The 55,545-nt window shown below is 69.6% G+C and carries 58 protein-coding genes (1 of these 58 only partly in view); 29 read left to right on the top strand and 29 right to left on the bottom strand.

Annotation, left to right across the window (positions count from 1 at the left end; all coding sequences use genetic code 11):
* Positions 1-90: the start of a helix-turn-helix domain-containing protein gene (locus ACIBB8_RS05040; RefSeq protein WP_398949211.1), read on the bottom strand. It extends 1,374 nt beyond the left edge of the window; only the first 90 of its 1,464 coding nucleotides appear in the window; it begins with the start codon at positions 88-90; its stop codon lies off the left edge, out of view.
* A 657-nt stretch (positions 91-747) separates the two neighbouring features.
* Between ACIBB8_RS05040 and ACIBB8_RS05035 the strand changes: the two genes are divergently transcribed.
* Positions 748-2,277 (top strand): substrate-binding domain-containing protein, encoded by a 1,530-nt coding sequence (locus ACIBB8_RS05035; RefSeq protein WP_398949036.1) that lies wholly within the window; start codon positions 748-750, stop codon positions 2,275-2,277.
* 58 nt (positions 2,278-2,335) lie between these two features.
* On the opposite strand, the gene ACIBB8_RS05030 is transcribed toward ACIBB8_RS05035, so the two are convergent.
* A complete protein-coding gene (locus ACIBB8_RS05030; protein ID WP_398949035.1) occupies positions 2,336-3,619 on the bottom strand; it encodes an adenylosuccinate synthase in 1,284 nt (427 codons plus the stop codon).
* Positions 3,620-3,805: 186 nt separating this feature from the next.
* Between ACIBB8_RS05030 and ACIBB8_RS05025 the strand changes: the two genes are divergently transcribed.
* Together ACIBB8_RS05025 and ACIBB8_RS05020 are read left to right on the top strand one after the other, a co-directional pair.
* Positions 3,806-4,672, top strand: a complete 867-nt coding sequence (locus ACIBB8_RS05025) for a diacylglycerol kinase (RefSeq protein ID WP_398949034.1) — start codon at positions 3,806-3,808, stop codon at positions 4,670-4,672.
* Between the two features lie 140 nt (positions 4,673-4,812).
* Positions 4,813-5,085: a DUF1876 domain-containing protein gene (locus ACIBB8_RS05020; protein ID WP_398949033.1), complete on the top strand. Its 273-nt coding sequence runs from the start codon at positions 4,813-4,815 to the stop codon at positions 5,083-5,085.
* Positions 5,086-5,296: 211 nt separating this feature from the next.
* Here ACIBB8_RS05020 and ACIBB8_RS05015 read toward each other — a convergent pair whose 3' ends face one another.
* A complete protein-coding gene (locus tag ACIBB8_RS05015; RefSeq protein WP_398949032.1) occupies positions 5,297-5,830 on the bottom strand; it encodes a GbsR/MarR family transcriptional regulator in 534 nt (177 codons plus the stop codon).
* Positions 5,831-5,942: 112 nt separating this feature from the next.
* Between ACIBB8_RS05015 and ACIBB8_RS05010 the strand changes: the two genes are divergently transcribed.
* Entirely contained in the window at positions 5,943-6,857 is a 915-nt protein-coding gene (locus tag ACIBB8_RS05010) for an ATP-binding cassette domain-containing protein (RefSeq protein ID WP_398949031.1), read from the top strand.
* Positions 6,854-8,476 (top strand): ABC transporter permease, encoded by a 1,623-nt coding sequence (locus tag ACIBB8_RS05005; protein WP_398949030.1) that lies wholly within the window; start codon positions 6,854-6,856, stop codon positions 8,474-8,476. The genes ACIBB8_RS05010 and ACIBB8_RS05005 overlap by 4 nt, the downstream gene beginning before the upstream one ends.
* A gap of 153 nt (positions 8,477-8,629) precedes the next feature.
* On the opposite strand, the gene ACIBB8_RS05000 is transcribed toward ACIBB8_RS05005, so the two are convergent.
* The 16 genes from ACIBB8_RS05000 to ACIBB8_RS04925 form a co-directional block, all read right to left on the bottom strand.
* Positions 8,630-9,859, bottom strand: coding sequence for a cytochrome P450 (locus ACIBB8_RS05000; protein WP_398949029.1), 1,230 nt, complete (start codon positions 9,857-9,859; stop codon positions 8,630-8,632).
* Positions 9,860-9,973: 114 nt separating this feature from the next.
* The gene (locus tag ACIBB8_RS04995; protein WP_366693978.1) at positions 9,974-10,636 is read right to left on the bottom strand and encodes a response regulator transcription factor; all 663 of its coding nucleotides are present in this window, start codon (positions 10,634-10,636) and stop codon (positions 9,974-9,976) included.
* Positions 10,633-11,949, bottom strand: coding sequence for a sensor histidine kinase (locus ACIBB8_RS04990; RefSeq protein ID WP_398949028.1), 1,317 nt, complete (start codon positions 11,947-11,949; stop codon positions 10,633-10,635). The genes ACIBB8_RS04995 and ACIBB8_RS04990 overlap by 4 nt, the downstream gene beginning before the upstream one ends.
* A gap of 144 nt (positions 11,950-12,093) precedes the next feature.
* Positions 12,094-12,969, bottom strand: coding sequence for an alpha/beta hydrolase family protein (locus ACIBB8_RS04985; RefSeq protein ID WP_398949027.1), 876 nt, complete (start codon positions 12,967-12,969; stop codon positions 12,094-12,096).
* A 109-nt stretch (positions 12,970-13,078) separates the two neighbouring features.
* Positions 13,079-14,293, bottom strand: a complete 1,215-nt coding sequence (gene kynU, locus ACIBB8_RS04980; RefSeq protein WP_398949026.1) for a kynureninase — start codon at positions 14,291-14,293, stop codon at positions 13,079-13,081.
* Positions 14,286-15,134 carry a tryptophan 2,3-dioxygenase family protein gene (locus ACIBB8_RS04975; protein ID WP_398949025.1) on the bottom strand — a complete coding sequence of 283 codons (849 nt, stop codon included), beginning with the start codon at positions 15,132-15,134 and terminating at the stop codon, positions 14,286-14,288. The genes kynU and ACIBB8_RS04975 overlap by 8 nt, the downstream gene beginning before the upstream one ends.
* Before the next feature lie 161 nt (positions 15,135-15,295).
* Positions 15,296-15,709 (bottom strand): DUF3151 domain-containing protein, encoded by a 414-nt coding sequence (locus ACIBB8_RS04970; RefSeq protein WP_398949024.1) that lies wholly within the window; start codon positions 15,707-15,709, stop codon positions 15,296-15,298.
* A 57-nt stretch (positions 15,710-15,766) separates the two neighbouring features.
* Positions 15,767-17,284: a DHA2 family efflux MFS transporter permease subunit gene (locus ACIBB8_RS04965; protein ID WP_398949023.1), complete on the bottom strand. Its 1,518-nt coding sequence runs from the start codon at positions 17,282-17,284 to the stop codon at positions 15,767-15,769.
* An 87-nt stretch (positions 17,285-17,371) separates the two neighbouring features.
* Positions 17,372-18,538 (bottom strand): MalY/PatB family protein, encoded by a 1,167-nt coding sequence (locus tag ACIBB8_RS04960; protein ID WP_398949022.1) that lies wholly within the window; start codon positions 18,536-18,538, stop codon positions 17,372-17,374.
* Between the two features lie 88 nt (positions 18,539-18,626).
* Complete coding sequence (gene fbaA / locus ACIBB8_RS04955) at positions 18,627-19,649, bottom strand: class II fructose-bisphosphate aldolase (RefSeq protein ID WP_398949021.1); 1,023 nt, start codon at positions 19,647-19,649, stop codon at positions 18,627-18,629.
* A gap of 213 nt (positions 19,650-19,862) precedes the next feature.
* Positions 19,863-20,402, bottom strand: coding sequence for an orotate phosphoribosyltransferase (gene pyrE / locus ACIBB8_RS04950; protein ID WP_358857035.1), 540 nt, complete (start codon positions 20,400-20,402; stop codon positions 19,863-19,865).
* A gap of 25 nt (positions 20,403-20,427) precedes the next feature.
* Complete coding sequence (locus tag ACIBB8_RS04945) at positions 20,428-21,228, bottom strand: aldose 1-epimerase (protein WP_398949019.1); 801 nt, start codon at positions 21,226-21,228, stop codon at positions 20,428-20,430.
* A 21-nt stretch (positions 21,229-21,249) separates the two neighbouring features.
* Entirely contained in the window at positions 21,250-22,140 is an 891-nt protein-coding gene (locus ACIBB8_RS04940) for an SRPBCC domain-containing protein (protein WP_398949018.1), read from the bottom strand.
* A 122-nt stretch (positions 22,141-22,262) separates the two neighbouring features.
* Positions 22,263-23,873, bottom strand: a complete 1,611-nt coding sequence (locus ACIBB8_RS04935) for a polyamine aminopropyltransferase (protein WP_398949016.1) — start codon at positions 23,871-23,873, stop codon at positions 22,263-22,265.
* Between the two features lie 84 nt (positions 23,874-23,957).
* Entirely contained in the window at positions 23,958-24,479 is a 522-nt protein-coding gene (locus tag ACIBB8_RS04930) for a DUF2617 family protein (protein ID WP_398949014.1), read from the bottom strand.
* Between the two features lie 306 nt (positions 24,480-24,785).
* Positions 24,786-25,082, bottom strand: a complete 297-nt coding sequence (locus ACIBB8_RS04925; protein ID WP_398949013.1) for a hypothetical protein — start codon at positions 25,080-25,082, stop codon at positions 24,786-24,788.
* 139 nt (positions 25,083-25,221) lie between these two features.
* On the opposite strand from ACIBB8_RS04925, the gene ACIBB8_RS04920 reads away from it, so the two are divergent.
* The 3 genes from ACIBB8_RS04920 to ACIBB8_RS04910 all read left to right on the top strand — a co-directional run bounded on the left by ACIBB8_RS04920 (position 25,222) and on the right by ACIBB8_RS04910 (position 27,525).
* Complete coding sequence (locus tag ACIBB8_RS04920) at positions 25,222-26,391, top strand: pyridoxal phosphate-dependent aminotransferase (RefSeq protein WP_398949012.1); 1,170 nt, start codon at positions 25,222-25,224, stop codon at positions 26,389-26,391.
* Between the two features lie 606 nt (positions 26,392-26,997).
* Positions 26,998-27,255: a type II toxin-antitoxin system Phd/YefM family antitoxin gene (locus ACIBB8_RS04915; RefSeq protein ID WP_398949011.1), complete on the top strand. Its 258-nt coding sequence runs from the start codon at positions 26,998-27,000 to the stop codon at positions 27,253-27,255.
* Between the two features lie 9 nt (positions 27,256-27,264).
* Complete coding sequence (locus ACIBB8_RS04910; protein WP_398949010.1) at positions 27,265-27,525, top strand: Txe/YoeB family addiction module toxin; 261 nt, start codon at positions 27,265-27,267, stop codon at positions 27,523-27,525.
* Positions 27,526-27,735: 210 nt separating this feature from the next.
* Here ACIBB8_RS04910 and ACIBB8_RS04905 read toward each other — a convergent pair whose 3' ends face one another.
* Positions 27,736-28,293, bottom strand: a complete 558-nt coding sequence (locus ACIBB8_RS04905) for a YbjN domain-containing protein (protein ID WP_398949009.1) — start codon at positions 28,291-28,293, stop codon at positions 27,736-27,738.
* Between the two features lie 145 nt (positions 28,294-28,438).
* Here ACIBB8_RS04905 and ACIBB8_RS04900 point away from each other — a divergent pair, with 145 nt between their 5' ends.
* Positions 28,439-28,900, top strand: coding sequence for a hypothetical protein (locus ACIBB8_RS04900; RefSeq protein ID WP_398949008.1), 462 nt, complete (start codon positions 28,439-28,441; stop codon positions 28,898-28,900).
* A gap of 15 nt (positions 28,901-28,915) precedes the next feature.
* Here the strand turns inward: ACIBB8_RS04900 and clpB are convergent, their stop codons facing one another.
* A complete protein-coding gene (gene clpB / locus ACIBB8_RS04895) occupies positions 28,916-31,513 on the bottom strand; it encodes an ATP-dependent chaperone ClpB (protein WP_398949007.1) in 2,598 nt (865 codons plus the stop codon).
* Between the two features lie 223 nt (positions 31,514-31,736).
* Between clpB and ACIBB8_RS04890 the strand changes: the two genes are divergently transcribed.
* Positions 31,737-32,159, top strand: a complete 423-nt coding sequence (locus ACIBB8_RS04890; RefSeq protein WP_398949006.1) for a pyridoxamine 5'-phosphate oxidase family protein — start codon at positions 31,737-31,739, stop codon at positions 32,157-32,159.
* Between the two features lie 112 nt (positions 32,160-32,271).
* On the opposite strand, the gene ACIBB8_RS04885 is transcribed toward ACIBB8_RS04890, so the two are convergent.
* Complete coding sequence (locus ACIBB8_RS04885) at positions 32,272-32,592, bottom strand: (2Fe-2S)-binding protein (protein WP_266984108.1); 321 nt, start codon at positions 32,590-32,592, stop codon at positions 32,272-32,274.
* Complete coding sequence (locus ACIBB8_RS04880) at positions 32,589-32,855, bottom strand: hypothetical protein (protein ID WP_398949005.1); 267 nt, start codon at positions 32,853-32,855, stop codon at positions 32,589-32,591. Before ACIBB8_RS04880 ends, ACIBB8_RS04885 begins: the two co-directional genes overlap by 4 nt.
* Before the next feature lie 127 nt (positions 32,856-32,982).
* Between ACIBB8_RS04880 and ACIBB8_RS04875 the strand changes: the two genes are divergently transcribed.
* Complete coding sequence (locus tag ACIBB8_RS04875; protein WP_398949004.1) at positions 32,983-34,047, top strand: helix-turn-helix transcriptional regulator; 1,065 nt, start codon at positions 32,983-32,985, stop codon at positions 34,045-34,047.
* A 492-nt stretch (positions 34,048-34,539) separates the two neighbouring features.
* On the opposite strand, the gene ACIBB8_RS04870 is transcribed toward ACIBB8_RS04875, so the two are convergent.
* Positions 34,540-36,990 carry a GH92 family glycosyl hydrolase gene (locus ACIBB8_RS04870; protein ID WP_398949003.1) on the bottom strand — a complete coding sequence of 817 codons (2,451 nt, stop codon included), beginning with the start codon at positions 36,988-36,990 and terminating at the stop codon, positions 34,540-34,542.
* A 535-nt stretch (positions 36,991-37,525) separates the two neighbouring features.
* On the opposite strand from ACIBB8_RS04870, the gene ACIBB8_RS04865 reads away from it, so the two are divergent.
* Positions 37,526-37,831, top strand: coding sequence for a hypothetical protein (locus tag ACIBB8_RS04865; RefSeq protein ID WP_398949210.1), 306 nt, complete (start codon positions 37,526-37,528; stop codon positions 37,829-37,831).
* A 5-nt stretch (positions 37,832-37,836) separates the two neighbouring features.
* Here the strand turns inward: ACIBB8_RS04865 and ACIBB8_RS04860 are convergent, their stop codons facing one another.
* Entirely contained in the window at positions 37,837-38,289 is a 453-nt protein-coding gene (locus ACIBB8_RS04860) for a VWA domain-containing protein (RefSeq protein WP_398949002.1), read from the bottom strand.
* Between the two features lie 615 nt (positions 38,290-38,904).
* Between ACIBB8_RS04860 and ACIBB8_RS04855 the strand changes: the two genes are divergently transcribed.
* Positions 38,905-41,322: a PA14 domain-containing protein gene (locus ACIBB8_RS04855; RefSeq protein ID WP_398949001.1), complete on the top strand. Its 2,418-nt coding sequence runs from the start codon at positions 38,905-38,907 to the stop codon at positions 41,320-41,322.
* 133 nt (positions 41,323-41,455) lie between these two features.
* Here ACIBB8_RS04855 and ACIBB8_RS04850 read toward each other — a convergent pair whose 3' ends face one another.
* From ACIBB8_RS04850 to ACIBB8_RS04835, 4 genes are all read right to left on the bottom strand, one after another.
* Positions 41,456-41,998, bottom strand: coding sequence for an RloB family protein (locus ACIBB8_RS04850; protein ID WP_398949000.1), 543 nt, complete (start codon positions 41,996-41,998; stop codon positions 41,456-41,458).
* Positions 41,999-42,062: 64 nt separating this feature from the next.
* Positions 42,063-43,394, bottom strand: coding sequence for an ATP/GTP-binding protein (locus ACIBB8_RS04845; protein ID WP_398948999.1), 1,332 nt, complete (start codon positions 43,392-43,394; stop codon positions 42,063-42,065).
* Between the two features lie 230 nt (positions 43,395-43,624).
* Positions 43,625-44,092 carry a hypothetical protein gene (locus tag ACIBB8_RS04840; protein WP_398948998.1) on the bottom strand — a complete coding sequence of 156 codons (468 nt, stop codon included), beginning with the start codon at positions 44,090-44,092 and terminating at the stop codon, positions 43,625-43,627.
* Positions 44,093-44,131: 39 nt separating this feature from the next.
* The gene (locus ACIBB8_RS04835) at positions 44,132-44,491 is read right to left on the bottom strand and encodes a helix-turn-helix domain-containing protein (RefSeq protein WP_398949209.1); all 360 of its coding nucleotides are present in this window, start codon (positions 44,489-44,491) and stop codon (positions 44,132-44,134) included.
* Between the two features lie 374 nt (positions 44,492-44,865).
* Between ACIBB8_RS04835 and ACIBB8_RS04830 the strand changes: the two genes are divergently transcribed.
* The 16 genes from ACIBB8_RS04830 to ACIBB8_RS04755 all read left to right on the top strand — a co-directional run bounded on the left by ACIBB8_RS04830 (position 44,866) and on the right by ACIBB8_RS04755 (position 55,426).
* A complete protein-coding gene (locus ACIBB8_RS04830) occupies positions 44,866-45,129 on the top strand; it encodes a WhiB family transcriptional regulator (RefSeq protein ID WP_398948997.1) in 264 nt (87 codons plus the stop codon).
* Positions 45,126-45,632, top strand: coding sequence for a hypothetical protein (locus ACIBB8_RS04825; protein ID WP_398948996.1), 507 nt, complete (start codon positions 45,126-45,128; stop codon positions 45,630-45,632). Before ACIBB8_RS04830 ends, ACIBB8_RS04825 begins: the two co-directional genes overlap by 4 nt.
* Positions 45,629-45,820: a hypothetical protein gene (locus ACIBB8_RS04820; protein WP_398948995.1), complete on the top strand. Its 192-nt coding sequence runs from the start codon at positions 45,629-45,631 to the stop codon at positions 45,818-45,820. The genes ACIBB8_RS04825 and ACIBB8_RS04820 overlap by 4 nt, the downstream gene beginning before the upstream one ends.
* Positions 45,821-46,057: 237 nt before the next feature.
* Positions 46,058-46,459 carry a hypothetical protein gene (locus ACIBB8_RS04815; protein ID WP_398948993.1) on the top strand — a complete coding sequence of 134 codons (402 nt, stop codon included), beginning with the start codon at positions 46,058-46,060 and terminating at the stop codon, positions 46,457-46,459.
* A gap of 89 nt (positions 46,460-46,548) precedes the next feature.
* Positions 46,549-47,145 carry a phage tail protein gene (locus ACIBB8_RS04810; protein ID WP_398948992.1) on the top strand — a complete coding sequence of 199 codons (597 nt, stop codon included), beginning with the start codon at positions 46,549-46,551 and terminating at the stop codon, positions 47,143-47,145.
* A gap of 103 nt (positions 47,146-47,248) precedes the next feature.
* Entirely contained in the window at positions 47,249-47,539 is a 291-nt protein-coding gene (locus ACIBB8_RS04805; protein ID WP_398948991.1) for a hypothetical protein, read from the top strand.
* A gap of 71 nt (positions 47,540-47,610) precedes the next feature.
* Complete coding sequence (locus ACIBB8_RS04800) at positions 47,611-47,937, top strand: hypothetical protein (RefSeq protein ID WP_398949208.1); 327 nt, start codon at positions 47,611-47,613, stop codon at positions 47,935-47,937.
* A gap of 54 nt (positions 47,938-47,991) precedes the next feature.
* Positions 47,992-48,567 carry a hypothetical protein gene (locus ACIBB8_RS04795; RefSeq protein ID WP_398948990.1) on the top strand — a complete coding sequence of 192 codons (576 nt, stop codon included), beginning with the start codon at positions 47,992-47,994 and terminating at the stop codon, positions 48,565-48,567.
* 105 nt (positions 48,568-48,672) lie between these two features.
* Complete coding sequence (locus ACIBB8_RS04790) at positions 48,673-49,158, top strand: hypothetical protein (protein WP_398948989.1); 486 nt, start codon at positions 48,673-48,675, stop codon at positions 49,156-49,158.
* Positions 49,159-49,172: 14 nt separating this feature from the next.
* The gene (locus tag ACIBB8_RS04785; RefSeq protein ID WP_398948988.1) at positions 49,173-50,243 is read left to right on the top strand and encodes a hypothetical protein; all 1,071 of its coding nucleotides are present in this window, start codon (positions 49,173-49,175) and stop codon (positions 50,241-50,243) included.
* Between the two features lie 7 nt (positions 50,244-50,250).
* On the top strand, positions 50,251-51,099 hold the full coding sequence (locus tag ACIBB8_RS04780) for a hypothetical protein (protein ID WP_398948987.1): 849 nt from the start codon (positions 50,251-50,253) through the stop codon (positions 51,097-51,099).
* Positions 51,083-53,455, top strand: a complete 2,373-nt coding sequence (locus ACIBB8_RS04775; RefSeq protein WP_398948986.1) for a hypothetical protein — start codon at positions 51,083-51,085, stop codon at positions 53,453-53,455. Before ACIBB8_RS04780 ends, ACIBB8_RS04775 begins: the two co-directional genes overlap by 17 nt.
* On the top strand, positions 53,455-53,601 hold the full coding sequence (locus ACIBB8_RS04770; RefSeq protein ID WP_398948985.1) for a hypothetical protein: 147 nt from the start codon (positions 53,455-53,457) through the stop codon (positions 53,599-53,601). The genes ACIBB8_RS04775 and ACIBB8_RS04770 overlap by 1 nt, the downstream gene beginning before the upstream one ends.
* Before the next feature lie 52 nt (positions 53,602-53,653).
* Positions 53,654-54,295: a hypothetical protein gene (locus tag ACIBB8_RS04765; protein ID WP_398948984.1), complete on the top strand. Its 642-nt coding sequence runs from the start codon at positions 53,654-53,656 to the stop codon at positions 54,293-54,295.
* A 12-nt stretch (positions 54,296-54,307) separates the two neighbouring features.
* Positions 54,308-55,159, top strand: a complete 852-nt coding sequence (locus tag ACIBB8_RS04760) for a peptidoglycan-binding protein (protein ID WP_398948983.1) — start codon at positions 54,308-54,310, stop codon at positions 55,157-55,159.
* 12 nt (positions 55,160-55,171) lie between these two features.
* The gene (locus tag ACIBB8_RS04755; protein WP_398948982.1) at positions 55,172-55,426 is read left to right on the top strand and encodes a hypothetical protein; all 255 of its coding nucleotides are present in this window, start codon (positions 55,172-55,174) and stop codon (positions 55,424-55,426) included.
* Positions 55,427-55,545: the final 119 nt, after the last annotated feature.

Here is a 55,545-nt window from a genome sequence, read left to right as displayed (position 1 = left end):
GTCGTGGATCAGTCCGGCCCAGCCGTCGGTGCGTCCCGACAGCCAGCGCAGCAGTTCCTGCACGCCACCGGCGCGGGCCAGGCGGTGCATCCGCAGTACGTCGTCGGCCCGTTCCTGCGCTCGCACAGGCCCTCCGCTCCGTACTCGTACCTGTCCGTCCCTGCTTCTGTCCCCAGTTGTGGAGAAAACCGGAGTGCAAAGTACCGGTCGCCGGTCTGACTGTGCGGACTGTTACCCCCGCGGTGCCCACACCGTGCGAATTGAATCTTACTGTCGGGTACTCACCGACCTACAGTCCGAACGTGTTCCGCGGACGGCATGGATGTCGGGGGATGTCGGGTGATGTCCGCGGGCACAGAGGCGTCGAGGGACGGCGGGGTGAACGACGGCAGCGACCCACGGGGGTGGTGGCTGTCGTCGGCCGCGCGCCGCCGGACCTCGGTCGATTGTCAGTGGCGCCCTCTGGCGTCGGAGGCCGTCCGGTCCGACGGAGAAAGGCCCCGCCTTCGTAGCGGTCGCCCGTCCAGCGGCACCGGGTGTGCACAGCCTGTGGATCAGCTTCGCACCCGGCCGGCATGCGGGACACCGAACTGATCGACCGGTCGGCAGGATCGGCCGGGCCGCTTCTCCCCGTCCGCCGGGCGAACGCGGGGCGAACTGCTGCTGTCAGGATCCACCCTTCGCCGCCAACTCCCTTGCCGGGCCCGTACGGTGACCCAAACGGGAGACCGGAAGGGCGAGGAAGCCATGCAGTGGTTCAGCGCCGAGAACATCGTGGCCGTGTGCACCGCCGTGCTCGGTGTCCTGGCCTCCATCGGAGTGCTCTGGTACGAGCGCCGCGTACCCCGCCGCAAGCGCATCGGCTACCGGGTCCAGATGGACACCCCGATCGGCAGCGACGTCAGCGAGGGCCGGGCCAATGTGCGGCTCGGGCTCTTCAGCGAGACGCCCGACATGGCCGATGCCACACTCGTCCTGCTGCGCATCGAGAACGACGGCTCGCAGTCCATAGCCGACAACGACTACACCGGCCGCGAACTGCACGGGCTGACCGCCGAATTCACCGGCCGCACCGTCCGAGGCATCGCGGTCACCCAGGCACCGGGCGCCGACCATCTGATGGAGCACTTCACCCCGGCGGGCGGGATGCGCCACAGCGGCCCGCTCATCCGGCTGCCGCGCGTACCGCTCAACCGGGGCGAGCATTTCAAGCTGCTGGTGCTGCTCACCGGCTCGCACGTGGGCAGCCCCATCAGGATCACCGGCGGCATCCGGGACGGCGAGGTGACACCCAACACCGCCGTCCGCCCCGACGAGAAGCCCCCGATGTTCGGCCGGGCCGCCCGGCTCATCACCGTGGCCCTGACCGTCTGCGTCATCACCCTGGCCTCGATCATCCTGATACGCGACGACACCCCGCCCCCGATCGGCTGCGCCCGCGGCAGCCTGACGGTGACCGGTTCCACCGCCTTCGCGCCGGTCGTACAGGAGCTTGCGAAGAAGTACGAGAAGGAGTGCGAGGGCTCCACCGTCACCGTGGACGCGCACGGCAGCAACGCCGGGATACGGGAGCTCGCCGACCGGGGAGCCAAGGCCGGGAAGTCGGGCTCACCCGCACTGATCGCCCTCTCCGACGGCCCCAAGCCGGACGGCTTCCCCCAGCTGCGCGAGAACCGGGTCGCCGTCTCGCTCTTCCACCTCGTCGTCAACGACCGGGTCCCGGTGAAGAACCTGACGCTGGCCACCATCCGGAAGATCTACCGGGGCGACATCCGCAACTGGAAGGCGCTCGGCGGACCCGACCTGCCCGTCCTCCTGGTCAGCAGGGACGCCAACTCCGGGACCCGCGAGGTCTTCCAGCGCCGCGTCCTCGGCCACAACGAACCCGCCCAGTCGTCCCGCGACTGTGCCACCAAGGACGACGCCGCAGCGCGGGTCGTCCGCTGCGAACTCGACTCCACCGACCAGGTCCTGGCCACCGTCGGCCGGCTCGACGGCGCGATCGGCTACAGCGAGCTGCGCTCCGGAACCGCGCTGAAGGGGGCGCACCAGCTCGCCATCGATTCCACCGTCCCGTCCGTCGACACGATCGGCTCCAGCAGCTACCCGTACCGGGAGATCGAGTACGCCTACACATACGGCCAGCCGCCCGCCGACTCCCTGGCCTCCAGCTTCCTGGGCTACCTCAGCCGCGGCAACGGCCAGGACGTGATCCGTACGCACGGGCATCTGCCGTGCGCGTCGCCGAAGGGGCTGCGGATCTGCGGGGAGGAGTGAACGCGCGGAGGGGGCCGGGGCTCGGCAGCCGCCCCGGCCCCCTCCGCGTTGTCCCGTCCTACAGGAAGGAGTTGATCTCGATGGTCTCGGTGCGGCCGGGGCCGACACCGATCGCGGAGATCGGGGCGCCGGACATGTCCTCCAGCGCCTTCACGTACGCCTGCGCGTTCTTCGGCAGATCAGCGAAGGTCTTGGCCTTCGTGATGTCCTCGGACCAGCCCGGCAGCATCTCGTAGACCGGCTTCGCGTGGTGGAAGTCGGTCTGGCTGTACGGGAGCTCCTCGACGCGCTTGCCGTCGATCTCGTACGCGACGCACACCGGGATCTGCTCCCAGCCGGTCAGCACGTCCAGCTTGGTGAGGAAGAAGTCGGTGAGACCGTTGACCCGGGTCGCGTACCGTGCGATCACCGCGTCGAACCAGCCGCAGCGGCGGTCGCGGCCGGTGGTGACACCGCGCTCGCCACCGATCCGGCGCAGCGCCTCGCCGTCCTCGTCCAGCAGCTCCGTCGGGAACGGACCGGCGCCGACGCGCGTGGTGTATGCCTTGAGGATGCCGATGACCCGGCTGATCTTCGTCGGGCCCACACCGGATCCGGTGCAGGCGCCGCCCGAGGTCGGGTTCGACGAGGTGACGAAGGGGTACGTGCCGTGGTCGACATCGAGCAGCGTGCCCTGACCGCCCTCGAAGAGGACGACCTTGCCCGCGTCGATGGCGTCGTTGAGGACCAGCGTCGTGTCGGCGACGTACGGCTTGATCTGCTCCGCGTACTGGAGCATCTCCTCGACGATCTTGCCGGACTCGATGGCACGGCGGTTGAAGACCTTGGCGAGGAGCTGGTTCTTCTGCTCCAGGGCCGCCTCGACCTTCTGCTCCAGGATCGACTCGTCGTACAGGTCCTGGACGCGGATGCCCACACGGTTGATCTTGTCGGCGTACGTCGGGCCGATGCCGCGGCCGGTCGTGCCGATCTTCCGCTTCCCGAGGAACCGTTCCGTCACCTTGTCGACGGTGACGTTGTACGGAGTGATCAAATGAGCGTTGCCGCTGATCAGCAGCTTGGACGTGTCCACGCCGCGCTCGTTGAGCCCACTCAGCTCGGAGAGCAGGACCGCCGGGTCGACGACGACACCGTTACCGATGACCGGGGTACACCCCGGCGAAAGGATTCCGGAGGGGAGGAGATGAAGTGCGTACTTCTGGTCGCCGACGACCACCGTGTGGCCGGCATTGTTGCCGCCTTGGTAACGCACCACATAGTCCACGGATCCACCGAGGAGGTCGGTGGCCTTTCCCTTGCCCTCGTCACCCCACTGAGCACCGAGCAGCACAAGTGCGGGCACAGGCGTACACCCCTTCCGGGCGGGGCATGTCCAAGGTCAGGGGGCGTACGTCAACGCCGTACATGCCGTACGACGATGTACGACGAAGCCTGAACCGTCGAACCGGTTGCCCCGGAATAGACGAAGCCCCTGGCGCAATAGCGCAAGGGGCTCTTGCACCAAGATGCTACCCGAGGAAGGACCGAGGTGTCGGCTGCCCAGCCCCCCGGCAACGGTACGCACCAGCTGCTGGTGGTCATCGACCCGGTCGCCCGCCGGACCGACGGCGAGTCCGTCCGGATCGCGAAGGACGTGCTGAGCGCCGGTTCGCACGCCAAGATCTGCCTCCCGGACAGTCCGGAGGAGTTCGCGCGGGCCTTGTCCCGCCGGGGCACCAGGCGGCCGGTGGTCGTCGGCGACGACCGGTCGCTGCTGCGCGCCGTGACCCTCCTGCACCGGGAACGGGAGCTGGCCGGTGCAGCGCTCTCACTGGTCCCGGTGGGTGCCGCGGCCGCGCTGGAACTCGCGCATTCGCTCGGCGTGCCCCTGGGCGCGGTGGCCGCGGCACGCGCGGCACTGGACGGGGTGGTGCGCCGGCTCGACCTGCTGGTCGACGACAGCGACGGTGTCGTCCTGGGCGCCCTGCGCATCCCCGCCCTGTCCGCGGTACCGGGGACGGCGGCGGCGCACACGGGCGTCACGGCGGTCTGGGACACCTGCCGCTCTCTCGTACGGACCCTGGTCCGCCCCGCCCCGTCGCCGGCCACGCCCGTCCCGCCCCGCACCCATCGGCTGCGGGTCGAGGTGGACGGGTTGCTGCTGAACGATCTGGACCGGCCGGTCGAATCGGTGACGGTGAGCCCGCAGTGCGGTGAGGGGGGCCTGGCGGACGTGGTGGTCCGGACGACGGCCGGCGAACCGGTGACCGCGGAGGCGAAGGCGGTCACGGTCTCCGGCGCGGACTTCCGCTACCGGGCGGACATACAGGTCGGCGGCCCAGTGCGGACGCGGACGTGGACGGTGCGGGCGGGCGCGTGGGGGCTGATGCTGCCGGTGGCGGCGCAGAACGCATGATCCCCGCGGCGGGGGCGCGCACGTGAGGGTTCAGGGGACGTGTCGCACCTGCCGCGACCTGCACGCGACCGGCCCCCAGCACACCGAGCGCGGGCGCGGAAAGAGGCGCACCCTGGTAGCAGGTCCTGGAGGTGTTCGCCATGATGAAAACCGCTGTCGGATGGCACGTCGATCTGGAATTCGAGGAAGACGACCACCGCACCCGCGCCGCCGCGCTCGTACGGCTTCCCGACGGGAACGAGGTACGTGCGCACGGATACGCCAGCCGCCACCCCTCCGACGCCCAACAGCCGAGGGTCGGCGAGGAGATCGCGGGTGCCAGAGCACTGAACGAACTCGCCATGAACCTGCTGACCAAGGCGCACGACGAGATCGACCAGGCGTCCGGCCGGACGTCGCACCCGCTGACCTGAGCCCGTTCCGAGCCGAGGCCCAGGACCCGGTGTCCCGGGCCTCCTGTCCGAGGGCTGTCCCGTATTCCCCGGAGGGCGCACAGCGAGAGCTGCGGCGCCTCGCCGCGTTGCCGGAACACCCGAATACGCCGGGTACGATGCCGCGCCTCCGCCCTGTGATGCACCGCATCCGACGCCAGGCGCCGATCCGCCGGGGACTGCGCGACAGCCCTCAGCTCTTTCGTTCCGGGAGGCCCAACTGCTTGCGGCGGTCGCGCCAGCGGTCCATCACGCCGGCCAGTTCCGCCTGCAGGAACTCGAAGAACTCCGCAGTCTCCGCGAGCCGCGCACCGGCGGGCGTGTCCGGGCCGAGGGTCTGAGCGCCCTCCTTGAGGGTGTGCTCCCAGCGGGTCATGACCCGGTCGCGGCTGGTGAAGGTGGCGTACCAGATCTCGTTGTGCAGGCGGTAGCGGTCCCTGCGCGAGCCCGGGTCGCGTTCGCGGCCGACCATGCTGACCTGCGTGAGGTAGTTGATCGCCCCGGAGACCGCGGCCGGGCTGATCCGAAGCTGCTCGCTGAGTTCCGCCGAGGTCATGGAGCCGTCGTCGTCCGCGAGCAGCGCCGCGAAGACGCGGGACGCCATCCGCTGCATGCCCGCCTCGGTCATCTCGGCCGCGAAGCGCTCCACGAACCGCGACACGGCCTCCTCGTCGCGCTCGGGCTCCGGCCCGCGCTCACGCCCGTCCGCGCCGGTTTCGCTGCTCATCGTCTCATCGTCTCCCCTGATTTTCGTGCGGGTTCCCCGGCCCCGACGCACCCCCGACTTTATACAGTTCCTTAACTTCACAACTTTGTGAAAATAGCGTACGTTCAGAAACATGACGAAGGCAATCGCCGTGGCCGGACTGCACAAGTCGTTCGGGCGGACACACGCGCTGGACGGCCTCGACCTCGCGGTCGAGACCGGCGAGGTTCACGGCTTCCTCGGGCCCAACGGTTCCGGGAAGTCCACCACCATCCGGGTCCTGCTGGGCCTGCTGCGGGCCGACTCCGGCGCTGTCCAGTTGCTCGGCCGGGACCCCTGGAACGACGCGGTCGAGCTGCACCGGCGGGTGGCATACGTCCCTGGTGACGTCACCCTGTGGCGCAACCTCTCCGGCGGCGAGGTGATCGACCTGTACGGCCGGCTGCGCGGAGGCCTCGACCCGGCCCGCCGGGCCGACCTCATCGAGCGGTACGAACTCGACCCCACCAAAAAGGGGCGAACCTACTCCAAGGGCAACCGGCAGAAGGTCGCCCTCGTCGCCGCGTTCGCCTCCGACGTGGATCTGCTGATCCTCGACGAGCCGACCAGCGGGCTCGACCCGCTCATGGAAGAGGTCTTCCAGAGCTGCGTCGCCGAGGAGCGCGAGCGCGGACGGACGATCCTGCTCTCCAGCCACATCCTCAGCGAGGTCGAGGCGCTCTGCGACCGGGTGAGCATCATCCGGCAGGGACGCACGGTGGAGACCGGTTCCCTGGCGGACATGCGGCACCTGACCCGCACGAGCATCACCGCCGAACTGGCCGGCGCGCCCAACGGGCTCGCGCACCTGCCCGGCGTGCACGGCATCGACATCCAGGGCATGCGGGTCACGCTCCAGGTCGACACGGACAAGCTCGACGCCGTCCTCAGGTCGCTGACCGCGTCCGGCGTACGGTCACTGACCAGCACCCCGCCCACGCTGGAGGAACTCTTCCTGCGGCACTACGCCGCGGACACCGGCGAACGCGCGGGGGTGACGGCGCGATGACTGCCGTGACCGTGCCCGCGACCCGTGCCGGACGCCCCGCCCGGGGCGGGCAGCTCACCGGCACCGGAACCCTGCTCAGGCTCGCGCTGCGACGCGACCGGATCATGATGCCGATCTGGGTGATCGTGCTCGGCGGATCGTTCTCCTCCGTCGGGAAGTCCTTCTCCTCGCTGTACGACACCGCGGCCCAGCGCGCCGAACTCGCCGCATCGATGAACGGCAACAGTTCGCTGCGCGCGGTGTACGGACCCGTCTTCGACGACTCCGTCGGCGGGCTCGTCACCTGGCGCCTGGCCGGCTTCGGCGCCGCGATGGCAGCCGTGATGAGCCTGATCATCGTCATCCGGCACACCCGCGAGGAGGAGGAGACCGGCCGCCAGGAAATGCTCTCCTCCGCAATGGTGGGGCGCCGCGCCCCGCTGACCTCCGCCCTCCTCGCCGCGTTCGTCGCCAACACCGCGCTCGCCCTGATGATCGCCGCCGGGATGGCCGGGTCCGGAGCGGGCGGCGCCGGGGCGGTGGCGCTCGCCCTGACGGTCGCCGGAATCGGGGCGCTGTTCGCCTGCACCGCGGCGATCGCCGCCCAGCTCACGGAGAGTGCACGGCTCGCGAAGGGGCTGACGGCGGCGGTGATCGGCGCCGCGTTCGTCCTGAAGGCGGCGGGCGACTCGTCGACGGACGACGCCTCATCCGTACTGAACTGGCTCTCGCCGATCGGCTGGGCGGAGAACGTCCGGGCCTACGCCGACGAACGGTGGTGGGTGCTGCTGGTGATCGGCGCGGCAGTGCTGATCCAGGGCGGGATCGCGTACACCCTGGCCGGGCGGCGCGATATCGGCATGAGCTTCCTGCCGCCCCGCCCCGGACCCGCGACAGGGCGGATCTCCACGGCGTTCGGGCTGGCACTGCGGCTGCAGCGCGGCGCTCTGATCGGGTGGACGCTGTCGTTCGCCGCGGCCGGCGCCGTCTTCGGCGGGCTCACCGAGGGGGCGGCAGACCTCGTCGGCACCAACGAGAAGACGAAGGAAATCTTCGAGCGGATGGGCGGACAGGCCGGTCTGACCGACGCGTTCCTCGCCGCGATGGTCGGGATGCTGGGGATGGTGGCCGCGCTGTACATCGTCGCGTCGGTGCTGCGGCTGCACGGCGAGGAAACCGCGGGGCGCGCCGAACCCGTGCTGGCGGGCGGGGTGAGCCGGATCGGCTGGGCGGCCGGACACCTGGTCATCGCCTTCGGCGGCGCGGCACTGATCATGGCGGTCGGCGGCCTCGGCCTGGCCGCCGGCTACGGCCACGAACTCCCGGCCGTACTGGGCGCGTCGCTGGCGCAGCTGCCCGCCGTCTGGCTGCTCGGAGGACTCGCCGTCCTGCTGTACGGCGCGCTCCCGAAGGCAGCGGTGGCCTCGTGGGGCGTCGTCGGGATCTGCCTGGCACTGGGGTGGATCGGGCCGGCGGTGAACATGCCGCAGCCGGTGATGAACCTGTCACCGTTCAGCCACCTGCCGAAGCTGCCGGGCACGGAGATGCAGTGGCCGCCGGCGCTGTGGCTCACGGCGGGCGCGGCGGTCCTGGTGGCGGCGGGACTGGGAGCGCTCCGGAGGCGGGACGTGCAGGGGTGACCGGCTGACCGTTCCTGCTCCCCGATCGCCGGACGGACTGGGTGCTCAAGCCCGTCCGGCGGTCCCCCATGGCCCTGAGCGATGGGGAAGATCGAGGGCACCGCCTGCCCGCAGCCGCTCTGCGGACCGGGGTGCTGAGAGGAACGCTTCCGGTCACAGCTCCACGCGCAGCTCCTTCAGGCCCCTGATCACGTAGCCCGGGTTCCACTCCGGCTCGGCCGCCAGCCGCATCCGGGGCACCCGGCGCAGCAACTCACCGAAGGACGCAGCGAGTTCGACCCGGGCAAGTGGCGCACCCAGACAGAAGTGGATGCCCGCACCGAAGGTGATGTGCGGGTTCTCCTGCCGGGACAGGTCCAGCGCGTCCGGGTCCGCGAAGCGCGCCGGGTCGCGGTTGGCGGAGCCGAAGAGCAGGGCCACCTCGGAGCCGCGCGGAATGACCGTGCCGTCGATCTCGATGTCGTCGAGGACCCAGCGCTCGAACATCTGCAACGGAGTGTCGTACCGCATCAACTCCTCCACGGCCGTGGGCAGCAGCCCGTGGTCGGCGCGGAGGGCCGCCAGCTGCTCGGGGTGACGCAGCAGCGTCCACCAGCCGTTCACGGTGGTGTTGACCGTCGCCTCGTGGCCCGCGTTCAGCAGCAGCACACACGTGGAGATCATCTCCTGCTCGCTGAGCCGCTCCCCTTCGTCGTGCGCGGCGATGAGCGCGGAGATCAGATCCGTACCAGGGTTCTTGCGGCGCTCCGCGATCAGCTCCCGCAGGTACGCGGAGAAGTCCACCGAGGCGCGGACGGCGGCGCTCGCGGTCTCCTCGGACGGGTTCAGTTCGAACATTCCGCAGATCGCCGCCGACCAGGGCCGCAACAGCCCGCGGTCGGACTCGGGGATGCCGAGCATCTCGGCGATGACGGCGACGGGCAGCGGTTCGGCGACCGCGGCGAGCAGGTCGCCGCCGCCCGCCTCCACAAAGCTGTCGACCAGCTCGGCGGCGAGCCGCCGCACCGTCGGGACGAGCTGCTCGACCGTACGCGGGGTGAACGCCTTCGAGACCAGGCGCCGGATCCGGGTGTGGTCGGGAGCCTCCAGGTCGAGGATCCCCTGCCCGTTGAGGGTGGTGAAGGGCTCGTGCGCGGCGGGCGGCGGCGTACGGCCGAACTCCTCGTGCGTGAAGCGGTGCAGATACGTCCGGCCCAGGCGCCGGTCCCGCAGCAGCGCGGACACATCGGCGTAGTGCGGAACGAGCCACTGGTTCGTGGGCTCGAACCGGTGCACCCGGCCGCCGGCCCGCAGCGCGGCGTACGCGGGGTACGGGTCGGCGACGAACGCCGGTGACCAGGGGTCGAACGAAGCGGTGGCGGCGGGCTGCGGAGAGTGGTGCATGGTCCGACGCTATCCGGACCGGTCGGTTTACGGCCACGGCAGGGCGCCGGGAGCCCACTCCCTGCCGTGGGGAGGCCGTTTGGTCACGGGCGGCCCTCAAGGGGAGCAGGACGGTCAGGAGGGGGTGACCAGGCGGGCCTCGTACGCGAACACCGCGGCCTGCGTGCGGTCCCGCAGCCCGAGCTTCACCAGGATCCGGCTCACGTGCGTCTTGATGGTGGACTCGGCGACCACCAGATGCGAGGCGATCTCTGCGTTCGACAGCCCCTGCGCGATGAGGACGAGCACCTCCGTCTCGCGCTCCGTCAGATCGCCGATCTGAGCCGGCGTGGGTGACCGCGGGGCTCCGGCGAGCCGCGAGAACTCGGTGATCAGCCGCTTGGTGACGGTCGGCGCCAGAAGCGCTTCCCCGGCCGCCACCACCCGTACACCATCGGCGAGCTGGCGCGCGGAGGCGTCCTTCAGCAGGAAGCCGGACGCCCCGGCACGCAGCGCCTGGTACACGTACTCGTCGAGGTCGAATGTGGTCAGCACCAGCACCTTGGCAGCCGCGTCGTTGGCGACGATCTCGCGGGTCGCCTCGATGCCGTTGAGCTCTGGCATCCGGATGTCCATCAGGACCACGTCGGGCCGGAGCGCCGCGGCCTGGGCGATGGCCTGCCGGCCGTCGACCGCCTCGCCGACGACCTCGATGCCCGGCATCGCGCCCAGGAGCACTGAGAAACCCTCGCGGACCATCATCTGGTCGTCGACGATCAGGACACGTATGTCGTTCATGAGGTCTCGCTCTGCGCCGGTACCTGGGCCAGGGGTACGGGGATGAACACGGTGATCTCGTAACCGCCGTCCGCGGCCGGCTCGGCGGTCATCTCGCCGTTCAGCATCGCGACCCGTTCCCGCATCCCCGTGATCCCGTGCCCGGCGCCCTGCGACGGTTTCACCGGACCGGTCGGCGGACCGTTGACGACTCGCAGCCCGAGCCCGCCCAGCACATAGCCGATCTCGACCTTGGCCGTGGCGCCCGGGGCATGCCGCAGCGTGTTGCTCAGGGCTTCCTGGATGATCCGGTACGCCGACAGCTCGACGCCCTGCGGCAGTTCACGTGCCGCGCCGGTGATCGTCTTCTCGGCCACCAGGCCGGCCTCGGCCACGTTGGCGAGCAGTCCGTCAAGTTCGGCGAGGGTGGGCTGGGGCGCGTCCGGTGCCTGGTAGTCCTCGGCCCGTACGACACCGAGAACCCGGCGCAGTTCGGTGAGGGCGGCGACGGCGTTCTCCCGGATCGTGAGGAAGGCCTGCTCCAGCTCGGGGGGCGGGTTCTCCACCCGGTACGGGGCCGCCTCGGCCTGGATCGCGACGACCGACATGTGGTGGGCGACCACGTCGTGCAGCTCACGGGCGATGGTGGTGCGCTCCTCCAGCAGCGTGCGCCGGTCGCGTTCCACGGCGGTGACGGTGCGCTGCACGGTCACCTCGCGCTCCGCTTCCCGGCGGGTCTGCACGACGGTCACCACGAGCAGCGCGAACGCGGAGGTCACGGCCATGGGCGCGGTGGTCGGGAAGGGGTGCCCGCCGATGTTCGCCATGACGAAGCCGAGCAACACGGTCAGAACCCACATCCAGGCCGCGGTACGGGGCCGGGTCCGGGCGGCGACCACGACGAGCACCACCAGATGGGCGAGGAACATGCTCGGCACCCACGGCCAGCCCTCGTCGCCGAAGGTGGCTGACACCGGAGTGAGCGCCATCGACATCCAGAACGCGCCGACCGGCCGAACCAGGGTCATCACGACGGGTACCGCCGGAAGCAGCCCGGTCATGATGATCTCGATCCCGGACCAGGTCCCGGCGCCGTCCGCCCTGGCGAGGCCGATGAGGACCGTGATCAGCGCGGCCAGCCCGACCAGCGCGTGTGGCGTCCACCTGGCCCGCGCGCGCATCCCCTCGGACAGCAGCCGGGTCGCCCGGCCGGTCCGCATCGGCGGCAGCGAGCGGTAGGCGAACGCATCATGGAAGAGGTCCTGCCGCAGGCCGCCTATCGCCCCTGCGGCCAGCCGGAACTCGGGACTTCTGTTCTTGGTGGTCTCGGTCACGCCCTCACGTTAGGCGGCCCGGTGCGGGACGTCGTCAGCAGTGATACGGATCCTGCGGCGTCCGTCGCAAGGACTACTCGGACCCACCCGGGCGGACCGGTCGCGGCTGGGACCGCCGCCACCGGACGGCCCCGGGACCACCGGTCACCACGCCAGCTGCGCAATCTCCTCCGCCACCACCGCACACGCATCCGCCGCCGGATCGATCAACGGGAAGTGCCCGACATCCTCCAGCAGCGTCAGCCCCACCGTCTCGCCCGCCTTCGCCGCCGCATCGACGAACGCCTCCGCGACCGCCTGCGGCACCGTGAGGTCGGTGCGCCCCTGCACCAGCGCCGTGGCGATTCCCGTCGGCAGCAGCACAGCCGGGTCGGCGAACGGGCTCCTGGCCGCGAAGTCCTCTTCCGTTCCGAGCAGTTGACCCACCGCACCGGAGCAGACATCCAGCTCCACCGCCGTGGTGAAGTCGGCGATCGGCGCCAGGGCGACAACGCCGCGCAGCGGCGGCGCCGCGGGCAGCCGCCACGGCGACCCTTCCGGGAGCACGTGCCGGGCCGCTGCCCACAACGCCAGGTGACCGCCCGCGGAGTGACCGGTGACGACAATCCGCCGCGCATCGGCCTCCGGCAGTTCACGGGCCAGCAGTGCGGGCAACGCGTCCATCGCCGCGGCGACGTCGTCGAACGTCTCGGGCCAACGGCCCGCGACCGGACCGGAACCGCGCTGCTGCGGGATCTCGCTGCCGCGCCGGTACTCGACATTGGCGACGGCGAACCCGCGCCGGGCCAGGAAGTCCGCGAGCGGCGACACATGCTGCCGGTCGTACGGCGCCCGCCACGCACCGCCGTGCAGGAGGACCACGACCGGCGCCCCGGCCCGCCCGTCCCGCGGGGCGTAGAAGTCGATCACCTGGTCGGGGTGGTCGCCGTAGGCGGCGGTGGCGTCGGGGGCGACAGCCGGATGCGAGAACGCCGACTCGATCTCGACTGCGTCCCGATCACGCGCGGCGGAATCCGACATGCTGCTCCAACCATCCGACAGAGGTGCCCAACTGGCCTGACCAGCGGGGACGGTATCAGCACGGGGCACCGCGCCCCCACGGGGATTGACCGTGGGGACGCGGCAGGCGTCACACCCCGCCGAGCGGCCCGCTCACCACCTCACCCAGCACCCGCGCAGCCCGCTCCACATCCGCGAACCCCACGTACAACGGCGTGAACCCGAACCGCAGCACATCCGGCCGCCGCAGATCCCCGACCACGCCCCGGGCGATGAGCGCACGCATCGCCGGCTCGGCGACCGCCGGGTCCACACACCGCAACGACACCTGGCTGCCGCGCTCCCCGTGCGCCCCCGGGGTGACCGGGACGACCACACCCTCCGGCACATACGCCCCGACGCACTCCAGGAAGAAGTCCGTCAGCGCCAGCGACTTGGCCCGTACCGCCTCGACCGGCACCCCGTCCCACACGTCCAGCGCCGCTTCGAGCGCCAGCATGGACAGAATGTCAGGGGTCCCGACCCGGCCACGCACAGAACCGTCCGCCGGAGCGTAGCCCGGCGCCATCGCGAACGGGTCGGCGTGCGAGGTCCACCCCGGCAGCGGCGAGTCGAAGGCCGCCTGGTGCCGCTCGGCGACGTACAGATAGGCGGGCGAACCGGGCCCGCCGTTGAGGTACTTGTACGTGCAGCCGACCGCCAGGTCCACCCCGTGCTCGTCGAGCCCGACCGGCAGCGCGCCCGCGCTGTGGCACAGGTCCCAGACCGCGAGCCCGCCCGCCGCGTGCACGGCGGCGGTGAGACCGGGCAGGTCGTGCAGCCGGCCGGTACGGAAGTCGACGTGGTTGAGCAGGACGACCGCGGTACGCGGACCGACCGCACCCGGCACGTCCGCCGGAGCGACGGGGACGAGCTGGTGCCCGGTCATCCGGGCGGCGGACTCGGCGATGTAGCCGTCCGTGGGAAACGTCGTCGCGTCGACCAGGATCTCGTCGCGTCCCTCCGGCGCCAGCCTGCTCGCGGCGACGACCGCCTTGAAGACGTTCACGCTCGTCGAATCGCCCACCACGATCTGGCCGGCGGCGGCCCCGACGAGCGGGGCGATCCGGTCGCCGATCCGCTCGGGCGCGGTCCACCAGCCGCTCTCGTCCCAGGACCGGATGCGCAGTTCACCCCACTCGCGGGTGAGGACCTCCTGCATCCGGGCGGGTACGTGCCGGGGCAGCGCCCCCAGCGAGTTGCCGTCGAGATAGACGGTGTCGTCGAGGGTGAACAGCTTCCGAAGATCGGCGAGTTCGTCGGCGGCGTCGAGTGCCGCGGCCCGTGCGGCGAAGGTCTCAGACATGGCTGCGCGCCGTCCAGAGCTCGGGGAACACGTTCTTCGTGGCGCGTTTCTCCAGCCACGCGACCCCGGCGGAGCCGCCGGTGCCGGTCTTCGAGCCCATCGCGCGCCGGGTGGCGATGAGGTGGTCGTTGCGCCAGCGCCACACCAGTTCACCGACGTCGGTGAGCGCCTCGCCGAGCCGGACCAGCTCGTCGTGCCGCTCGGGATCGGCGTAGATCTCCGCCCAGACGGACTCGACCTCGGGGGACGGCTCGTACTTCTGCGTCAGGTCCCGGCCGAGCACGGCCTGCGGTACGGCGTGCCCGCGCCGGGCGAGCAGGGCGAGCACCTCGTCGTACAGACCCGGTTCGGCGAGCGCCTTCTCGAGTTCGGCGTGGACGCGGGGTGCACCCCGGTGCGGTACGAGCATGGACGCGGACTTGTCGCCGAGCAGGAACTCCATCCGCCGGTACATCGCCGACTGGAAGCCGGAGCCCTCGCCGAGTGCGCCACGGTAGGAGTTGAACTGGGCGGGGGTGAGCTGGGCGAGCGGCGTCCAGGACGCGTTGAGCGCCTCGAGTTCCCGTACCGACCGCTTCAGCGCATCGCGTGCGACCGGCAGCCGGTCCTCGCGCAGGGCGTGCGCCGCGGTCTCCCACTCATGGACGATGACCGTGAACCACAGCTCCATGACCTGGGTGGTGACCAGGAAGACCATCTCGCCCGGATCGTCGGAGCGAAGGTGCTGAAGGTGGGTCAGGACATCCGCCTGGACATAGTCCTCGTACGGAGTCGTGCCCGCGAAGTCCAGGTGCGGGGTGTCCGCACCGGTGGCTTCGGGGTCGGGGTGGATCGTCGACATCGCTGTCTCCTCGACACGAGCTTCCGGGTAGCGGTCCGCCCCTTCCGTGAGGTGGTGGAGCTCCGGTCCCCTGTCCGCATCTTAAGCGGAGCCCCGCGAACGGCGCAGGCCCCGCAGACGGCGATACGCCTGCGAGGCCGTGAACAGGGCGTATGCGCCTGCTATCCCAGGATCTCGGCGGCGGTCGGCGACGAGTCGCGGAGGAACGCCGAGCAGCGCTCGTACTCCTCCTGCTCACCGATCGCCTGCGCGGCGCGCGCCAGGGCGTGCAGGGCGCGCAGGAAACCGCGGTTCGGTTCGTGCTCGAACGGTACGGGCCCGTGGCCCTTCCAGCCGGCCCTGCGGAGCGCGTCGAGCCCGCGGTGGTAGCCGGTGCGGGCGTAGGCGTACGACTCGATGACGCGGCCGCCCTCGAACGCCTCGTCGGCGAGCTGCGCCCAGGCCAGCGAGGAGGTCGGGTACTTCGCGGCGACGTCGGCGGGGGCGGTGCCGTTCGCGAGCAGCTCGCGCGGCTCCGGGTCGTCGGGCAGGTGGGTCGGGGGAGGCCCCCCGAGCAGGTTCTCGTGGATGGACATGGGTTCAAGTGTGCCTGGCACATGCGCGTCGGGGGTAGCCCGGGCGCCCCCGAGCGGTCAGGCCCGGCCCGGGTCCTCGTTCTCGTCCCGCGCGGGCTCCAGGGGAGGTGCCGCGAAACCGCAGTGCACGGTGCATTCGGGACGCGCCTTGCTCTTCCGGGCCGCGGGCGGTGTCCGTACGGTCGCCCAGGCGATCACCGCGCCCAGCACCATGAGCCCGGCACACATCGGCATGGCCCGCCGGAAGGTCGCGGCGAACTCAGCGGCGTCGCGGTACGCCTCCGGCCCCATACCGGCGAGCAGCGGCAGTGCGGCCACGGCGATCAGGCCGGCGGCGCGGGCGGCGGCGTTGTTGATCCCGCTGGCCAGCCCGGCGCGCGCGGTGTCGACGGAGGCGAGGACCGTCGCGGTGAGCGGCGCCACCAGGGTGACCAGGCCGAGGCCGAGCACGGCGACGGCAGGCAGCACGTGCTGTACGTACGCGGAGACGGTGGCGTCGCCGGGCCCCACCCGCAGCATGAGCAGCATCCCGGCGGCGGCGAGCAGCGGCCCGACAGTGAGCGGGATACGGGGGCCGATGCGCTGCCCCAGCTCACCCGACGAAGCGGAGAAGAGCAGCATCAGAACCGTGGTCGGAAGGAGCGCGGTTCCGGCGCCGAGGGCGGAGTACCCGGCCACGACCTGGAGCTGAATTGCGGCAAGGAAGAAATAACCGCCGAGCGCCGCGTACACGCAGAGCGTGACGATATTGACGGCGGTGAACTGGCGGGACTCGAACACCGACGGCGGCAGCATGGGGTTCGCCCGCCGCCGCTCCACCTGCACGAACGCCACTCCGAGCAGCACTCCGCCCACGGCCGCCCCGATCACAGCAGCAGACGCCCCCTGCCTGGGAGCCTCGATCAACGCGTACGTCACCAGGGCCAGAGTCAGCGCGCCGAGCACGGCCCCCAGAACATCGAAGCGCCCGTGCGCCTGCGGGTCCCGCGACTCCGGTACGTGCCGCAGCGCGACCGGCACACAGATCGCGGCGACCGGCGCATTGATCAGAAACACCCACCGCCACCCCGGCCCGTCGACGAGCCACCCCCCGACGAACGGCCCGATCGCGGCCCCCACCCCGCCGAAGCCGGACCACAGCCCGACCGCGCGCGCCCGGTCGTCCGGGTGAAAACTGGCCTGGATCAACGCCAGCGACCCGGGCGTGAGGAGCGCCCCGCCCACCCCTTGAAGAGCCCGGGCCGCAATCAGCACGACAGCATTCGGCGCGACGCCGCACAGCAGCGAGGCGGTGGCGAACCACACCACCCCCACGACGAACACCCGCTTGCGCCCGTACCGGTCCCCGAGCGCCCCACCGAGCAGGATCAGCCCGGCAAGGGTCAGCAGGTAGGCGTTGACGGTCCACTGGAGAGCGGCGAGATCGGTGCCGAGGTCCTTGCCGATGCGGGGCAGGGCGACATTGACGACGGTGGAGTCGACCATGGCCATGGCGGACCCGAGGACGGTGGTCAGAACGACCCAGCGCCCGGGTGCGGAGGCGGCACGGATCTGACCGGCAGGTGTCTCGCCCATGCGAGCAGCATCCCCGGTCCGGGGGGAGGTGGCCAGTCCTGGGCGCGCACCTGCCGGACAGGGCGCCCTGCGCCCGCACCGCCAGGATCAGCGCACCGCCCCCAGCGCCCTGATCAGCGCCTCGACGCCGGCCTCCACCTTGCTGCGCGGGCAGCCCACGTTCAGACGCAGGAAGCCCTCCGCGCCGTACACCTCGCCCGGCATGATCGCGACCTTCTCGCGTTCGATCAGCGCCCGCTGCAGCGCCTCGTCGTCCACACCCAGCGGGCGCAAGTCGATCCACGCCAGGTACCCGGCCTGCGGCGGTTCCCAGGACAGTTCGGGAAAGGCCGTGTTCAGGCGTTCCGCGACCCGTGCCAGGTTGTCGCGGACGTACGCCCGGACCGCGTCCAGCCACTCCCCGCCCTCCCGGTACGCGGCTATGTGCGCGGTCAGCGACAGGACCGCCGGAGAGGCGAGCCCCTCGGCCGTCTCCATGCGCCGCAGGAACTCCGTCCGGTCCGTCGGGTCGCCGATGATGCCGTACGAGCCGGTCAGCGCCGGGAAGTTGAAGGACTTCGAAGCGGACGAGATCACCGCCCAGCGGCCCCCGCCCGCGCCCGCCACGCGCGCCCACGGCACATGCCGACGGCCCTCGTGCACGAAGTCCGCGTGGATCTCGTCGCTGATCACCGCGACCCCGTGGCGCGCCGCCAGCGCCGCCGTCTCGACGAGCTCCGGCTCCGTCCACACCCGGCCGGTCGGGTTGTGCGGCGAGCACAGCACCAGCACCTTCGCGTCGGGGCGCGCCAGCTCCCGCTCCAGCGCCTCCGTGTCGCCCACCGGCACGCCTCGCAGCTCCCGGCCGAGACCGGTGATCGCCTTGCGGAAACCGTCGTACGTGGGGGTGTGGACGACGACGCCGTCGCCCTCGGCCGTCCACATCTGGAGAAGCTGCGAGAGCTGGCTGAGCACCGACGGGGCGTAGACCAGCCGGCCGGTGTCCAGCTCGGTGCCGTACCGGGTCCCGTACCAGTGCGCTATCGCCGACCGGAAGTCGTCCTGCTGCCAGCTGGTGTAGCCGAGGACGCCGTGGTCGAGGCGGGTCCGCAGCGCGGTCAGCACCTCCGGGGCGGTCTCGAAGTCCATGTCGGAGATGGTGAACGGGAGGAGCCCGTCGACCCCGAACCGGTCGGCGACTCCGTCCCACTGGACAGACCAGGTGCCCCTGCGGTCGACGACGGTGTCGAAGTCATAGCGTGCGCTCGCCTGCACAAGTACTCCTTCTGCTCGTTCGCGGACGTGCCATGGGCCCGGCACCCCCAAGGAGTACCGGGCCCATGGCCGCTGTTCGTGCCTGCTGCTACTTCAGCTTCGTGCCGGTGGACCGCAGGTTGGCGCAGGCCTCCGTGACGCGCTTGGCCATGCCCGCCTCGGCGGACTTGCCCCAGCTGCGCGGGTCGTAGACCTTCTTGTTGCCGACCTCGCCGTCGACCTTAAGCACACCGTCGTAGTTGCGGAACACGTGGTCCACGATCGGGCGGGTGAAGGCGTACTGGGTGTCGGTGTCGAGGTTCATCTTCACGACGCCGTTCTCCAGCGCGGTGGCGATCTCCTGCTCGGTGGAGCCGGAGCCGCCGTGGAAGACGAAGTCGAACGGGGAGGACTTGCCGTACTTGGCGCCGACGCCCTCCTGGAGGTCCTTCAGCAGCTCGGGACGGAGCACGACGTTGCCCGGCTTGTAGACGCCGTGCACGTTGCCGAAGGACGCGGCCAGCAGGTAGCGACCCTTCTCGCCCAGACCGAGCGCCTCGGCGGTACGCAGCGCGTCGTCGACGGTGGTGTACAGCTCGTCGTTGATCTCGTGCGTGACGCCGTCCTCCTCGCCACCGGTCGGGGTGATCTCGACCTCAAGAATGATCTTGGCGGCGGCGGCCTTGGCCAGCAGCTCCTGGCCGATGGCCAGGTTGTCGCTGAGGGTCTCGGCCGAACCGTCCCACATGTGGGACTGGAACAGCGGGTTCAGGCCCTTGGCGACGCGCTCGGCGGAGATGTCGAGCAGCGGACGCACGTAGCCGTCCAGCTTGTCCTTGGGGCAGTGATCGGTGTGCAGCGCGACCGAGATGTCGTACTTGGCGGCGACGATGTGCGCGAACTCGGCGAGGGCAACGGCGCCCGTCACCATGTCCTTGTTGTGCTGGCCGCCCAGGAACTCCGCCCCACCGGTGGAGATCTGGACGATGCCGTCGCTCTCCGCCTCCGCGAAGCCGCGCAGTGCAGCGTGCAGGGTCTGGGTCGACGTCACATTGATGGCCGGGTAGGCGAACTTGCCAGCCTTCGCCCGGTCGAGCATCTCAGCGTAGACCTCGGGGGTTGCGATGGGCATCTGTCCGCTCCTTGGGATGTGCGGGTGTGCTGTGCTGGTTCCCTGACCTGGGGGCGACGTCATCGTCGCCCCCATCCTCCCAGACTCTCGCTCCGGCTCCACCTGGCGGACTCCCCCAACGTTCGGGCCGGGCCGCAGGAGGCATACGACGAGGGCGGACGGTTTCACGTGAAACCGTCCGCCCTCGAAGAACAACGCAGGTCAGGCCGGTGATCAGGCCAGGCCGAGGTCCGACACCGTGTAGGCGTGGACGTACGGGAGACCCGCCTCGGCGATAGCCGGAGCCGCACCCCGCTCCACGATCGTGGCGACGGCGACGACCTCGCCACCGGCCTCGCGTACCGCCTCCACAGCCGTCAGCGGCGAACCGCCGGTCGTCGAGGTGTCCTCGACCACCAGGCAGCGGCGGCCCTTCACGTCCGTGCCCTCGATCCGGCGCTGCATCCCGTGCGCCTTCTGCGCCTTGCGGACGACGAACGCGTCCATCCGCTCCCCGCGCGCGGCGGCCGCGTGCAGCATCGACGTGGCGACCGGGTCGGCGCCCAGGGTCAGGCCGCCCACGCAGTCGTAGTCGAGCTCGGCGGTCGCGTCCAGCATGACCTGACCGACCATCGGAGCAGCCTCGCCATCCAGCGTGATGCGGCGCAGGTCGATGTACCAGTCGGCCTCAAGGCCCGAGGAAAGGGTCACCTTGCCGTGCACCACGGCCTTGTCCTTGATCTGCTGGAGCAGGTCAGCGTGTACGTCAGTCATGCCTACGAGCTTAAGGCCGCCCACCTCAGAGCCTGCGCCAGCTCCAGGTCGCCACGATCTCCAGCGGGTCGATCGGGGTGACATAGCGCGGCGAGGTGTTCAGTCCGTTCGGCGGACCCGACTGCGGTTCCACACAGACCGCCTCGTGCTGCTCGTCGTAGACGACGACCCACTCGGTCCGGCTCTTCACCTTCAGTTCCAGTTGCTGCGGCCAGGTGAGCGTCACGTCGACCCCGTCGGGCATCCCGAAGCAGTCGTCCCACGGGCCGGGCAGCGGCGGGATCCGGCGGCCGGTCGGCAGATGGTTCTCGCCCCGCTCCTCCTGCCAGGCGGCGTCGAAGCCGATCTGCACGTCGTCGCCGCCGGTTCCGAGGTTGCGCAGGAACCAGGGGTGCCAGCCGGCCTGTGCGGGGAACGAGTCGCCGTACGTCTCGATGCCGAACGCGAGCGTGAGCGAATCCTCGGCCAGTTCGAAGGTCTGGGTGACCCGGCCCGGATACGGCCACGGCTCGGCCAGGTCGTAGTAGAACGCGGCCTCGGTCCCACCCTCCTTCGCCGTGAGCCACGCGGTGTCACGGCCAGTGCCGTGAATGGCGTGCGGCGGGGAGTTCAGCGGCAGCTGATGGGGCACATCGCCGTTGTAGAACCGGCCGTTCTCGGTTCGCCCGCACCACGGCACCATGGGGAAACAGCCGTACCGCTCCCCCTGCCGCAGCAGTTCGGTGCCCCCGATCCGGAGGCTGCTGATGCGGCAGCCGTTGGCGGGGTCCACGGTCAATTCGGTGTCGCCGACGGACAGCCGGACGTCCTTCTCGCTCCTGCTCACACGACGACATTACTGGCGCCGCTACCTCCGCCGCCGCCGCAGCGCCCGGCCGACGACGACCGCGGAGGCGAGCGCGAGGGCGGCCGCCGGGGCCACCCAGCGCAGGGTGGCGCCCGCGGTGGTCGACTCGGGCGACGGCACGGGGGCGTACCGGCCGCGCGGCGGCGCGTGGTCGACCTCCTCGGCGCTGCGCCCGATCATGGTCCGGCGCGCGTGCGCGGCCTCGGCGGGCGGGCCCTCGGGGACGGGGAACCCCATGTCCGCGGAGTCGTCGAGCGAGGGCGGCGGCACCGGCGCCTCGAAAACCGGGCCGGTGCCGGAGGGCGCCTCGGCAGGGGGCGTGCCGTCGGCCGGCGCCTCGACGGAGGGTGTCTCCTCGGACGGCGATTCGCCGGACGGTCCCTCGTCGGACGGTGCGGAGGCGGCGGGCGCTCCGCCGGGCGCCGCCTCCTCGGGCTCGGCGCCCGCGCCGTGCGTCGCCAGTGTCTCGGTCACCAGCTGCTGCGTGAAGCGGTCCAGCAGCCGGTACGCCGCCGCCAGCGCCGCGTCGGGTTCCAGCTCCACGATGCGGCCCTCGCCGCCCGCCGTGCCCGTGAACCCGATCGTCGTACCGCCGTCCGTCTCCGTCAGGCGGATCGTCAGGCCGAGCTTCGCCGAGCCGGTGCCCCGCGCCTCCACGCCCTCACCGGTGACGGAAACCCCTGCCTCGTCCGGCAGCGCGGTCGGGGTCAGCGTGCCGCGGTATGTGATCGTGTGGCCGCCGATCCGGACCTTGAGCCGGCCGGCCAGCGGGCCTGCGGACACGTCGGCGTCCTGCTGGAGGCCCGGCACGCAGCGCGCGACACGGGCGGAGTCGCGCAGCGTCCGCAGCAGGGACGGGACCGGAACCGGAACGAACACCTCATGCTCCATGGAAACCGAGCCTACTCAGGCACGGCCGCCCCGTCAGCGCTTCCGCACCCGGAAGAGCCGGGATCTCCCCCGGGGGGCGACACGCCGCCGATCCTCCGGACCGGACGTGCCCGCGCGCGCCCTCACGGCTCCTCCCAGTACCGCGGATGCACGAGCGTCGACGGCGCCTGACCCCGCAGCCGTCGGCCCTCCGCGTACCGGGCCGCCCGCGCCAGTTCCCCTGCTGTGAGGAACCGGAGTTTCGGCGGACGTGGCGGCAGGTGAAGGGCCGGAGGTCTCACGCCCGGGCGGGCGAGGACGAAGCCCCAGTCGGGGCGGCCCTGCGCAGCGCCCGTCGTGCGGTCCGGGCCCGCCGCGAAGCCGGAGAGACGCCCGCTGACGCGGTACGGGCGGGTCCGCAGGCCGGCCGCTCTCATGGACGCCTCGACCGTCCAGAACGTCCGGGGCCGGACGACGGGCGGGCCCGCGTGCACCACCAGCCGTCCGCCCGGCGCGAGGGCTTCGGTGACCAGACCGTAGAACTCCGCCGAGTACAGCTTCGTGCTCGCCGTGATCCCGGGGTCCGGCAGGTCGGAGATCACCACGTCGTAGCCGCCGTGCGACGCCTCCCGCAGCCAGGTGAACGCGTCCGCGGTGACGGCGGTCAGCCGCGGATCGCGGTACGCGTGCGCGTTCAGCGCGGAGAGTGCGGGGTCGGTACGGGCCAGTCGGGTGACGCCGCGGTCCAGCTCGACGACCGTGACGCTCCGTACGTCCGGGTAGCGCAGCACCTCGCGGGCGGCCAGGCCGTCGCCGCCGCCCAGGATCAGCACCCGGGCATGGCGCCCGTTCATCGCCGGATGGACCAGCGCCTCGTGGTACCGGTACTCGTCACGGGCGCTGACCCGCAGCCGCCCGTCCAGGAAAAGGTCCAGGGAACCGCGACCGGCCCCGGTGAGGACGACCTCCTGCACGTCGGTCTGTACGGCGACCCGCACCTCGTCCCCGTACACCGCGCGCCGGGCCACCCGCTCGAAGTCGCCGACAAACACCGTGGCGGCGGCCAGCAGGGCGATCACCGTCACGTTGGCGACGATCAGCAGCCACCGGGACCACCGGGTCAGGTCCCGCCGGAACACCCACAGCACCAGCGCCCCGCCCGCCGCCGCGTTGACCGTGCCGGTGAGCAGCGCCCCGGTGAGCTGGCCGAGGTCCGGCAGCAGGAAGAAGGGGAACGCCAGCCCGCCGGCCAGCGCACCCACGTAGTCGGCGGCGAACAGGTCCGCGACCGCCCCGCCCGCGTCCTGCCGGTCGACGCGCTGGATCAGCGTCATCAGCAGGGGGATCTCCGCGCCGATCAGGATGCCTATGGCGAGCGAGAACCCGACCAGCGCGAAACGTGACTCCCCCATCCACGCGAACGACGCGTGGAGCACGAGCGCCGAGCAGCCGCCGATCAGTGCGAGACCCGCCTCGATCAGCCCGAAACCCACGGCGGCATGGCTGCGTAAACGTTTCGCGAGCAGCGAGCCGACCCCCATCGCGAAGACCATCACGGAGAGCACAACGGATGTCTGGGTGACGGAATCGCCGGTCAAGTAGGAGGCGAGGGCAACCAGTTCGAGTTCGTAGACCAGCCCGCAGGCGGCGCAGACGAAGACTGTGGCCAGCACGAGGAACCGACCGGTCTGCGGTCGTACGGGAAGACGCGGCGCACCTCCTCGCAACGACACCTGCACCTGCTGGTCGATCATGATGCGAACGCTACGTCACGATGGCGTCGCCGCCTGTCACCCACAAGGGTGCAAGTGCCGTGCGCGCAACCGAGTTGAGGCGATTCAGGGCGCCGTCACCGGCATCCGCGCTCCCACCCGGGTGCGGGTCACCACCAACTGCCCCTCCTGCGGGTACGCGTGCCAGGTGCGCCACCGGACCTGGCCCTCCGACCGCTGCGCGAGCATGGCGGTGAAGGCGTGCGGGCTGCCGGGGAACGTACCTGCGAGGCCGTGCGGATGGTCGGTCACCAGCGCGAGGAGCTCCTGCGCACGCCCGGCGAAGGAGCCCGCGGAGAGCGTCTCGACGCGCGCCGCGAATTCGTACTCCCAGTCACCGAGCCGTTTGGCGACGCCGAGCGGCAGCGGCGGGGAGCTGCCGGGGATACAGGCGACCGTTTCGGAACACGTACCGCCGTCCTCTTCGAGAAGCACCTGGTGGGAGGCGCCGAGCAGACGCAGCTGCAGTTGGGCCCCGTCGAGCTCGAGGTCGAGCACGGCCAGGGCTGGGAGCGGTTCACGCCCCAGCGCCCAGGCCAGGTCGGCAGCACGGGTGTCGGAATAGGCCGTCTGGAGGGTCGTGAGCATGGGTCGGCTCCGCAAAACACGCATGGACACATGGACAGGGGACGCCCCCGTAACGACGCACGTGGGAGGTGGGGAACGCCCGATCAGGTCCAACTGGGGTCCGAGGGCTGAATGTTCTCTCCAACGAGGGAATCACGAAGTACGCAGCGTCCACAGCGTTTTTGCCCAACTTGACGCGGTTTCCATCCCCTCGGGGGCCCCACGGTTCAACTGTTCACCGCACACGCCCTGCGCGGCCCAACAAAAAGGTGCCCGGCGGGAGTTCACCCGTCGGGCACCTTCACCAAGCGGACCAGCTGCCCCGTGTCAGCTGCCTCCGCCGCATCCGCCCCCGCCACCACACGAAGAACCGCCGCCGCACGAGGAGCCTCCGCCGCACGCGTGTCCGCCGGAGTGGCCGCCGCTTCCGCAGGACGAACCACCGCCGTCGCCGCCCGCCCACCAGCCGCCACCGGCGGCCGCACCACTGGCCGAGCCACCGCCCGCGCGGCGCCGCCCGCTGCGCACCCGGCCCGACCTCCGGTTGGCCGCCACCGCCAGCAGCAGCACCACGACGAACCCGACGGCCACGACCCCGATCAGCACATCAGGAGAAATCCTCATCGACCTCACGTCCCTTCCGTCCCCCCGAAGCGAGGTCACCCGCTTCACACCGCTTATCGCGTGAGTGGGGGATGCCCTCGGACCCGCAGAGCCAAAGCGGACTTGAGCAACTCCAGAGCTTCGGCCCAGGATGGCGGGCATGACACAGGGACGACCGCTGCTCAACCGCCGCCTCGCCGAGTTCGGCACGACGATCTTCGCGGAGATGTCGGCGCTGGCCGTGCGGACCGGCTCCATCAACCTCGGCCAGGGCTTCCCCGACACCGACGGCCCCGAAGAGATCCGCGAGGCCGCCGTACGGGCCCTGCGGGACGGGAAGGGCAACCAGTACCCGCCCGGCCCGGGCATCCCTGAACTGCGATCCGCCATCTCCGAACACCAGCAGCGCTTCTACGGCCTCCCCTTCGACCCTGACACCGAGGTCCTGGTCACCGCCGGCGCCACCGAGGCCATCGCCGCCGCGATGCTCGCGCTGCTGGAGCCTGGTGACGAGGTCATCGCCTTCGAACCTTTCTACGACTCCTACGCCGCCTGCATCGCCATGGCTGGCGCGACCCGCGTCCCCCTCACCCTGCGCGCCCCGTCCTTCCGCCCCGACCTGGACGAACTCCGCGCCAAGATCACCCCGCGCACCCGCATCCTGCTCCTCAACACCCCCCACAACCCGACCGGCATGGTCCTCACCGCCGAAGAGCAGACCGCCATCGCCACACTCGCCGTCGAACACGACCTGCTCGTTGTCACCGACGAGGTGTACGAGCACCTTGTCTACGAAGGCACGCACCGCCCCATCGCGGCGCTGCCCGGGATGCGCGAGCGCACGGTCACCATCGGCTCGTCGGGCAAGACCTTCTCCTTCACCGGATGGAAGGTCGGCTGGGTCACGGCGAACGGCCCGCTCGTATCCGCCGTCCGGGCAGCCAAGCAGTACCTGACGTACGTCTCCGCGGGCCCCTTCCAGTACGCGATCGCCGAGGCGCTGCGCCTGCCGGACTCCTACTTCGACAACTTCCGCACCGAGCTCCGCCGCAAGCGCGACCTGCTCGGCGACGGCCTGCGCGCGGCTGGGTTCGAGGTCTACCAGCCCCAAGGCACGTACTTCATCACCACCGACATCACCCCCTTCGGCGAGAAGGACGCCTACGCTTTCTGCCGCGCACTCCCCGAACGCTGCGGCGTCGTCGCCATCCCCAACTCCGTCTTCTACGACGCCCCGGACGCCGGCCGCAGCCAGGTGCGTTTCGCCTTCTGCAAGAAGGACGACGTTCTCGACGAGGCCAGCAGCCGCCTGCGACGCCTCACGTCCTGAGCCGACTCCGGCGGAGCCCAGACATCGGGCGAGTCGAACGCGGAGAAGAACTCCCGCCGCCGGACGTAGAGATAGCCCGAGCCCATCGTGTGCGGCCCGTTCGCATTCTTCCCACCAGGGCCGGCTCAATGGCTCACGGCGGCCAGTGCGTCTGCTTGCTCGTGCACCCTCCCCGACCGGGTGCGCCGAGGCGGTCTTCGCGTGGCGCCCGAGGGACACGACCGTGTCGTACTGCATCGACTTGATCGTGCTTGAGTGCTCGAAGCTCTGCGGAGTCGTGATCACCTTTCCGTCAGCTCCGAACAGAACCGTGTGTCCCTGGGGGAACTCGGTGTGCATGATCGCGTCGACGCTCATGGACGGCTCCTTCCCGTGTGCGGTCTGGATACGGCGGCCAGTGCCGTGTCACCGAGCCGACGGTACGGCCGGGGGACCGGTCCGGACAGGCCCCCGGCCGCCCCGGGTCCGTCGTCAGCGGGAGAGCGCCGTACCTCACTCGCCCGGACCTTTCGCGCCGGAGGCAGCCCTATCGCGGCCGTCATTCCGGCGGTTGTCGCACCACAGGGAGCGACGTACAATTTCTTGTACGTCAAAGGAGGGCTGATCGTGAAGACCATGACGTACTCCGAGTCGCGCGCACGGTACGCCGAGGTACTCAACTCCGTCACCGACGACCGCGAAGAGGTCGTCATCACCCGGGCCGGACACGAGCCGGTCGTCATCGTCTCCCTTGAGGACTACGAGTCCCTGAAGGAGACGGCCTACCTGCTGCGCAGCCCGGCGAACGCCCGGCGCCTGCTCGCGTCCATCGACGAGCTGGAGAACGGTGGCGGCACCGTACGCGAGCTGGTGGCCGACGAATAAGGGACGCGGATGAAGATCACCTTCTCCTCCCGCGCCTGGGAGGACTACCTGTGGTGGCAGCTTCAGGACCGGAAGATCGTGAAGCGCATCAATACGCTCATCGCGGACGTTGCCCGGAACGGCAACGAGGGGATCGGCAAACCGGAACCGCTCAAGCACGGATTCCAGGGCTACTGGTCGCGCCGCATCAACGACGAGCACCGACTGATCTACAAGGCCACCGAGGACAGCGTCCTGATCGCGCAGTGCCGCTACCACTATGAGAGCTGACAGGACTCGAACGGATCGAGCACGGCCCCTGCCGTCCGGCTCCGGCCTCTTCGGGTCCGAGCCGCTTTCCCGGCTGCCGTCGGCGCACGCCCTGACAAAAACCCGGCCGAGGACGGCGGTCGTGGTGACCGTCCGCCCGGCCGGGCTGTCGTTCGCCGACGGGACGTATCCGCTGACGCCGTCCCGTCGGCGCTGTGAACCGCTGTGTACTCAGGCGCTCGGCGCGTCCGAGCCGTCGCCCGGCTCCTTGTCGGCCGGCTCCAGACCCAGACGCTCCCGCAGCCACTTGTCGAACTCGATCGAGGCCCGCACCCAGCTGACCGTCGACGAGACGAAGTGCTCCAGGCTGACGCCCGTACCGATGAGCATCTGCGCCTCACCGATCAGACGGACCGAGGTCTCGGTATCCTCGGCGCCCTCCTCGGCCTCGTGGGTGTGGGTGTAGACCTTGGGCCACAGGGTGCGGCGGTTCCAGTCGTCGATCGCGTCGAGGAGGACCGGGCGCTGGTCGGCGGGGTGCGGGCGGTCGTAGAACGTACGCACCGAGAAGACCTGCTGCTCGCCCTCGCCACGGAACATGAAGTACGTGCGGAAGTCCTCCCACGGCGCCGCGAGGTCACCCTCGTCGTCGACGACGTACTTCAGCTCCATCTGGTCGAGAAGCTGCTTGACGAGGTCCTGGTCAGGGACGACGGGGCCCTCCGGTCCTGCCGCCTGCGGTTCGGGCTGGCCCCCGAAATTCGGAATCGAGGACGGGTCGATGCTCACCGTGAATTTCCCTTCGTACGGTTGGCGCCATCCTCTCCCATCGCAGGCGGGGAATGGCAACCCCCGGCTGGTCCGATCAGCTGTCGGCTGACATGATCCCGCCTGCCGGGGAGGGGGACCCGCGAGGGCCCCCGGGAGGGATGTCATGCACGGAACATGCAGCAGGGCCGCCCGTTTCCGCTCCCTCTTGGTGCTTCTGGCACTGCCCGCGCTCCTCGTCGCCTGGATCGGGTGGTGCGTCATCGGCTTCCTGACGAGCGACGATCCGTTCGGGACCACGTCGAAGGCCCCCTGCGACGAGGCGATGGAATTCACCGGGGTCCCGTTGCCGGCCGGAGCGCGCGACCAGCAGTGTGTGACGCGCGTCTGGCTGGACACGGAGTACGACGTCCGCTTCCGGATCACCCGTAAGGATCTGGACGCCTGGCTGGAATCGGAGTTCCCCGGCACCGTACTCGACTCGGAGTTCCGCATAGGCAAGGGCGACACCTGCGCACACATCGAGTTCGGCGATCAGAGGCCGAGTCAGGCCGTCGCGGCCGATGTGTCGGTCGTGTACGAGGGCGGCGGCACCGCCCTCGTACACTTCGAGCCTTTCGACGTCTAAGAACCACCCGATCCGTTACCGCGCGGCCCCCACGATCAGACCGCTCTCCTCGCCGTCCCCGAACGTGTCCACCCGCACGGTGTCCCCATCCGTGACCTCGCCCGCGAGGATCTCCTTCGCGAGCCGGTCGCCGATCGCCGTCTGGATCAGGCGGCGCAGCGGCCGTGCCCCGTACGCCGGGTCGTTGCCCTCCTTCGCCAGCCAGGCCAGGGCGGCCGGGGTGACGTCAAGGGTGAGACGCCGGTCGGCCAGCCGCTTCGCAAGCCGGTCGATCTGGAGCCCGGCGATGTGCGCGAGCTCGTCGCCGGAGAGGGCGGAGAAGACCACCAGGTCGTCGAGCCGGTTGAGGAACTCAGGCTTGAAGGACGCGCGCACGACCTCCAGGACCCGCTCCTTCTTCTCCTCCGGCTTGGTCAGCGGGTCGACCAGGAACTGGCTGCCCAGGTTCGACGTCAGGATCAGGATGGTGTTGCGGAAGTCCACCGTCCGCCCCTGGCCGTCGGTGAGCCGGCCGTCGTCGAGGACCTGCAGCAGGATGTCGAAGACCTCGGGGTGGGCCTTCTCCACCTCGTCCAGCAGGACGACGCTGTACGGGCGGCGGCGCACCGCCTCCGTGAGCTGGCCGCCCTCCTCGTAACCGACATAGCCGGGCGGCGCGCCGACAAGCCGGGCGACGCTGTGCTTCTCGCTGTACTCGCTCATGTCGATGCGGACCATGGCCCGCTCGTCGTCGAAGAGGAAGTCCGCGAGGGCCTTCGCCAGTTCGGTCTTGCCGACACCCGTCGGGCCGAGGAAGAGGAACGATCCGGTGGGCCGGTCCGGGTCGGCGATACCGGCCCTGGTGCGGCGTACCGCATCCGACACCGCCTGCACGGCCTCGGTCTGGCCGATCAGCCGCCGGCCCAGCTCCTCCTCCATGCGCAGGAGCTTCTGGGTCTCGCCCTCCAGCAGGCGCCCGGCCGGGATGCCGGTCCAGGCGCCGACGACATCGGCGATGTCGTCCGGGCCGACCTCGTCCTTGACCATCGTGTCCTTGGCGGCCTCCTGCTCGGCCTCGTCGGCCTCGGCGAGCTCCCGCTCGAGGCTCGGGATCTCCCCGTACAGCAGCTTGGACGCGGTGTCGAAGTCGCCGTCTCGCTGGGCGCGCTCGGCCTGTCCGCGCAGATCGTCGAGGCGCTCCTTCAGCTCACCGACGCGGTTGAGGCCCTGCTTCTCCTTCTCCCAGCGGGCGGTGAGACCACGCAGCTCCTCCTCCTTGTCGGCGAGGTCGCGACGGAGCTTCTCCAGGCGCTGGACGGAACCGGCATCGGTCTCGTTCTTCAGCGCCAGTTCCTCCATCCGGAGACGGTCGACGGCGCGCTGCAGCTCATCGATCTCGACGGGCGAGGAGTCGATCTCCATGCGCAGCCGGGACGCCGCCTCGTCGACCAGGTCGATCGCCTTGTCGGGGAGGAAGCGGGAGGTGATGTAGCGGTCGGACAGGGTCGCGGCGGCGACCAGGGCGGAGTCCGCGATCTGCACCTTGTGGTGCGCCTCGTAACGGCCCTTGAGGCCGCGGAGGATCGCGATGGTGTCCTCCACGGTCGGCTCGGCGACCAGGACCTGCTGGAAGCGGCGCTCCAGGGCGGGGTCCTTCTCGATCCGCTCGCGGTACTCGTCGAGCGTCGTCGCACCCACCATCCGCAGCTCGCCGCGGGCCAGCATCGGCTTGAGCATGTTGCCCGCGTCCATGGCGGAGTCCCCGCCGGCGCCCGCGCCCACGACGGTGTGGAGCTCGTCGATGAACGTGATGATCTGGCCGTCGCTCTCCTTGATCTCGGAGAGGACGGTCTTCAGGCGCTCCTCGAACTCGCCGCGGTACTTGGCGCCCGCGACCATGGCTCCCAGGTCCAGCGAGACGAGCCGCTTGTTCCGCAGGCTCTCCGGCACATCGCCCTTGACGATGCGCTGGGCGAGCCCCTCGACGACGGCGGTCTTGCCGACGCCGGGCTCGCCGATGAGCACAGGGTTGTTCTTCGTACGCCGCGACAGGACCTGCACGACGCGCCGGATCTCCTGGTCACGCCCGATGACGGGGTCGAGCTTGCCCTCACGCGCGGCGGCAGTGAAGTCCGTACCGAACTTCTCCAGGGCCTTGTACTGGCCTTCCGGGTCGGGTGTGGTCACCCGGCGCCCTCCCCTGCTCTTCTCGAATGCGTCCAGCAGCTTCTTCGCGCCGGCGCCCTGCCTGGTGAGGATCTCACCGGCACGGCCGCCCTCGGCCGCGATGCCGATCATCAGATGCTCGGTGGAGAGGTAGTCGTCGCCGAGCTCCTTCGCGCGCTGCGCCGCGTCGGAGATGACGGCGAGCAGCTCACGGTTGGGCTGCGGCGGGGCGACGGTCGACCCGGTGACGCTGGGCAGCGACGCGAGCAGCTGCTCGGTCTCACTGCGCACGGCGGCCTGATCGGCCTCGACGGCGGCCAGCAGGTCGATGATGTTCTCGTTGTCCTCGCCCTGGAGCAGGGCGAGCAGCAGATGCCCAGGGGTCAGATCGGGGTGTCCGTCCTTCACGGCCCTGCTGGTGGCCGCATTGATGGCGTCCCGGCTCCTGTTGGTCAGCTCGGCGTCCACGTGCGCTCTCTCCTCCTTGCGGTGACTGGCCTGTCAACTATGACCAGATCAACGTCCACAAAGTTGAGTCTATTCCACTCAAGGCGCGACTCGTCCCACGCCACACGGCGCACGCCCGGAACCCGGAGCGGAACAGGGCTCCCGACCGAGTGAACCGGCCGGACCGCTCCTCCGCCACCGCACCGCATCGGGGCACGGGCCCGCGGATGCCTACCCTTTCCCCATGGCCGTAGACGTACGCAACCCCAGCCCCGAGTACCTCGCCTTCTGGCGCGAGTACCACGTGTGCACGCTGACCACCCCCCGCCCCGACGGCAGCCCGCACGTGGTGCCGGTCGGCGTGACGTACGACCCCGAGGCCGGACTCGCCCGCATCATCACCAACAAGAGCAGCAGAAAGGTCGCCAACGTCCTGGCCGCCGGCCCGGACGGGGCACGGGTGGCGGTCTGCCAGGTGGACCGGGGGCGCTGGGCGACACTGGAGGGCCGCGCGACGGTCCGTACGGAGCAGGACGTGGTCGACGACGCGGTACTCCGCTACGCGGAACGCTACGGGCGCACGCCGGCACCCAACCCGAACCGGGTCGTCATCGAGATCGCCCTCGAACGAGCGCTGGGCCGGGGCGCACCGGTCCGCACGGCCTGACGGCCTCCCCTCCGTCCGTCCCCGGGCAGCACAGCGGCGCCATCGTGTTCAGGTCACGATGGCGCCGCTGTGTGGGGGAGTGTCCGAGCGACATGGAACGACGGGGGATCGCTCAGGCACTGCGGGGGGTGGCGGAAATGGTTTCTGGTTCGATCAGCTGGTGGTCACGCTGATCAAGATTGACGAAGATCATTCCGTACCGGATCGCACACCGGACGGGCTGCGGCGCCCCGCGGGGGCGCCGGAGGCACCGGTAGGCGCGGACCTCGTCGTCGTCCTCGAGGACGACGACGACGGGCTCTCCGAGCAGGGTGACCATCAACGAATCGCCATGGCGGGGGAGTGCCGTGAGCAGATCGATGAAGTGCCACCCTGAGCGATACGCCGAGGCCATCTCCCGCCGGAAGACCCGGTCGTCCGGCGGGATGGTCACGCCTCCGCCAGATTCAGCGGAGAGCTGCCCCAGCCGACATCGGCCTGGCGGAGGTCGGTGACGGCGCCTGTCTGCACAATGCCCCAGCCGACATCGGCCTGGCGGAGGTCGGTGGCGGCGGCTGCCTGCACGCTGCCCCAGCCGACATCGGCCTGGCGGAGGTCGACGGCAGCGCCTGCCTGCACGCTGCCCCATCCGACGTCCGGGGGAGAGACATTCGCCACGAGCAGCAGCGCAGCAGCGCCAAACACAGTGGCAAGCACTGAGCGAAGCATTCGCTTGTACATAGTCGGCTTCGTCCTCACTTGATGGATTCCTCTCCCCCGTCCAACAAGACGATGGCTCATTCAGGCACGTCAATGCCACAGGGACGATGCATCATGTTCCTGCATGTTCAGGACCCTGGGGGGTGGAGATTTGCTGACAAACAGCACCGAACCGACACATACTCACGCGGTCACGGACCTGTGCACGGAAGGGGCACGGCTGTACGCCAGCGCACTGAGCGTCGGACGCATCGCTCGCGCCGAAATGGGACCCGCACCCTGCCTCATCGAGTTCGGGCTCCTGCTTCCCGATCCGGACGACGCCTCGTGGCTCCGCCCCGTTCCGCCCTCCGCCGCCCTGGCGCAGCGGCTCCACCCGCTGGAACGTGAGATCCAGGACCGCAGACGGGCGTCCGTGGAACTGACTGACGCCTTCGAACCGTTCATGGCCATCAGTGCCCAGAGTCCGGCACCCACGCATGCAATCACTGTGCTGGAAGGCATCGACCGGATCAACGCGGCGCTCGATCTGGCCATCGTCGAGAGCCGGACCGAGGTGCTGACCATCCAGCCCGGAGGCGGACGCAGCGAGGAAGTCCTCAGCGAGGCCCTGACCCGCAGCAAGCCGCTCATAGATTCCGGTATCAGCGTCCGCACCCTCTACCAGCACACCGTCAGGCACAGCCAACGCACGTTCGCCTACGTGGAACTGATGGCCGGCGCCAGAATGGAGATCCGTACGCTCGAAGAGCTCATCGAGCGTCTCATCATCTGCGACGACACCGTCGCCTTCATCCCGGTCCGGGACACCCCCCCTATCGCCCTCGAACTGCGACACCCCGGGCTGGTCGCGTACCTGACGAAGGTGTTCGAGCAATTCTGGCGCCGGGCGGTTCCGCTGAACGAAGCGGCCCCGTACGACCCGGCACGCGACGGCATCACCGGCGTCCAGCGCGCCATAGCCGCGCTGTTGGTCGAGGGGTACGTCGACGAGGCCATAGCCCGCCGTCTCGGCATGAATGTCCGTACCTGCCGTGCGCATGTCGCCAAGCTCTCCTCCACCCTCGGCAGCAACAGCCGCGCCCAACTCGGCTACCTGATCGCCCAGTCAGGGATACTGGACACCCCGGACAACGGAACCCAGGATCTCGGCATGACGTCTTCCGGGACGCCCGACCAGGAGGTCTGAAGGACACACCGGGCCTCCCGGGCCCTGCCTTCCCGCCTCACTCAGCCGCGCGGCGGGCCGGGTCGTGGGTTCAGCCTGCCTCGCCGCCGATTCCCTCACACAGCGAAGAGTGGCACGGCACCAATCCGGCATACAGCAGATAGGCCCGGAGGACGGCCAGGCAGTTCACCTCGACAGCAAGAAGGCACCACAGCGAGAACCATGCCTCCGACTGCGCTTCGAGCTCTCGAATGCTGCGGACCCGTCGCCAGGGAGAGCTGGGGTCATAGACCATCAGCGCTGGTCATGGTGGCACGAGCTGCGGCCGCTGCCCTGGATTTCCAGCTTCCGGGCGGCACCTCACGCCGCATCACTGCGACGACCGACACCGCGCGGCATCCCGGTGACCGCCCGTCGCGGCCGGTGGTCCTGCCACCGGACGCGACGGGCGTTGCACACCGGCGGGAGCAGCCGGATGTCTGCTCCCGCCGGCTCTGCGTCAGCTCCCCCGCGTCAGCGAGGGAGCATGGCCGGGTCGGTCGCCCAGCTGGTGTTGGCCCGGTCGCTCACCTCGAAGGACAGCGAGCCGCCCTGGCGCACGAGCGAGTCGTCCACCCAGGAGGAGTCGTGCTGTGCGCCATTGAGGTTCACCGACTCCACGTACAGGTTGGTGCCGGCCGCCCGGGGCGCGTCGATCGTGATCTCCTCGCGGTCTCCGGCGCCCGCGATGACGGCGTGCGGGAAGACCGGAGCGCTCAGCAGCATGTCGGCCGAGCCGGGCGCCTTCGGATAGATGCCGAGGGCGGAGAAGACGTACCACGCCGACATGGTGCCGAGGTCGTCGTTGCCGGGGAGACCGGCGGGACCTGTCCCGTACACGGTGTCGAGGATCTGGCGGACGGTCTCCTGGGTCTTCCACGGCTTGCCGAGCGCGTTGTACAGCCACGGAGCGTGGATGCCCGGCTCGTTGGTGGGGTCGTAGCGCAGCCAGTATTCGCCACCGTCGACCGACCAGGAGCCGTCGGGGTTATGGAAGAAGTCGTCCAGGCGGGCCGCCGCCTTGTCGCGGCCGCCCATGGCGGTGGCGAGACCCTGGACGTCCTGCGGCACCATCCACACATAGGTGGCGGCGCTGCCCTGGGCGAATCCGGTGTAGGTGGCGGGGTTGAACGGGGTCACCCAGGAACCGTCGGCGTTGCGGGCCTGGATGTAGCCGGCGTCCGGGGTGGCCGCGGGGTTGAAGACGTTCTTCCAGTAACCGCCGCGCTCGCTCAGCGTCCGGTACTCCTCGTCACGGCCCAGCCGCTGGGCCCACTGCGCGAGAGCCGCGTCGGCGACGGAGTCCTCGAGTGTCTCGGCGGCGCCGCCCCAGCAGTGGCACTGGTCCTGCGCGGCGTAACCGGACTTCATGTACTGGGCGAGGTTGGGGCGTGCACCCTCGCACTGGCCGGGGCAGCCCGCGTCGGACAGCCCGGACGGGTGCGGCACGGTGGCCTGGTGGTACAGGGAGTCGAAGGCGCCCTGGACGTCGAAGTTGCGCACGCCCATGGCGTAGAAGGTGGCCAGGGTCGCCGCCGAGGGATCGCCGGTCATCACATGGCTGGCGCCGCTGATGTGCACCCAGCGGTCCCAGACCCCGTCGTTCTGCTGCGCGAAGTTGTACAGCGACTGGGCGAAGTCGCCCGCGACGCGCGGTTCGAGCAGCGCGAGCAGCTGCACCTGGGCCCGGTACTGGTCCCAGCCAGAGAAGTTGCTGTACTGCGCCCTCTGGCCGCGGGCGAGCGTGTGGACCTTGCGGTCCATGCCCACGTAGGTACCGTCGCGGTCGCTGATCAGGTTGGGCTGCTGCAGGGCGTGGTACAGGGCGGTGTAGAAGGCCGTACGGCGGTCCTCCTCACCCCCGCTGATCTTGACGGCCTTCAGCGTCCGGTCCCAGGCGCCCTTCCCGGCCTCCGCCACGTGCTCGACGCTCGCCTTCGGGGCGATCTCACCGCGCAGGTTCGCCTCCGCGCCGGCCAGGGAGACGTACGAGATCCCGACGCGCATGTGGACATCGTTGTCATACGTGGTGTCGAAGGAGACGTATCCGCCGGAGCCCCGTCCTGCCCGGTTGGCGCCGGTCAGGTAGCCCTCGCCGCCGTCGGCGGTCGTGGCACCGGGGGAGAGCTGGTCGTTGTGCCAGGTGCCCACGGAGGAGAAGCCACGGTCGAACGCGGCGGTGAAGTACAGGCGGTAGTAGCTCTTGCGGTTGTTGTTGGGGGTACCGCCGTTGGCGCGCCTGCCGCAGAACGCGCCGGTCTCCACCCAGCCGGTCACCTTGTTGTGCGCGGTGTCGATGTCGACGTGGGCGTCCTCGCTCCCGTTCAGGGAGTTGGAAACCCGGAACAGCAGGCTGGCGGGCTTGTCCTGGGGGAAGGTGAAGTCGGCAGCACCGGCTCGCTCGCTGACCGCGAGGTCGGTGGTGACACCCGAGTCGAGGCCCACCCGGTAACGGCCGGGCTCGGCCTTCTCGTTGTCGTGCGAGAAGTTCGCCGCGTACTTCGCGTCCTTGGTGTCGGCGGTGGGCGAGGAGTCCACGTTGCCGACGAACGGCATGATCGGTACGTCACCCGCCGCTCCGGGGTGACATCCCGCGCCGTTGACGTGGGTGAGGGAGAAACCGCGCAGACGAGTGGTGTTGTAGGAGTACCCGTTGGATGCGGCGGTGTTGGTCTGGTCGCCCGCGGTGCTGGTGGGCGACCAGGCGATCATTCCGAACGGCAGGTTGGCGCCGGGGTAGGTGTTGCCGCCGTTGCTGGTACCGATCAGCGGGTCCACGTAATCGACGGGGTGCGGGACCGGGTCGGCCGCGGCGGAGTCGGCGCTTGCCGCGGTGCCTCCCAGGAGCGGGAGGAGCAGCCCGGCCGAGATCACGGCGACGGCAACGGTTGGACGGCGGCCTGGTGTTCTCCGGAATACTTGCATAGTCAACCATTTCCTTTGCTCGCATACTGCGTGGGCCGCGGTTCCCTTGCGGAGGTTCACAGCCCTGGGCAGGCACGAAGGTAGGAAAGTCGCACATGTGCGGCCATGACACCGCAGGTACCGCCGACGAATTTCTGATGAATCAACGCATACCGAGATTCAGCGGAAAAGCTGCGGTCACGCTCCGTTCGAGGACTGCGGCACATCAACGGAGGCCTTGCGCGGCCGTGTTGACGGTTCGGAGGGCCGGCCGACCGGCAGCGCGCCGACACTTCAGCGGCCTTCCAGGCCGCCGAGCTCGAACCACACGCCCTTCGCGTACCGCCCCGCCCGGTCGTGGGCGACACCCCAGGTGTCGGCGATCCACCTCCGCCTGCGCGGCGGGGGCGGCGAAGCCGGCCAGGGCGGCGGCTGCAGCGAGAAAGGCAATGGTTGCGCGCTTGCGCATGGATCTCCCTACGGAGTGATGACGCGCCCGCCGGATGGCGACACAGCGGGCAGCTGACGGGCCAACTGTAGGCGGCCGGTCGTCGACCTGCTCGACTGGCACCGCGGCCGGCTCTCCTCCCGCCGGCTCGCGGTACTGGTCCGGCACCTGCCACGCGACAGCGCGGTGATGCGCGACCTCCACGGGGAGGAGGTGGAATGGTCCGTCACCGACCGTCTGCTTGCCACCGCCGTGGACCAACTTGCCGATGCCAACTGGATGTTCGCCATAGTCCACCGTGACGAGGACGCCGATCCTGTGGACTGTCCCGAGCCCATCCCTCGCCCCGGCAGCAAGGAAGAACCGGCGACCGAGGCCCCGGACGCCGCGCAGCTCGCGGCCTTCTTCGCCTGAGGGCGTCAGCAGCCCGATGATCTACGCCACGCGCTGAACGGTTTCATGAGGCCGCGGTAAATCATGTACGGGTGAGTGGTTGCTATCGAGTAGTTCCACCCCTGATAAAAGTTGACGTTCCCGATATGGGGAGCTTCGACCCTGAGATCGGCCAGCCGGTCCAGTACGGTCATGTTCAGCTCGGTGTCGCCGAAGAACAGCCAGAAGACATTCGCACCGGCCGCCCTGTCCAGCTGGCCGGCTATCTCCCGATCCTCACCCTCGTTCCCCCAGGTGAAGAACAGCACAAGCATGGGCAGATCTTTCGGTCGTGCCGATTCCCCTATCACCTGGATCGCCCTCGCAACGCTTTCCCCATCGAAGAGGGAGTAGCTCTTGGCGCGCCGAAGCAAGAGATTGCCCGGTTCCGCATCCCTGGGTAACAGGGTCTTTTTCGGCAACCTCCCCCAGTCGGCCACCCAGCTCTCGACGTTCGACGGTCCGAATACGGGCAGACTGCGCTGACGGGTCGTATTAGATCCAGGGCTCCACCTCCATCGAGGGGGACAGAACACTCGCAATTGCTGCCGCATATCAGGCTACATCGGCAATTTTGCCGTCCTCGAACACATATCGGCGCTTGCCCGGTAATGCCAGGACGACTCTGGCCGACCCTCGCTCGACCCTGCACATACGGGCAGCCGCACGCAGGGCCCAACGCGCCTCGCGAAAGCCGTCACCGGACACAGGGGACATCGCTCTGTTGGCTGGTCATGCCCACAGAAGGAGAAGCGGCACGCAGATCGGCGCGGTGAACAAGGTGGTGCGTGGACGAGTTGCTGCGCCAGGGCTGGATCTACAGCTGTCCGCCACCCAGGGTGCCGCTCGCCAGGCCCTCGCCCTGTGGCAGGCGACCGGCCGGTGAGCGGTGCTGCTCCCCGCCGGTGACCTGGGGCAGGTCACCGGCGGCAGGTCACCGGCGGAACAGGGCCGACAGCAAACGCTCAAGCGTGCGATCATCACGCCCGGCGCTCCCCCACATCCCCTGGTGCTCCCCCCACGCCCCACCGGACTGAGAGCGATCCCGAAGACACATGCCTCAGCGTTTCCGCGCTGCCTGCGCGACAGCCGCCGCCGCGGGCGCGGCCGTCGCCGGACTTGCCGTACCCACCACCGCGCATGCCGCCACCACCTGCGCGGACGGCGTGTGGAAGGCCACGTACTACCCCAACACCAGTTTCTACGGCACGCCCAAACTGACGACGTGCGACAGCTCGATCAGCGAGGACTACGCCACCGGCGACCCCGCCGGAGTCACCCTGCCCAGCGACAACTTCACCGTCCGCTGGCAGACCACCCGCAACTTCGGCTCCGGCGGACCCTTCACCTTCACCACCGCCGTCCGCGACGGCATCCGCGTGTACGTGGACGGCGTCCGCAAGATCGACCTGTGGAAGAACGTCTCCACCACCCAGACCAAGACGCTCAACCTCACCATCCCCAGCGGCCGCCACACCATCCGCGTCGACTTCGTCGCCTTCACCGGTTCCGCCAACGTCAAGTTCACGTACGCGCCGCGGACTTCGGCGACCGTCGACACCGTCAAGCCCCTCGCCCCCACCGGCGTCTCGGCGGCCTATGACCCCGCCGCCCTCAAGGCCACCATCCGCTGGGCGAAGAGCCCCGAGATGGACCTCGTCGGCTACCACGTCTACCGCCGCCCCGCCGGCACCAGCACCTGGACCAGGCAGACCAGCACCCCGCTGACCACCACATCCCACACCAACACTCCGCCCGCCACCGGCGCCGCGTACCAGTACGTCGTACGCGCCGTCGACAAAGCCGGCAACGAGTCCGGCGGCTCGACCCTCCAGTCGGTCACCAGCGCCGACCGGACCCCGCCCGCCGCACCGTTCGTGGAGCTGGACGTCTGCGCCACCGACGAGAAGGTAGCCGGCCCGGAACTCGTCACGACCGCCGCGAACGCGGCCGACATCGCCCTGTACCAGGCCCAGCGGCGCGATCCCGCCACGGGCGACTGGACCACCGTACACTCGGGCACGAAGGGCGCGTTCTGCGACACCGGGCAGCCGTCCGACGGCACCAAGGCCACCTACCGGGGGCGGGCGCGGGACGCGGCCGGCAACTGGTCCGTGTACTCGGCCGCCACCACGTTCACCACCTTCGACCGGACACCGCCGGCGACCGCCGCCGACGCCCGGGTCGAGTACCGGTCGGGTGTTCCCCACCTGGTGTGGTCCCCCGTCACCGGGGCCGCCTCGTACCAGGTCCTGCAGTACGACCCCGCGACCGGCGGCTACCTCGACGCACTGCCCGGCACAGGCACCACCACGGCCACCGACGTCGTGCCGCGCCAGCTGCTGGCGGTCACCAACTCCTACCGGTACGCGGTGCGCGCGCTGGACGCGAAGGGCAACGCGGCCGCCCCGGTGGAGATCACGCTGGCGATGGCCGACCGGCCCGAGGCGATCCCCGCGTACAAGACCACCGCGACCCGGTTCGGCGAGGGGGTGGTGCTCGAGTGGTGGAGCGCCGACCCGTGGACCTTCGACGGCGGCCCGATGCTCACGTACAAGATCGTGCGTACCGACACGGCAACCGGCGAGAGCAGCACCGTGGACAAGTGCAAGCCGGGCAGCGCGTTCGACGGGCCGCTCCAGGACCCTTCGGTGGACTGGTGGTGGGCCGGCGACGACGCCCCCGCGCACGCCGGCCGCAAGGTGCTCCGCGGCACCTGCTGGGACGTCTCCGGCGCCTCCGAGACGACGTACGAGTACCGGATCGTGACCGTCGACCCGTACGGGCACACCTCGCAGCCGGGGCCGGCCGCGACGGAGACCACCCCGGACACCAAGCGCCCGGACCCGGTCCAGAACCTGACCGCAGAGCGGATCCCGCTCGGCGTACGGCTGACCTGGACGCCGCCTGCGGACGAGGACGTCACCGGCTACTACGTGTGGCAGGGCACCACCGACCCGGACACCGGCGCGACGATCTGGAAGAAGAACTGCTGGCGGAGCACGTCCCTGGCCGCAACCGAGATCCTCTGCCCGACGGTCCCCGACGGCGCCACCCACGTCTATCGGGTGGCCGCCACGGACGACCCGGCCCGCTACATGGACGAGGGCCCCGACTTCTTCCACACGGCCGACATCTCTGTCACCCTGCCGGACACCCGGCCGCCGGGCTGGACGGGGACCACGGTCCGTGAGGACCAGTACCCCGAGCTGTACGTCGGCTGCTCCGAGAGCGCGGGACTCGACGACTGCTCCCGGCTGACCGACTACCGCGTGGAACGCTGGGACGCGGCCTCGGCCTCCTACGTCACTCTCAAGTCAGCCAAGGTCGGCAGCCCCACGATCTACATGGACACCACCGTCCACGAGGACCTGCTGGGGCTGTACTACTACCGCGTGGTGTACACCGACGCCTCGGGCACCGAACTGGCCGTACGTCAGCAGGCATACGGCATCTGGGACAGCTGGCTCTGACCGCACGCGAAAGGTACCCGCTCGACGTCTACGGCCGCTCCGGGACACCTGCGACGATCAGGTTCAAGGTCGGCTGACCGCGGGCCGCCAACGGCAGGAAGGCCGCCCCCGCTCGGGGGCGGCCTTCAGCGCTTCACGCCCGTGTTCCCGCGATGCGCTCCACCAGCGCCCACATTCCCGTCGCGGGGTTGACCTCGTGTTCCTTTCCGGGCGGTGCGAGCTTCTTGGCTCTCGGGACGGCGGCCTCCCATCCGTCCGCGAACTTCCGGAAGCCCAGCCTGGCCTTGTCGTAGCCCGTCACATGCCGCGTCAGATGGGGCAACAGTTCGCGATACGTTCTAGTATAGGCCTGGTGGTCGGAGAAGTGCAGAATGAGCCACAGTTCGAAGCACGGGTTGGAGACCACGACCTCGATAGCTGCGTCACGTGCCTGTGCCACGGCACGCGAAACGTCCTGATACTCGTCGACGTCGAAGACGCACCACACCTCGTCGAAGTCGTCACGGGCGCGAGCGCGTTGTCCCTCGGCGTGGCTGATCAGCTGCGAAGGTGAGCACGGCTTCGTGATGATCTTCACTGTGACGGCGGGATTCTCAACGTGCTGAACGAGCCCGCGTAAGTAGTCGATCTCCGTCGCCTTGGCGCCGCACACGACCAGCAGGCGATCCCGGGACACCCGCTTCCCTGCACTGCGGCGCAGGTCGGACTCGAGAGCCGGCCGACGTCCGCCGCGGCGAGGGCTACTCCCCCGCGAACTCGCCATCCATCCTCCCCCTTGAGGCGACCGCGGCCGCGAAGCGCTCGTCGTTCAGCACTGGCACGGCGCCGTAACTGCCACCCAGATAGCGGCGCTCTCTGTTCTCTTCCTGTCGGGGCTTGAAGTCGGACAGGGGGAAGAGCGAGGTCTCCCCGTACTTGTCCTTCTCCACGAACCAGATCTGGTCCCGTTTCAGGATGTCCTCGCCGCCGCTGCGGCCGAGCAGGCTGACGTCGTGCGTGGTCAGTACGAGCTGTGCGCCTCGCGGATTGGAGTCGCTGCTCTGGAACAGCCGGATGAGATGCGCTGTCAGCCGTGGGTGCAGGCTGGCATCGATCTCGTCCAGCAACAGCAGACCGCCACGGTCGAGCGCGCTCAGTACGGGGCCGGCGAAGGCGAAGAGCCGCCGAGTGCCCTCGGACTGGTCCTCCAGTCCGAGCCGCCTTGTCCCGTGCCGGCCGCGCTGCTCCACCCACACCCGCGTCCGGATCCGACGCGCGGACGGGCCGAGGCGTGTCGGCGGCTCGGCCTCGATCCCGGGAAGCGACTCCTGTACGGCTCCCGGGTCTCGCCTCACGACACGTCCGCCGAAGTCGTTCACCTCGAACCGCTCGACACCGGCGGTCTCGATCCCCAGGTCCGATGCCCTCAGGAGCTCCACCACCGAGGGGGACCAACGCGGATCTTCCAGCATGCGTGTGCTGAGAACCGAAGGGGGAACCGGGCGGCTTCCGGGTCTGCACTCGACCGAGCGGAAGAAGTCGTAGACCGGCCTCACCGACCCCTGCTTGGCCCGGGCGGCGACGGAGATGTAGAGGCTGTTGGGCTCAGTGATCTCCATGACGAGGTCCAGCTCACGCCGGTTGGGGCGCTCCGCCTCGCCGTATTCGATGTCGTCCCCGGTCCGGTGGAAGACCGTGCGCCGACGGCCCCTGGGGTAGCTGTAGAGCCACTCCTCCACGACGCAGTCGTCATCGACGCCGAATCCGTATGTGTAGCGCACACCGCTCAGCAGCAGATCCACGATGTACCAGGACGGCTCGGCCTCCTCCTCGGCATCGAGCGCAAAGGGGGTTCGTTCGATGCCGCCGTCCGGCTCGGCCTCCCGGTGCGAGAAGCAGACCATGTCACGCATGAACCGGAAGGCGTCGATCACATTCGACTTCCCCGCCGCGTTGGCTCCGAAGACCGCCGCTACGGGCACAGCCTCCCATGCCGTGGCGTCCGGCCGGTCCGTCTCATAGACGGGGCTGAGATTGAACTGCTGCTCGTCCCGGATGGAACGGTGATTGGCCACACGAAAGCTCAGCAGCAACCAGACCACCTCCGGGGAGACGCCAGATCCCTATATACGCAAGTGAACTGCACGAAGGAGCACCTGGCAACACGGTGCTGCGGGTCTGCTGCCTGCCGGACAAGGCTCACTCTCATGGGTGACGAGGTCTGCAGGTAGCCCAACAGACCTGGGCGCCGTCCCGTTGGGGCGTCCCCGTCGCACAGACGCAGCTCCGCACGGGCTGACGGCGCTCCCACCGGATTGACCCGTCAGTCGCCCGGCACATCCTCCCGGCCACGAGGCTGCTTTCTCGGGCGGTGAGGCATCAGTTCGCGTACGTGCGCATCGCCCGAGCCGACGATGGGGAGGGGGTGCGGACGTGGTTCGGGGCGGTCGGGGTCGGGATCGGGATCGGGTGATAAGCGGTCGGGAAAGCGCAGAAGGCGGCCCGGCCCCATGGCGAGTTCGCCGCCGGCCGGGTGGCCGGCGGCCGAGGAGTGGTCCGGGTTGCGCGCACAGGCGTGCTCGTCCCAGCCCATCTGGAACCAGCTCAGCTGGTCCTGCTGGACCTCCTCCACTGTGAGGATCCGTATGCCCGCCACCCCGGCCTGCCGGACCTTCTCGCTCAGCTCGGCCAGCAGTTCGGCGAGCCGGCCCTCTTCCGTCTCCGCGTCGACGCCTTCGGCTCCGCGGAATGAGTCCGCGGACATGTCCGAGCCGCCCCCCTCAGGCCCCATGGCCGTACCCCTTCACGCCCCCACGGGGCCGCCTCTCTCTCAACCGTGCTCCGGCAGGAACTGCTTGGTGATCTTCACAAACAGGTCCTGCAGCTCATGCGGCACCCCCATTCTCCGCGCCGCCTCCTCCGGGCTGAGCCAACCCGGGACATCCGCTTCTTCCCCCCTGAAGCTCCCCGCAACCGGAAGGTCACCCTCGGAAAGGCGCCCGGAACGGATCAGCATGTCCCGCAGCGGCACCCCGAGTGCCACCGCCAGGCCGCGCATGGTTTCGAGGTCCGGCATGCTCTGCCGCTGCAGCAGGCGGCTGACGGCCGCCCGGTGCACACCCGCGTCGTCGGCCAGCTTCGACTTTCCACCCCCACGCGGGGTGTCGATGTCGTACCCGTTGCGCCGCATCAGGCCCTCGATCCAGGCCGCGAACTCTTCCAGTCCGTCCGACCGGTTTCGGACGCTCTCGCCACGGTAACTCTGGTCCTGGTGGGCGTTGGCCCACGAGTTGGATGCCATGTGGTTTGTCTCCCCTCGTCGCGGGGGAAAGCGTACCGATCGCGCACGCACCCAACTAGGTGCGCGCTCGCGCGCATGCGTGGATATCAGCCATCCGCCCTGCCCCGGTTCCCCGTTGGGTAATGACATGGATCACCACCCTCCGAAACAGAGTCGCTTGCGCACGCGCTCGCACCATGCGAGCCTGATCACGCGTTCGCAACGTTCGAACTTATGTTCACATGTACGGGGAGGGGTTGCACGTGTCCGCATCAACAACTTCGTTGACAACTACCCTGAGCTCGCCTTTTCTGCCGAGTGACAACGCCCTCGACTGGCGCAGGGACGCCGCCTGCGCCGACCTTCCGCAGCGTTCCGTGTTCACCAAGAGCCCCACTGAAGCCGAACAGGTATTGCGAGCCTGCAACAAGTGCCCGATCCGCACGGAGTGCGAGGCCGTGGTGGACCCCGCCCACACCTGGTTCGACGGCGTGAGCGGAGGCCGGCTCTGGCGCAACGGGCGCGAAGTCAAGCGGGTGGGCCGATGAGCGGCGACGGCACGGCGGTCTGGCTTCAGTCCCTGATGCACCGCTTCCCCGAACTGCTGGAGGAGCTCACTCCCAGCAGCGGTGGCCGGCTGCGCGAGCGGCACGGCGGCGGGCCCGTCGCCGGCACGACCGCGCCGGTGCGGCTCTTCGTCTCGGACACCATCCGCGACATCACCGACGGCGTGGTGGAACTGGAGGAGGCGGTACGCGACCGGCTCGGCCTGCGGCCCGCACGCCCCGCTCCCGTGCCGGAGCGGCTGCGCCGCCTCGCCGGGCTGCTGGACCGTATCGCCGAACAGCCGGATCTCGCGGCCCATATGGAGGACGAGACCCGGCGGATGGCCCGCCGCTGTGCCCGGGCGCTGGGCGACCCCGAGCAGATGGTTCGTCTCCCCGGTCGCTGCCCCGCCTGCGACTCCGTCTCGCTGCGGGCGTTCCCGGAGCGGGCGGCCGTGATGTGCGTCAATCCCGCATGCCGACAGGTTCTTGAGGAGGCGTCATGAGCACAGCACCGCTGATCACCACGGAACTCGCCGCGACCGAGGTCGACGTCGCCCCCGCGACGATTCGCAAGTGGGTCCAGCTCGGGCACCTGAGGGTGGCCGGCAAGCAGGGGCGGAGCTCGCTCTACCGGCTGGAGGACGTCTTCGCCGCGGAGCGCACCGTCCACCGACGAACCGCACACCACTGACTCGACCGGCACGACACAAGGCCCCGCCGCAATCGGCGGGGCCTTTCTCGTACCCGCTCAACTCGCCTTTTTCTTATGCCAGTTGCGGGATCCGGGGACTGCGATCACACTTGAAGCAGCGGCAGAGCTGCGCCCGCTTCCAGGGGCGACGGACCTGCCGCTTTGTGTTGCCCGGAATCCATTCCCCTGGTCGCAGCCGGGCCTCACATCCCATCCGCACCCGAAGGGAGCGTCCATGTGTCCATCTTGAACTTCCCCGACGCGGAACGGCTCGTCGTCGACTTCCTCAAGAACCGCGCCGAGCTGGCCGGCACCGTGGTCGACAACCGCCCGCCCGCCGGTTTCGACGGCACCCAGAAGGCCGTCCTGGTATCCCGCGTCGGTGGCGCGTGGCTCGACGACCAGCATCTCGACCAGCCGCTGATCGATCTCGAGGTCTACGGGCCGGACAAGACCGCCGCGCACACCATCGCCCTCGCGGCCCGTGCCTGCGTGCTGGAGCTGGCCGGCACGACGTACGGCACTGCCGTCGTCACAGACGTCATCGAGGCCGACGGGCCGCGCTGGCTGCCCGACTACAACCGGCCGGCCGGCAACCGCTACCTGGGCACGGTCCGGTTGCTGATCCGGCCCGCCTGAGCAGCGCGCACTCACACAACCCCACCGAACGAGCCCGGCCTTCGACCGGGCTCGGTGCTCACTCATATCCCACTCGTTGAGGAGTTCACATGGCAGGCTTCAAGAACACCGAGATCCGCATCGCGGGCGCCGGCGTCGTCTGGACGGCCCCGGCAGGAACGGCGGTGCCGAAGGAGACCACGGCGCTGGCATCCCCCTGGGTCAACCTCGGCTTCACCTCGTCCGACGGCGTGAAGTTCAACAAGAAGGACAAGAACGACCCGGTGGACACCTGGCAGTCCATGGCCCCGGCGCGCTTCATGCTGTCCGACCGTGATCTGACCGTGAAGTTCCAGTTGCTCCAGATGAACAAGGACACGTTCCCGTTCTACCTGGGCCTGCCCTCCACCTCGATCGCGACCACCGGCAGCACCACGGAGTCCACCGCCCAGAAGATCGAACTGTCCGGAGCCCCCGGCGGCCAGGACCAGCGTGCCCTCGCCATCGATTTCGCGGACAACAACGGCACCAAGGACCTGCGATACCGCCTCGTCATGCCCTACGGCGCGGTCTCCGAGGTGGAGGAGCTGTCCATGACCCGGACCGGCGCCGTCAAGCTCGGCATCACCTTCACCGCACTGTCCGGCGACGACCCGTCCAAGCCGCTGGCCACCTGGCTCGTGAACGACCCGGCGGCGCTGGCCTAGTCCGCAGCGACACCCCCGGTGTCCGGTGCCCGGCGTGCCGACGGCGCGCCGGGCACCACCCCGAACGCCCCCCATCAGCCCACACACTCGACTGGAGCCCCACATGGCCGGATTCGACGTCAACACCGCCCGCGCCCAGCGCCTCGAAGCGCTCGGCCGCACCTGGACCTTCGAGCTCGACGGCGACAGCTTCGAGCTGCCCACCGAGCTCACCCGCAGCACCGCGCGCAAGCTGCGCGACCTCGACGACAACGACGTCGACGGACTGCTGCGACTCCTGCTCGGCGAGCAGCAGTTCGCCCGCTTCGACCGCCACGACGTCACCATGCAGGACATCGCGGCGATCCTGGAGGCCTACGGCAAGGGGACGGGGCTGGGCCTGGGGGAAGACTGAGCCTCGGCGAGTTCGTCGAAGAACACGCCGAGGCGCTTGAGGCGGATCTTCTCCGCCACTACGGCGTCGACCTGCTGGACTGGCATCGCGGCCGGCTCTCCTCCCGTCGGCTCGCGGTACTGGTCCGGCACCTGCCACGCGACAGCGCGGTGATGCGCGACCTCCACGGGGAGGAGGTGGAATGGTCCGTCACCGACCATCTGCTTGCCACCGCCGTGGACCAACTTGCCGAAGCCAACTGGATGTTCGCCATGGTCCACCGTGACGAAGACTCCGAACCGCCGACCTATCCTTCCCCGGTGTCACGCCCCGCCACCAAGCCGGCGGGGGTTGTCCAAGAAGAGGCCGCAGTTTCAAGTATGCCTAGTTCAGAGGCACTTGCGCAGTTCTTCGCCTGACATGCAAGCATCATGCCGAACGAGGATGTGACGCGAGCTGGAGGAGGAAGGTCCGTGAGCGAAGAAACCCGAATCAGTTGGTCCGGTTGGTCGGACGAAACAGTCCGCATTCCCGGGGCCGGTATCGGTACACCACTGCCACTGCAGGTTCAAGGAGGGTTCAGCTCCCATTTCTCCTTCCAGCCGGTCAGGTCCGGCGCACACGACAACCATCTCAGCATCGAGCTTGTGACCACGCACGGACGCACCGCGTGCCGCGTCGTCCTCCCAGGCGACTACGACTCACTCGGCGTCCGTCGCCTCCGGGTCCGTGACGGGGCAGGCGGGTTCCACCGCTGGCATGCGCGGCTCGTCGACCCCAACTCACTCCCCGAGCTCCCCTCCCAGGTGGCCAGAGGAAAGGGCACCGAGACATTCGGGTACTTCGAGGCGGCCCCTTACTACGAATACGTACGCGTACTCCACTACGAGTTCGAAGACTACGGAACCGTGACCTACTGCCCCACAACCGGCGGAGATCCGGTGCGTGCGCTCGCCTCGGATGCCAGACGAAAAGGCGTACTGAGACTCCCACGCCATGGGTACGTCACCGTGTCCAGCGACGGCAAGTGGGAAGTGTCAACCAAATAAGCTTTTCACCCGTTTCCGCTCCAGGGGTGCGCTCGCAGAATCAGGCGAGCGCACCTATTTCGCTTTCAACACCATGACGGGCACCCCGAATGGAAGGCGACAGGAATGACAGATTCGCGATCCGGTGATGAGACGTGGATTGTTGGCATCTTCAAAAGAGAATGGACCAGCCTCAAAGGCAGTTGGCGGTCCTTCACCGAGGACATGGTGCGAAGGGAGTACATCAGACAGTTCGAAGCCAATGGGGCCAAGGCGGAGGCAAATGGCGCCGCCCTGGCGGCCCACGGCATCAATGCCGAAGTAACCGGAATCAAGTTCGAGAAGACCTTCTTCGATCCCATTGCCGCGCTCGAGAAGCGCAAGGAGGAACAGGAACTACGTTCACGCAATCTGCTTCCGACACAGCTGCGCAGTGACATCACCAGGGTGCGCGGCGAAGCAGGCCAGGCCATGAACAAGGCAAAGGAGGTTGAGCGCAGTGTAACCAGCCTACGCCGCGATCGCCTTGCCGACCTGGAAGACATTTCTGACGAATTCGAGACTGTCGGAGATCGTGTCACCGCGCTCATCAATTCATTGGGCGGCCTCTGAACCGGGAGATCCACATGAATCTGAAGCAGGCTATTCAGCAAGTGAACGCGGGACTGGGCGGTCTGAGACGCGCGTTGAGCCAGTCGGCCACCGCGATGTCACATCTGCAGCGGGGCGCCCATGGTGTGGCAGCACCGCTGTCGAAGTTGAAGACCGGTGCCGGACAGACGGCCGTCGCGGTCGGGAAGCTCCGCACATCGGCGAGCGCCGGCGACAGCGCCATACGAAAGCTTCAGGCAGGCCTTCGCACTGCCGACAGCTCCCTCACAAAATCCAAAGGCGCCACCGACAAGTTCAAGTCCTCCCTTGACAAGCTCAAGTCCTCAGCCGAAAAGACCAAGAAGTCCCTCCAGGACGTCAAGCGACAGGCCGATGCCGTCGAGAAGTCGGTCGGGAAGGCCGGCAAGAACGCCGACAAGGGCGGGAAATCCATGGGGAGCCTGGGCAAGGGCCTCAAGGGCGCTTCCCTCGCGCAGAAGGGGCTCAACCTCGCCATGGCGGCGAGCCCGTTCGGGCTGATCATGACGCTGCTCGGGCCGCTCATCGCGCAGTTCATCAACATGGACAAGGTCGGCAAGCTGGTGAGGAAGGGCCTCACGGCCGCGTGGAGCGGCATCCGCAGCGCTTCGTCCTCCGCCGCCAAATTCCTCGGGCCGATCTTCAAGGGCGTCGTCAACGCCTTCCTGCTGCCCACCCGGATGCTCGTCCGAGGCCTGAACGCGCTCATCGGCGGACTGAACCACGTCAAGTTCAAGGTGCCGGACTGGGTGCCTGTCATCGGCGGCAAGGGATTCGCGTTCAACCTTCCCAGCATCCCCGTCCCCGCCCTCGCCCAGGGCGGCATCGTCCAGGCCCGCCGCGGCGGCACGCTCGCGCTCATCGGCGAGGGCGGCGAGCACGAGGCCGTCATCCCGCTGTCCAAGCTGCAGCGCATGCTCGGCCATCACCCCGGCGGCGGCGCCGCGCTGCACCGGCTTGCGCAGGCCGTGGAACGGCTCGCCGACCGTCCCGTACATGTCGAGGTCGACTCCCAGACCATCGCCCGCGCCGTCTTCGCCGGACAGCGCCAGCTCGCCCGGAGGTGAGGAACCCATGGCAAGAAATCTGTGGATCGGCAAGCCGGGTCTCATGCGTGAGATCAGCCAGTCCGCCAGGAGCTGGGACCGCAGCGCCGAGCTGAACGTCAGCGAATTCAGGTCACTGGAAGGGCAGATCACCACCGTCGCGCCCGCCCGTACCACCCGTCGTGTCAAGCTCTCCTGGGAGTGGCTGGAGCCGGACGACGCCAACCACCTCGTACGGCTCGCCCGTCGTATCAACGGCCCCGGAATGCTGGGCAGCCCGGTGAACGCCGGCGCCGGGCCGGTCGCCGTGCTGGACCCGGCGTCCGTCAATCTGCTCGACCCGCTCCAGGCCGCCGGGCAGAGCCAGCAGAGCGGCGGCGGCGACCACTGGTTCACCGTCACCGGATCGATCACCATCAGCCCGTTCATCGGCGACACCGTCCTCGGTGACTGCCAGGACCCCGCCACCAAGATCGCCTGGCGGCACGGCGTCTGGACCGGCTGGCCGGTGATGCCGGGCATGCAGGTCTCCTGGATGGTGCCGCCGGACTGGAGTGCGGGCGTGTGCACCGCCCAGCTGGACTGGAAGGACCGGGACGGCGCGTACATGAGCACCACCAGCGCCGCCGGCTCGGTGGTCACCGGAACCGCGCCCGCCGACGCCGCCTTCGTCACCCCGGTCGGCTCCCCCGGTGCGACCGGTATGACCGGTCTGGCCGGTGCCTGTCTGACCATCGGCGAGGCGCCGACCGCCTTCGCCCTGGGCGACGGCTGCCCCGCCATGTCGGTCACCGGTTACAGCGACACCCCGGCCAGCCGCCTGCCGTACCGGAACATCAGCATCGACCTGGTGGAGGTGCATGGTGCAGCCGTCTGACGAGAAGCTCGACGCCGCCCTCGCGGCCCCCGAGCGCGCCCCCGTCCACTCCACCCGTCTCGGCGGCAAGGAGCTCGGTGCCCAGGTGCAGTCCTGGAAGGTCGAGCGTGCCTACAGCACCGACCTCCCGGAAGCCATGCGGGCGTTCAGCGGCAGCGCGGCGGCACAGTTCGAGGCGCAGCTCACGGGCGCGGACGGGGTCCCCGCTCCGCGCCTGTACTCCGCCTGGGCCAGGCGTGCCACCGGCGATGTCGTACGCCCCAGTCAGTCCGTCGTCCATGAGACGGGCGTGGCCGGTCACACCCTGCCGGCCTTCCGTGGCACTGTGCGCTCCCGCAGCGCCGCCTCCGGCAGTGACACGGTCACCATCCAGGCCCTGGACGGCGCCGAGCGGCTGCGGGGCCCCGCCTCGCTTCCCCGGCCTCACCACGGCGTCTCCACCGGCCTGCGGACCGCGTCCACCACCTGGTGCGTGGACGAGCTGCTGCGCCAGGGCGGGATCGACAGCTGTCCGCCGCCCCGGGCGCCGCTCGCCGACACCGATGACACCTCTCCGTTCACCGTCCTCTACGCCTCCCTGCACGGCGGCGTCAACGCCAGCTACGGGCAGCCCGACACGGTGCCGCGGATCGGCGACTACGACTGGATCCGTGACGGCGCGCCCTTCGAGATGGCGCTGATGCCGAAGGCGGCCGGGCTGAGCGCCTCCTGGACGCCGCGCTCGCGGTTCGTGGTGCCGGGCAAGGTCTTCCTGGTCGAATCCTGGGTCAACACCGCCATGACCAGGGGCAACAAGATCGAGCTCAAGGTCCTGTTCGACCGCAGTGGAGGGGCGTACGGCTATGTGAGCGGCGTCTTCGACATCTCCACGGGGACGATCAGGATCTCTTCCGGCACCGAGGGCGACACGTACTGGTACTTCGAGTGGACCTCCAGCAAGCTGGCGGCCCTCAGGGGCAACTGGCACATCGGTTTCCTGGTCAATACCAAGTCGTCCGGGAGCAGTGTGCTGCCGACCGTGCAGCCGCTGCTGACCGGGCCCGACGGCTCATACTTCTTCGGCAACACGGGCACCTACACGAACCCCGCGGCGAGCCAGCCTCGCGCCGAGCTCTACCGCATCGAGATGGTCACCGACATGGCGGTCGAGTGCCTTCAGGTGACCGACCGGATATGGACCGACACCGTCTCGTACACCCGCGACGAGTGGGAGCAGAAGGGAAAGTGGGTCAAGGGCGCGGTCCTCGACGACGCCGATCTGCCGCTCTACAACATCCCCAAGGTGTCGGGGTCGCAGTGGGACGCGATCACCGAGATCGCCCGCGCGGCCCTGTCCACCGCCGAGTTCGACGAGCAGGGCGTCTTCCGCTGGAGGGGGCCCGCCCGGTTCGGCAAGGTGCCCCCCGGAGCGGATCTCACCGTCACCACGCGGCGGGACATCGCCTCGCTCACCATCAGCGAGGAGATCGACGCCTGCCGCAATCACTGCGTCCAGCCGTACCAGGACTGGAGCCCTGTCGGCAGGGCCGACGGAGCCTTCGTCGACGACACAGTGGTACGGGAGATCAAACCGGGCGAATCGGTGGAGGTTCCGTATGCCATCGCCGAGGACGAGTTCGACATCGGACCGCTCGTCGTCACCGACGACTCCGTGGTGAACGACGGGCACCGGGTGAGGTTCGGCACCGCGGTCACCGGTGGCACGGCGGTGAAGGGCGTGGTCACGGTCAGCTGCCGCCGCGAGGGCCCTTCCTACATCGCGCGCTTCACCAACACCGGTACGACAAGCGTGTGGACGGTCACCAAGGACGGCAAGCCGTCGGTGCGGATCGTCCCCCAGAAGGCCACCGGCGACCCCAAGCAGCGCAACTGGGCCTGGTGGAACACGATCAGCCAGAAGCACTACGGGCGGCAGCAGTACACGGCCCCTGCCTCCGACTGGGTGCAGAACAGCACCGCCGCGAGCCTGCTGTCGAAGAACATGCTCATCGCCGGCCAGTACCCGGTGCCGGTGCTGGGCGAGATCGAGGTGCTGCACGATCCCCGTCTCCAGCTCGGTGACGTGGTCCGCGTGGTGGACACGGCGGGAGCCCAGCTCGACACGTTCGCCTGGGTCGTCGGCATGCGCACCAGTTTCACCGCGGGCGGCGCCCCTCAGCAGACGCTCACCCTGCGCGGCACCTCGTACAACGGCGTTCCGATCGACGAGGGTCTCACCCCGGACGGCCCGCTCGATCCCTCCTACGGCGCGCAGCGCAAGTACGCCCAGGTCACGGCCCAGTACGCCACGCTGGCCGACCTGCTGGCGGGCGAGCCCACGTATCGGACGCTGCTGACGGCGACGGGAGGTGCGTGATGAGCGAACTGCCCATGGAGCCGCCTCTCGACGGCTCCGTACCCGACACCGGCGCGGCGCTTCCCGTACCCATCGACAGTCCGGCCGCGAATACGGGCGTCGCGGGCACGGACCCCCAGATCCTGCCGCCGTCCACCGAGGGCTGAGCCCGTCGCGGGCGCCCTCTCCTTCTCCTCACCACCGACAGGAGGACTTGCCATGTCCCTGCTGACCCCGCTGGGTAGTCTGCCCTACCCGCAGTCCACCGACGCCGCCAATGTCCCGCTCCACATCCAGTCGCTCGCCGAGTCCGTCGACGGCCGCACCGTCCTGCGCTTCGCCGATGCCGCGACCCGTGACGCCAAGGTCACCGCCCCCGTCGCCGGCATGCTCGTCTGGCTGACCACTCCGGGCCGGCTCCACTACTACACGGGAAGCTACTGGGCCCTGGTCGCGCCCGGCCCCGTCCACAAGGCGAACAGCACGACCGGCACCACCGCATCCACCGCTTACGTCGAGACACTCACCGGCTCCACCGGCGACCCGACCGCGGTCACCTTCACCGCACCGCCCGGCGGTTCGGTGCTGGTCACCGTCGGCGCACGGATCAGCGGCAGCGCGACCTCGGCGTCGTTCATGTCGGCGAACATCCGGCAGGGCACGACGGTCACGCTGGCCGCGGCGGACACGCGCGCGGCGATCGTCACCGGCACCAACCAGGCCTCCGCCTCTTCGCAGTTCCAGGTCACCGGGCTCACCGCGAACGGCATCTACACGGCCACCGCCGCGTACAAGTCGGCGGCCACCACCAACACGGCCACCTTCGTGTACCGCTTCGTGACCGTCACACCCATGATGTAAAGGACCCCGCACATGGCGACACCTCTGTCCGCCGACGCCCTCGTCCGCGCCCTGCGCGACGAGGGCGTCCGCGTCCTTGAACACGGCAACTGGAAGACCCACAACCGCAATCACAAGGGCCCCTGGGGCCCGGTGCACGGCGTGATGCTGCATCACACCGCGGGCACCGATAGCCTCGCCCTGTGCCGCACCGGCACACCGGACCTGCCAGGGCCGCTCTGTATCGGCCTGCTCGCCAAGGACGGCACTGTCCATCTCGTCGGGTACGGGCGGACCAACCACGCGGGCAACGGCTCGGCTGCCGTCCTCGATGCCGTACGCGCCGAGGCATCCATGCCCGTCCCCGGATCGGACACCGTGGACGGCAACGCCCGCTTCTACGGCTTCGAGATCGAGAACCTGGGCAACGGCCGCGATCCCTATCCGACCGCCCAGCTCGACGCCGCCGAACGGCTGTCCGCCGCGCTGTGCCGGGCACACGGATGGTCGGCCGGGAGCGTGATCGCGCACAAGGAGTGGACCCGGCGCAAGATCGATCCGTCGTTCTCGATGGCCTCCATGCGCAGTCGTATCGCTGCCCGCCTCGGCACATCGCCCACCGCACCCGCCGCTCCTGCGTACGAGACGTTTCCCGGCGTCGCGTTCTTCGTGGCCGGCCGGCGGAGTCCGCTCGTCACAGCTGTCGGCCGGCGCCTGGTCAGCGAGGGCTGTGGTCGGTACGAGGTCGGTCCTGGGCCCGTGTGGGGTGAGGCCGACCGCCGTTCGTACGCGGTCTGGCAGCGCAGGCTCGGCTACAGCGGCGCCGCGGCCGACGGCATTCCGGGACGTACGAGCTGGGACCGATTGCGCGTTCCCCGCACCTGAGGAGGCCCCGCGATGACACAGTCCGAGGCCGAGCACATCGCCCGGGAACTGGAGCGGCTGCACCGTTCCGTCGACGTCGGGTTCGCCACTACCCGGGGAGACCTGGCGCTGCTGCTGCAACGTGCCGACCAGACCGACAAGGCCCTCGGCGAGCACGAGGAGCGGCTCGACGCCCTGGAGCGCACCCGCTGGCCGTTGCCGTCGCTCGCCGCGGTGACGTCGTGCACTGCGCTGGCTCTCTCGCTCTGGCAATCCGCGGGGAAATGACCCGTGCACACCACGGAGGGGGGGCCCCCCCCCCCCGGGGGGGGCGCCCGCCGAGCGGCCCGGACCCGGCAGATCCGGGCGGCGGGGGGCGCCCCCCCCCCCCCCCGCGCCCCCCACCC

The organism is Streptomyces sp. NPDC051286 (assembly GCF_044455345.1).
Classification (GTDB): Bacteria; Actinomycetota; Actinomycetes; order Streptomycetales; family Streptomycetaceae; genus Streptomyces.
Note: the sequence above shows the minus strand (reverse complement) of the source record. Positions and strands in the feature narration are given on the sequence as shown.

What these genes read in the sequence shown, in the direction of transcription:
- ACIBB8_RS05035 (WP_398949036.1), top strand. Translation starts at nt 748, where the DNA reads ATGCAGTGGTTCAGCGCCGAGAACATCGTGGCCGTGTGCACCGCCGTG.
- ACIBB8_RS05020 (WP_398949033.1), top strand. Translation starts at nt 4,813, where the DNA reads ATGATGAAAACCGCTGTCGGATGGCACGTCGATCTGGAATTCGAGGAA.
- ACIBB8_RS05015 (WP_398949032.1), bottom strand. Translation starts at nt 5,830, where the DNA reads ATGAGCAGCGAAACCGGCGCGGACGGGCGTGAGCGCGGGCCGGAGCCC.
- ACIBB8_RS05010 (WP_398949031.1), top strand. Translation starts at nt 5,943, where the DNA reads ATGACGAAGGCAATCGCCGTGGCCGGACTGCACAAGTCGTTCGGGCGG.
- ACIBB8_RS05005 (WP_398949030.1), top strand. Translation starts at nt 6,854, where the DNA reads ATGACTGCCGTGACCGTGCCCGCGACCCGTGCCGGACGCCCCGCCCGG.
- ACIBB8_RS05000 (WP_398949029.1), bottom strand. Translation starts at nt 9,859, where the DNA reads ATGCACCACTCTCCGCAGCCCGCCGCCACCGCTTCGTTCGACCCCTGG.
- ACIBB8_RS04995 (WP_366693978.1), bottom strand. Translation starts at nt 10,636, where the DNA reads ATGAACGACATACGTGTCCTGATCGTCGACGACCAGATGATGGTCCGC.
- ACIBB8_RS04985 (WP_398949027.1), bottom strand. Translation starts at nt 12,969, where the DNA reads ATGTCGGATTCCGCCGCGCGTGATCGGGACGCAGTCGAGATCGAGTCG.
- kynU (WP_398949026.1), bottom strand. Translation starts at nt 14,293, where the DNA reads ATGTCTGAGACCTTCGCCGCACGGGCCGCGGCACTCGACGCCGCCGAC.
- ACIBB8_RS04975 (WP_398949025.1), bottom strand. Translation starts at nt 15,134, where the DNA reads ATGTCGACGATCCACCCCGACCCCGAAGCCACCGGTGCGGACACCCCG.
- ACIBB8_RS04970 (WP_398949024.1), bottom strand. Translation starts at nt 15,709, where the DNA reads ATGTCCATCCACGAGAACCTGCTCGGGGGGCCTCCCCCGACCCACCTG.
- ACIBB8_RS04965 (WP_398949023.1), bottom strand. Translation starts at nt 17,284, where the DNA reads ATGGGCGAGACACCTGCCGGTCAGATCCGTGCCGCCTCCGCACCCGGG.
- fbaA (WP_398949021.1), bottom strand. Translation starts at nt 19,649, where the DNA reads ATGCCCATCGCAACCCCCGAGGTCTACGCTGAGATGCTCGACCGGGCG.
- pyrE (WP_358857035.1), bottom strand. Translation starts at nt 20,402, where the DNA reads ATGACTGACGTACACGCTGACCTGCTCCAGCAGATCAAGGACAAGGCC.
- ACIBB8_RS04940 (WP_398949018.1), bottom strand. Translation starts at nt 22,140, where the DNA reads ATGGAGCATGAGGTGTTCGTTCCGGTTCCGGTCCCGTCCCTGCTGCGG.
- ACIBB8_RS04935 (WP_398949016.1), bottom strand. Translation starts at nt 23,873, where the DNA reads ATGATCGACCAGCAGGTGCAGGTGTCGTTGCGAGGAGGTGCGCCGCGT.
- ACIBB8_RS04930 (WP_398949014.1), bottom strand. Translation starts at nt 24,479, where the DNA reads ATGCTCACGACCCTCCAGACGGCCTATTCCGACACCCGTGCTGCCGAC.
- ACIBB8_RS04925 (WP_398949013.1), bottom strand. Translation starts at nt 25,082, where the DNA reads ATGAGGATTTCTCCTGATGTGCTGATCGGGGTCGTGGCCGTCGGGTTC.
- ACIBB8_RS04920 (WP_398949012.1), top strand. Translation starts at nt 25,222, where the DNA reads ATGACACAGGGACGACCGCTGCTCAACCGCCGCCTCGCCGAGTTCGGC.
- ACIBB8_RS04910 (WP_398949010.1), top strand. Translation starts at nt 27,265, where the DNA reads ATGAAGATCACCTTCTCCTCCCGCGCCTGGGAGGACTACCTGTGGTGG.
- ACIBB8_RS04900 (WP_398949008.1), top strand. Translation starts at nt 28,439, where the DNA reads ATGCACGGAACATGCAGCAGGGCCGCCCGTTTCCGCTCCCTCTTGGTG.
- ACIBB8_RS04890 (WP_398949006.1), top strand. Translation starts at nt 31,737, where the DNA reads ATGGCCGTAGACGTACGCAACCCCAGCCCCGAGTACCTCGCCTTCTGG.
- ACIBB8_RS04875 (WP_398949004.1), top strand. Translation starts at nt 32,983, where the DNA reads ATGTTCAGGACCCTGGGGGGTGGAGATTTGCTGACAAACAGCACCGAA.
- ACIBB8_RS04870 (WP_398949003.1), bottom strand. Translation starts at nt 36,990, where the DNA reads ATGCAAGTATTCCGGAGAACACCAGGCCGCCGTCCAACCGTTGCCGTC.
- ACIBB8_RS04855 (WP_398949001.1), top strand. Translation starts at nt 38,905, where the DNA reads ATGCCTCAGCGTTTCCGCGCTGCCTGCGCGACAGCCGCCGCCGCGGGC.
- ACIBB8_RS04840 (WP_398948998.1), bottom strand. Translation starts at nt 44,092, where the DNA reads ATGGGGCCTGAGGGGGGCGGCTCGGACATGTCCGCGGACTCATTCCGC.
- ACIBB8_RS04835 (WP_398949209.1), bottom strand. Translation starts at nt 44,491, where the DNA reads ATGCGGCGCAACGGGTACGACATCGACACCCCGCGTGGGGGTGGAAAG.
- ACIBB8_RS04825 (WP_398948996.1), top strand. Translation starts at nt 45,126, where the DNA reads ATGAGCGGCGACGGCACGGCGGTCTGGCTTCAGTCCCTGATGCACCGC.
- ACIBB8_RS04820 (WP_398948995.1), top strand. Translation starts at nt 45,629, where the DNA reads ATGAGCACAGCACCGCTGATCACCACGGAACTCGCCGCGACCGAGGTC.
- ACIBB8_RS04810 (WP_398948992.1), top strand. Translation starts at nt 46,549, where the DNA reads ATGGCAGGCTTCAAGAACACCGAGATCCGCATCGCGGGCGCCGGCGTC.
- ACIBB8_RS04805 (WP_398948991.1), top strand. Translation starts at nt 47,249, where the DNA reads ATGGCCGGATTCGACGTCAACACCGCCCGCGCCCAGCGCCTCGAAGCG.
- ACIBB8_RS04790 (WP_398948989.1), top strand. Translation starts at nt 48,673, where the DNA reads ATGACAGATTCGCGATCCGGTGATGAGACGTGGATTGTTGGCATCTTC.
- ACIBB8_RS04785 (WP_398948988.1), top strand. Translation starts at nt 49,173, where the DNA reads ATGAATCTGAAGCAGGCTATTCAGCAAGTGAACGCGGGACTGGGCGGT.
- ACIBB8_RS04780 (WP_398948987.1), top strand. Translation starts at nt 50,251, where the DNA reads ATGGCAAGAAATCTGTGGATCGGCAAGCCGGGTCTCATGCGTGAGATC.
- ACIBB8_RS04775 (WP_398948986.1), top strand. Translation starts at nt 51,083, where the DNA reads ATGGTGCAGCCGTCTGACGAGAAGCTCGACGCCGCCCTCGCGGCCCCC.
- ACIBB8_RS04770 (WP_398948985.1), top strand. Translation starts at nt 53,455, where the DNA reads ATGAGCGAACTGCCCATGGAGCCGCCTCTCGACGGCTCCGTACCCGAC.
- ACIBB8_RS04765 (WP_398948984.1), top strand. Translation starts at nt 53,654, where the DNA reads ATGTCCCTGCTGACCCCGCTGGGTAGTCTGCCCTACCCGCAGTCCACC.
- ACIBB8_RS04760 (WP_398948983.1), top strand. Translation starts at nt 54,308, where the DNA reads ATGGCGACACCTCTGTCCGCCGACGCCCTCGTCCGCGCCCTGCGCGAC.
- ACIBB8_RS04755 (WP_398948982.1), top strand. Translation starts at nt 55,172, where the DNA reads ATGACACAGTCCGAGGCCGAGCACATCGCCCGGGAACTGGAGCGGCTG.